The organism is Streptomyces racemochromogenes, assembly GCF_044129415.1.
Classification (GTDB): Bacteria; Actinomycetota; Actinomycetes; order Streptomycetales; family Streptomycetaceae; genus Streptomyces; species Streptomyces racemochromogenes_A.
Map to the genome: position 1 here is coordinate 57672 of NZ_JBBDHD010000006.1, position 56567 is coordinate 114238.

The 56567-nt window shown below is 73.2% G+C and carries 52 protein-coding genes (2 of these 52 cut by a window edge); 35 read left to right on the top strand and 17 right to left on the bottom strand.

The window, feature by feature from the left end:
* Nucleotides 1-1122, top strand: the 3' portion of a protein-coding gene (locus WDV06_RS03990) for an 8-oxoguanine deaminase (RefSeq protein ID WP_395508190.1). Its footprint begins 282 nt before the window's first position; the window shows 1122 of its 1404 coding nt (coding positions 283-1404); its start codon lies off the left edge, out of view; it ends in the stop codon at nt 1120-1122.
* Nucleotides 1123-1481: 359 nt separating this feature from the next.
* Nucleotides 1482-2870 carry a nucleobase:cation symporter-2 family protein gene (locus WDV06_RS03995; RefSeq protein WP_395508191.1) on the top strand — a complete coding sequence of 463 codons (1389 nt, stop codon included), beginning with the start codon at nt 1482-1484 and terminating at the stop codon, nt 2868-2870.
* Here WDV06_RS03995 and WDV06_RS04000 read toward each other — a convergent pair.
* Complete coding sequence (locus tag WDV06_RS04000; RefSeq protein WP_395508192.1) at nt 2806-3942, bottom strand: Lrp/AsnC family transcriptional regulator; 1137 nt, start codon at nt 3940-3942, stop codon at nt 2806-2808. The two genes, WDV06_RS03995 and WDV06_RS04000, sit on opposite strands and share 65 nt — an antisense overlap.
* Nucleotides 3943-4184: 242 nt before the next feature.
* On the opposite strand from WDV06_RS04000, the gene WDV06_RS04005 reads away from it, so the two are divergent.
* Nucleotides 4185-6056, top strand: coding sequence for an ATP-binding protein (locus WDV06_RS04005; RefSeq protein WP_395508193.1), 1872 nt, complete (start codon nt 4185-4187; stop codon nt 6054-6056).
* A 240-nt stretch (nt 6057-6296) separates the two neighbouring features.
* Nucleotides 6297-7364, top strand: coding sequence for a Rossmann-fold NAD(P)-binding domain-containing protein (locus tag WDV06_RS04010; RefSeq protein ID WP_395508194.1), 1068 nt, complete (start codon nt 6297-6299; stop codon nt 7362-7364).
* Between the two features lie 70 nt (nt 7365-7434).
* Here the strand turns inward: WDV06_RS04010 and WDV06_RS04015 are convergent, their stop codons facing one another.
* The 5 genes from WDV06_RS04015 to WDV06_RS04035 form a co-directional block, all read right to left on the bottom strand.
* The gene (locus WDV06_RS04015) at nt 7435-8085 is read right to left on the bottom strand and encodes a maltokinase N-terminal cap-like domain-containing protein (RefSeq protein ID WP_395508195.1); all 651 of its coding nucleotides are present in this window, start codon (nt 8083-8085) and stop codon (nt 7435-7437) included.
* Between the two features lie 93 nt (nt 8086-8178).
* Nucleotides 8179-9372: a GDSL-type esterase/lipase family protein gene (locus WDV06_RS04020; RefSeq protein ID WP_395508196.1), complete on the bottom strand. Its 1194-nt coding sequence runs from the start codon at nt 9370-9372 to the stop codon at nt 8179-8181.
* A 378-nt stretch (nt 9373-9750) separates the two neighbouring features.
* Entirely contained in the window at nt 9751-11370 is a 1620-nt protein-coding gene (gene aceB / locus WDV06_RS04025; protein ID WP_395508197.1) for a malate synthase A, read from the bottom strand.
* A gap of 274 nt (nt 11371-11644) precedes the next feature.
* Entirely contained in the window at nt 11645-12289 is a 645-nt protein-coding gene (locus WDV06_RS04030; protein ID WP_395508198.1) for a nucleotidyltransferase family protein, read from the bottom strand.
* Nucleotides 12244-12450: a hypothetical protein gene (locus tag WDV06_RS04035; RefSeq protein ID WP_395508199.1), complete on the bottom strand. Its 207-nt coding sequence runs from the start codon at nt 12448-12450 to the stop codon at nt 12244-12246. Before WDV06_RS04035 ends, WDV06_RS04030 begins: the two co-directional genes overlap by 46 nt.
* 88 nt (nt 12451-12538) lie before the next feature.
* Between WDV06_RS04035 and yczR the strand changes: the two genes are divergently transcribed.
* Nucleotides 12539-14038 (top strand): MocR-like transcription factor YczR, encoded by a 1500-nt coding sequence (gene yczR / locus WDV06_RS04040; protein ID WP_395508200.1) that lies wholly within the window; start codon nt 12539-12541, stop codon nt 14036-14038.
* Between the two features lie 25 nt (nt 14039-14063).
* Here the strand turns inward: yczR and WDV06_RS04045 are convergent, their stop codons facing one another.
* From WDV06_RS04045 to WDV06_RS04055, 3 genes are read right to left on the bottom strand one after another with little or no spacing between them, the layout of a single operon-like run.
* Entirely contained in the window at nt 14064-14426 is a 363-nt protein-coding gene (locus WDV06_RS04045) for a peptidoglycan-binding domain-containing protein (RefSeq protein WP_395508201.1), read from the bottom strand.
* 43 nt (nt 14427-14469) lie between these two features.
* Nucleotides 14470-15099, bottom strand: a complete 630-nt coding sequence (locus WDV06_RS04050; protein WP_395508202.1) for a response regulator — start codon at nt 15097-15099, stop codon at nt 14470-14472.
* A gap of 2 nt (nt 15100-15101) precedes the next feature.
* A complete protein-coding gene (locus WDV06_RS04055) occupies nt 15102-16352 on the bottom strand; it encodes a sensor histidine kinase (protein ID WP_395508203.1) in 1251 nt (416 codons plus the stop codon).
* A gap of 134 nt (nt 16353-16486) precedes the next feature.
* On the opposite strand from WDV06_RS04055, the gene WDV06_RS04060 reads away from it, so the two are divergent.
* Both WDV06_RS04060 and WDV06_RS04065 read left to right on the top strand, forming a co-directional pair.
* The gene (locus WDV06_RS04060) at nt 16487-17575 is read left to right on the top strand and encodes an ABC transporter permease (protein ID WP_395508204.1); all 1089 of its coding nucleotides are present in this window, start codon (nt 16487-16489) and stop codon (nt 17573-17575) included.
* Nucleotides 17572-18285, top strand: coding sequence for an ABC transporter ATP-binding protein (locus WDV06_RS04065; RefSeq protein WP_395508205.1), 714 nt, complete (start codon nt 17572-17574; stop codon nt 18283-18285). Before WDV06_RS04060 ends, WDV06_RS04065 begins: the two co-directional genes overlap by 4 nt.
* A gap of 91 nt (nt 18286-18376) precedes the next feature.
* Here WDV06_RS04065 and WDV06_RS04070 read toward each other — a convergent pair whose 3' ends face one another.
* Nucleotides 18377-19180 (bottom strand): IclR family transcriptional regulator, encoded by an 804-nt coding sequence (locus tag WDV06_RS04070; protein ID WP_395508206.1) that lies wholly within the window; start codon nt 19178-19180, stop codon nt 18377-18379.
* A 336-nt stretch (nt 19181-19516) separates the two neighbouring features.
* On the opposite strand from WDV06_RS04070, the gene allB reads away from it, so the two are divergent.
* The gene (allB, locus tag WDV06_RS04075) at nt 19517-20851 is read left to right on the top strand and encodes an allantoinase AllB (protein ID WP_395508247.1); all 1335 of its coding nucleotides are present in this window, start codon (nt 19517-19519) and stop codon (nt 20849-20851) included.
* Nucleotides 20852-20853: 2 nt separating this feature from the next.
* Nucleotides 20854-21966 (top strand): allantoicase, encoded by a 1113-nt coding sequence (alc, locus tag WDV06_RS04080; RefSeq protein ID WP_395508207.1) that lies wholly within the window; start codon nt 20854-20856, stop codon nt 21964-21966.
* Nucleotides 21967-22065: 99 nt separating this feature from the next.
* On the opposite strand, the gene WDV06_RS04085 is transcribed toward alc, so the two are convergent.
* Nucleotides 22066-22800 (bottom strand): SDR family oxidoreductase, encoded by a 735-nt coding sequence (locus tag WDV06_RS04085; RefSeq protein ID WP_395508208.1) that lies wholly within the window; start codon nt 22798-22800, stop codon nt 22066-22068.
* 164 nt (nt 22801-22964) lie between these two features.
* On the opposite strand from WDV06_RS04085, the gene WDV06_RS04090 reads away from it, so the two are divergent.
* On the top strand, nt 22965-23582 hold the full coding sequence (locus WDV06_RS04090; RefSeq protein ID WP_395508209.1) for a dihydrofolate reductase family protein: 618 nt from the start codon (nt 22965-22967) through the stop codon (nt 23580-23582).
* A 163-nt stretch (nt 23583-23745) separates the two neighbouring features.
* Here WDV06_RS04090 and WDV06_RS04095 read toward each other — a convergent pair whose 3' ends face one another.
* Nucleotides 23746-24750: a Gfo/Idh/MocA family protein gene (locus tag WDV06_RS04095; protein WP_395508210.1), complete on the bottom strand. Its 1005-nt coding sequence runs from the start codon at nt 24748-24750 to the stop codon at nt 23746-23748.
* Nucleotides 24751-24893: 143 nt separating this feature from the next.
* Here WDV06_RS04095 and WDV06_RS04100 point away from each other — a divergent pair, with 143 nt between their 5' ends.
* The 12 genes from WDV06_RS04100 to WDV06_RS04155 all read left to right on the top strand — a co-directional run bounded on the left by WDV06_RS04100 (nt 24894) and on the right by WDV06_RS04155 (nt 34835).
* A complete protein-coding gene (locus WDV06_RS04100) occupies nt 24894-25904 on the top strand; it encodes a sugar ABC transporter substrate-binding protein (RefSeq protein WP_395508211.1) in 1011 nt (336 codons plus the stop codon).
* A complete protein-coding gene (locus WDV06_RS04105; RefSeq protein ID WP_395508212.1) occupies nt 25901-26938 on the top strand; it encodes an ABC transporter permease in 1038 nt (345 codons plus the stop codon). The genes WDV06_RS04100 and WDV06_RS04105 overlap by 4 nt, the downstream gene beginning before the upstream one ends.
* Nucleotides 26935-27792, top strand: a complete 858-nt coding sequence (locus tag WDV06_RS04110) for an ATP-binding cassette domain-containing protein (RefSeq protein ID WP_395508213.1) — start codon at nt 26935-26937, stop codon at nt 27790-27792. Before WDV06_RS04105 ends, WDV06_RS04110 begins: the two co-directional genes overlap by 4 nt.
* Nucleotides 27789-28949, top strand: a complete 1161-nt coding sequence (locus tag WDV06_RS04115; protein ID WP_395508214.1) for an ROK family glucokinase — start codon at nt 27789-27791, stop codon at nt 28947-28949. Before WDV06_RS04110 ends, WDV06_RS04115 begins: the two co-directional genes overlap by 4 nt.
* The gene (locus WDV06_RS04120) at nt 28946-29536 is read left to right on the top strand and encodes a hypothetical protein (protein ID WP_395508215.1); all 591 of its coding nucleotides are present in this window, start codon (nt 28946-28948) and stop codon (nt 29534-29536) included. The genes WDV06_RS04115 and WDV06_RS04120 overlap by 4 nt, the downstream gene beginning before the upstream one ends.
* 23 nt (nt 29537-29559) lie before the next feature.
* Complete coding sequence (locus tag WDV06_RS04125; RefSeq protein ID WP_395508216.1) at nt 29560-30192, top strand: MBL fold metallo-hydrolase; 633 nt, start codon at nt 29560-29562, stop codon at nt 30190-30192.
* A gap of 30 nt (nt 30193-30222) precedes the next feature.
* Nucleotides 30223-31002, top strand: coding sequence for an exodeoxyribonuclease III (locus WDV06_RS04130; RefSeq protein WP_395508217.1), 780 nt, complete (start codon nt 30223-30225; stop codon nt 31000-31002).
* Between the two features lie 63 nt (nt 31003-31065).
* Nucleotides 31066-31509, top strand: coding sequence for a DUF6278 family protein (locus WDV06_RS04135; RefSeq protein WP_395508218.1), 444 nt, complete (start codon nt 31066-31068; stop codon nt 31507-31509).
* A 125-nt stretch (nt 31510-31634) separates the two neighbouring features.
* Nucleotides 31635-32378 (top strand): amino acid ABC transporter ATP-binding protein, encoded by a 744-nt coding sequence (locus WDV06_RS04140; RefSeq protein ID WP_395508219.1) that lies wholly within the window; start codon nt 31635-31637, stop codon nt 32376-32378.
* Nucleotides 32379-32389: 11 nt separating this feature from the next.
* On the top strand, nt 32390-33298 hold the full coding sequence (locus WDV06_RS04145; protein ID WP_395508220.1) for a glutamate ABC transporter substrate-binding protein: 909 nt from the start codon (nt 32390-32392) through the stop codon (nt 33296-33298).
* A 17-nt stretch (nt 33299-33315) separates the two neighbouring features.
* Nucleotides 33316-33960, top strand: a complete 645-nt coding sequence (locus tag WDV06_RS04150) for an amino acid ABC transporter permease (RefSeq protein WP_395508221.1) — start codon at nt 33316-33318, stop codon at nt 33958-33960.
* On the top strand, nt 33957-34835 hold the full coding sequence (locus WDV06_RS04155; RefSeq protein ID WP_395508222.1) for an amino acid ABC transporter permease: 879 nt from the start codon (nt 33957-33959) through the stop codon (nt 34833-34835). Before WDV06_RS04150 ends, WDV06_RS04155 begins: the two co-directional genes overlap by 4 nt.
* Nucleotides 34836-34869: 34 nt before the next feature.
* On the opposite strand, the gene WDV06_RS04160 is transcribed toward WDV06_RS04155, so the two are convergent.
* Both WDV06_RS04160 and WDV06_RS04165 read right to left on the bottom strand, forming a co-directional pair.
* Nucleotides 34870-36459: an alpha/beta fold hydrolase gene (locus WDV06_RS04160; protein ID WP_395508223.1), complete on the bottom strand. Its 1590-nt coding sequence runs from the start codon at nt 36457-36459 to the stop codon at nt 34870-34872.
* Between the two features lie 144 nt (nt 36460-36603).
* Nucleotides 36604-37830 (bottom strand): L,D-transpeptidase, encoded by a 1227-nt coding sequence (locus WDV06_RS04165; protein WP_395508224.1) that lies wholly within the window; start codon nt 37828-37830, stop codon nt 36604-36606.
* Nucleotides 37831-38161: 331 nt separating this feature from the next.
* Here WDV06_RS04165 and murJ point away from each other — a divergent pair, with 331 nt between their 5' ends.
* The 5 genes from murJ (at nt 38162) to WDV06_RS04190 (ending at nt 43901) form a co-directional block, all read left to right on the top strand.
* Complete coding sequence (murJ, locus tag WDV06_RS04170; RefSeq protein WP_395508225.1) at nt 38162-39823, top strand: murein biosynthesis integral membrane protein MurJ; 1662 nt, start codon at nt 38162-38164, stop codon at nt 39821-39823.
* A gap of 41 nt (nt 39824-39864) precedes the next feature.
* The gene (locus WDV06_RS04175) at nt 39865-40545 is read left to right on the top strand and encodes a response regulator (RefSeq protein WP_395508226.1); all 681 of its coding nucleotides are present in this window, start codon (nt 39865-39867) and stop codon (nt 40543-40545) included.
* Between the two features lie 9 nt (nt 40546-40554).
* Nucleotides 40555-42018 carry an ATP-binding protein gene (locus WDV06_RS04180; RefSeq protein WP_395508227.1) on the top strand — a complete coding sequence of 488 codons (1464 nt, stop codon included), beginning with the start codon at nt 40555-40557 and terminating at the stop codon, nt 42016-42018.
* A complete protein-coding gene (locus tag WDV06_RS04185) occupies nt 42015-42518 on the top strand; it encodes a hypothetical protein (RefSeq protein ID WP_395508228.1) in 504 nt (167 codons plus the stop codon). The genes WDV06_RS04180 and WDV06_RS04185 overlap by 4 nt, the downstream gene beginning before the upstream one ends.
* A gap of 87 nt (nt 42519-42605) precedes the next feature.
* A complete protein-coding gene (locus WDV06_RS04190) occupies nt 42606-43901 on the top strand; it encodes a cytochrome P450 (RefSeq protein WP_395508229.1) in 1296 nt (431 codons plus the stop codon).
* Here the strand turns inward: WDV06_RS04190 and WDV06_RS04195 are convergent.
* Nucleotides 43852-44583 carry a hypothetical protein gene (locus WDV06_RS04195; RefSeq protein ID WP_395508230.1) on the bottom strand — a complete coding sequence of 244 codons (732 nt, stop codon included), beginning with the start codon at nt 44581-44583 and terminating at the stop codon, nt 43852-43854. The genes WDV06_RS04190 and WDV06_RS04195 overlap by 50 nt on opposite strands.
* A 101-nt stretch (nt 44584-44684) precedes the next feature.
* On the opposite strand from WDV06_RS04195, the gene ggt reads away from it, so the two are divergent.
* A complete protein-coding gene (gene ggt, locus WDV06_RS04200; protein ID WP_395508231.1) occupies nt 44685-46484 on the top strand; it encodes a gamma-glutamyltransferase in 1800 nt (599 codons plus the stop codon).
* Between the two features lie 3 nt (nt 46485-46487).
* On the opposite strand, the gene map is transcribed toward ggt, so the two are convergent.
* On the bottom strand, nt 46488-47255 hold the full coding sequence (gene map / locus WDV06_RS04205; protein ID WP_395508232.1) for a type I methionyl aminopeptidase: 768 nt from the start codon (nt 47253-47255) through the stop codon (nt 46488-46490).
* A gap of 64 nt (nt 47256-47319) precedes the next feature.
* Between map and WDV06_RS04210 the strand changes: the two genes are divergently transcribed.
* From WDV06_RS04210 to WDV06_RS04240, 7 genes are all read left to right on the top strand, one after another.
* Nucleotides 47320-47571: a helix-turn-helix domain-containing protein gene (locus WDV06_RS04210; protein ID WP_344166370.1), complete on the top strand. Its 252-nt coding sequence runs from the start codon at nt 47320-47322 to the stop codon at nt 47569-47571.
* Between the two features lie 251 nt (nt 47572-47822).
* Nucleotides 47823-49154 carry a hypothetical protein gene (locus WDV06_RS04215; protein WP_395508233.1) on the top strand — a complete coding sequence of 444 codons (1332 nt, stop codon included), beginning with the start codon at nt 47823-47825 and terminating at the stop codon, nt 49152-49154.
* A gap of 197 nt (nt 49155-49351) precedes the next feature.
* On the top strand, nt 49352-50194 hold the full coding sequence (locus tag WDV06_RS04220) for a nitrilase-related carbon-nitrogen hydrolase (protein WP_395508234.1): 843 nt from the start codon (nt 49352-49354) through the stop codon (nt 50192-50194).
* Complete coding sequence (locus tag WDV06_RS04225; RefSeq protein ID WP_395508235.1) at nt 50191-51486, top strand: aspartate aminotransferase family protein; 1296 nt, start codon at nt 50191-50193, stop codon at nt 51484-51486. The genes WDV06_RS04220 and WDV06_RS04225 overlap by 4 nt, the downstream gene beginning before the upstream one ends.
* 10 nt (nt 51487-51496) lie before the next feature.
* Nucleotides 51497-52897, top strand: a complete 1401-nt coding sequence (hydA, locus tag WDV06_RS04230; protein ID WP_395508236.1) for a dihydropyrimidinase — start codon at nt 51497-51499, stop codon at nt 52895-52897.
* A 55-nt stretch (nt 52898-52952) separates the two neighbouring features.
* Nucleotides 52953-53969, top strand: a complete 1017-nt coding sequence (locus tag WDV06_RS04235) for a TIGR03842 family LLM class F420-dependent oxidoreductase (RefSeq protein ID WP_395508237.1) — start codon at nt 52953-52955, stop codon at nt 53967-53969.
* 198 nt (nt 53970-54167) lie between these two features.
* Complete coding sequence (locus WDV06_RS04240) at nt 54168-55175, top strand: alpha/beta hydrolase (RefSeq protein ID WP_395508238.1); 1008 nt, start codon at nt 54168-54170, stop codon at nt 55173-55175.
* A 24-nt stretch (nt 55176-55199) separates the two neighbouring features.
* Here the strand turns inward: WDV06_RS04240 and WDV06_RS04245 are convergent, their stop codons facing one another.
* Nucleotides 55200-56567 carry the 3' portion of a S53 family peptidase gene (locus WDV06_RS04245; RefSeq protein WP_395508239.1) on the bottom strand. 33 nt of this gene lie beyond the right edge of the window, so the window shows 1368 of its 1401 coding nt (coding positions 34-1401); its start codon lies off the right edge, out of view; the stop codon is at nt 55200-55202.

The window sequence follows — 56567 nt, forward strand, 5'->3', positions numbered from 1 at the left end:
TTCAACTGGCTCGTCGCCCTGTACCCGACCTGGGCGCGCATCGACGAGCAGATGGCGTACACGGCGGCCCAGGGCTCCCTGGCGGCGATGGCCCGCGGCGGTGTCACCACCGCGATGGACCACCACTACGTCTACCCCAAGAACTCCGGCGACCTCTCCGGCGCGATCATCCGCGCCGCGTCCGAGATGGGCGTCCGCTTCACCCTCGCCCGCGGCTCCATGGACCGCAGCGAGAAGGACGGCGGCCTGCCGCCGGACCACGCCGTCGAGACCCTCGAAGGCGCCCTCGCGGACACCGAGGCGACCGTCAAGAAGTTCCACGACGCCTCCTTCGACGCGATGACCCAGGTCGCCGTCGCCCCGTGCTCCCCCTTCTCGGTCTCCACCGAGCTGCTGAAGCAGGGCGCCGAGCTGGCCCGCCGCCTCGGTGTGCGCATGCACACGCACGGCTCGGAGACCGTCGAGGAGGAGAAGTTCTGCCACGAGCTCTTCGGCATGGGCCCGACCGACTACTTCGAGTCGACCGGCTGGCTCGGTGAGGACGTGTGGATGGCGCACAGCGTCCACATGAACGACTCCGACATCGCCGCGTTCGCCCGCACCAAGACCGGTGTCGCGCACTGCCCGTCCTCCAACGCCCGGCTGGCCGCCGGCATCGCCCGCGTCCCGGACATGCTGGCCGCCGGCGTCCCGGTCGGTCTCGGCGTGGACGGCACCGCCTCCAACGAGTCCGGCGAACTGCACACCGAGCTGCGCAACGCGCTGCTGATCAACCGCCTGAACCCGGTGCACCGCGAGGCCGCGCTCAACGCCCGCCAGTCGCTGCGCCTGGGTACCTACGGCGGTGCCCAGGTCCTCGGCCGCGCCGACAACATCGGTTCGCTGGAGGTCGGCAAGTGCGCCGACCTGGTGCTGTGGAACCTGAACACCTTCCTGCACTCCTCGATCGCCGACCCGGTCACCGCGCTCGTCTTCGGCGCGGCCGCCCCGGTCACCGCCTCGTTCGTCAACGGCAAGCAGATCGTCGAGAACAACCGGCTGCTCTTCGCGGACGAGGACGCCATCGCGGTGTCCACCCGCGCGGAGGCCCAGCGCCTGGCCCGGATCTCCGCGCAGGCCTGATCCCCCCGGAGTCCGGCCGGGGGGGACGGCCCTCGGCCGGCCGCCGCGGACCCGAGCGGGGTCCGCGGCAGCCGTTCCCGGGAAGCGCCCGAGGAGAGATCCGACGGCGCCCCCGGGGCGGTCACTCGTGACACCACCCCCAGCACGGCGCGTCACCCGCGCCCATGCCACGGCACCCCCAGCCCCGACCGGGCTGGATCCACCGCGTGGAAACGGTTTTTGGGCGAATCGATTCCGCACCCCTTGGGACGAAGAAGTGGCTCCACCCACAACTCCATACAGGCTCGACCAGCACGCTTTCGCACCACCTCCCTGACACCCACGTCCCTGCCGACGTGTTTAACCGACCGGAGGAAGCCGTGGCCGATGCGCCCAGGTTCCGCAAAGATGCAGTCGCAGTACCGGAGGAGAAGCACCCGGTCGACGAGACCCTGCCTCCGTTCAAGATGTTCACCAGCGGCCTCCAGCACGTGGCCGCCATGTACGCGGGTGTCGTCGCCCCGCCCATGATCGTCGGCCCCGCCGTCGGCCTCTCCGCCACCGAGACCGCCTTCCTGATGGGCGCGTCCCTCTTCACCGCAGGGCTCGCCACCCTCCTCCAGACCCTCGGGATCTGGAAGATCGGCGCCAAGCTCCCCTTCGTCAACGGCGTCTCCTTCGCCGGTGTCACCCCGATGATCGCCATCGGCAAGGGACAGGGGCAGGACGCCATCCCCGTCATCTTCGGCGCGATCATCGTCGCCGGACTGGTCGGCTTCCTCGCCGCCCCCTACTTCGGCCGGCTCGTCCGGTTCTTCCCGCCCGTGGTCACCGGCACCGTCATCACCCTGATCGGCGTCTCGCTGCTCCCCGTGGCCTTCAACTGGTCGCAGGGCGGCAACCGCACCGCCACGGACTACGGCTCCATGAAGAACATCGGCATGGCCGCCCTCACCCTGGTGATCGTCCTGGCGCTGCGCAAGTTCCTGCGCGGGTTCCTCCAGCAGATCTCCATCCTGCTCGGCCTGGTCGCGGGCACCCTCGTCGCGATACCGCTGGGCATGGCGAACTTCGACGCCGTCCGGAACGCGGACCTCGTCGGCTTCCCGACCCCCTTCCACTTCGGCGCCCCCCAGTTCCAGGTCGCGGCGATCCTCTCGATGTGCATCGTGATGCTGGTCTGCATGACCGAGTCCACCGCCGACATCCTGGCCCTGGGCAAGATCGTGGGCCGCCCGGCGGACGCCCGGACCATCGAGGGCGGCCTGCGCGCCGACACCCTCGGCAGCGCGCTCAGCCCCCTGTTCAACGGGTTCATGTGCAGCGCCTTCGCGCAGAACATCGGACTCGTCGCCATGACCAAGGTCCGCAGCCGCTTCGTCGTCGCCGCGGGCGGCGGCATCCTGATCCTGCTGGGCCTGTGTCCGGTGGCCGCCTCCGTCATCGGGGTCGTCCCGCTGCCCGTCCTCGGCGGCGCCGGCATCGTGCTCTTCGGCTCGGTGGCCGCCAGCGGCATCCAGACCCTGGCGGGCGCGGCCATGGAGAAGGGCGAGAACGCCCTGATCGTCGCCGCCTCGGTGGGCATCGGCCTGATCCCGATCGCCGCGCCGAACTTCTACCACGCCTTCCCGAAGGACCTCCTCGTCGTCCTCGACTCCGGCATCAGCACCGGCTGCGTGGTCGCGATCCTGCTCAACCTGGCCTTCAACCACCTCGGAGCCCGCAGGGCCGCGGCGGAACCCGCCCCGGAACCGGCCTTCGTGCACTGAGGGTCCGCAGCGCCCACCCCGCCCCCGGCGCCGGGTCCGTCCAGATGTCCGGCGGCACCGTCCGTACCCGCCTCCCCCACTGGTCCAGCTCCTGCGCCTCCGACTTGCGGACGTGCAGGGCCACCGCGGTATCGGTGATCCGCAGCCCCGGCAACCGCCGGGACAGGTCGGCCGTGTAGCGCGCCAGCCCCTCGATGGTGCGCAGCCGGGCGCTGATCATGAAGTTCCAGGTGCCGCTCACCGACATGCAGGTCCGCGTCTCGCGCAGCCCGGCGGCGACCGCCGCGCAGTCGGTCACCTCGTGCTCGGGCACCTCCGCCCACAGGGTCGCCGACACCGGCCAGCCGGACAGTCCGGAGGCCATCGCACAGCTGTAGCGCAGGCTCTGCCCCGCCTCCAGCCGGCCCAGCCGGCGCCGTACCGTCGATTCGCTCATCCCCGACTCCCGCGCCAGCGAGGCCACGCTGCGCCGCCCGTCCGCGGCCAGCGCCATCATCAGCGGACGGTCTTCCTCCGGGACCGGGGCGACCGCCGGGGCCGCCGGGCCGGGCGGCCCCGGGGCACGCCGCGTCCGCCCGGTCAGCAGGGCGGCCTGAGCCGGCGACAGGTGGTCCATCCGCCAGCGGTCGGGGGCGGAGTGGACGGCCGTGACCATCGAGGACCGGGTGCCGGTCACCCCGGGGATCCGCTGGACCCGGAACGAGAGGTAGCGGAACAGCATGTGCAGGTCCGGCACGGCCACGAAGGCCAGCAGGTCGCGCCCGCCCGTGGTGTGCTCCACCCCCAGCGTGTGGGGGTCCCCCGTCAGGGCCGTGCCCACCGCCGGCGAGGTGCCCGCCGCGCACATCACCTCCACCCAGGCCATACAGGGCGCGTGGTTCCCCGTCCGCAGCCCCAGTCCCGAGACCCATGCCTCCCCGGCGGACGTCATGCGCTCCCAGCGGCGCGCCAGGGTCTCCGGGCGCGCCCCGAGCACCGGGGCCAGCCGCTCCCAGCTGGCGCGGGGCGCGAGCTGGAGCGCGTGCACGAGCGCGCGGTCGGTGTCGTCAATGGTGGAAATGGCCGAGTTCATACTTACCCCTGGCGGTTTTCCCGGCCCCGGGCCGGTTAACCGGACTTTCGACTGATCATCTCTCTTCGTACGCCGAACCGCCGCATCGGACGGTCGGGCCGGACGGGACGGACGTGTGCAGCCCCAGGAGAGCAGTGGGAGGACCTATGGGGGAGGCCGGCTCAAGCGTGCTTCAAGCGGTGCCCGCCGAGCTTTCCAGCCTCGTCGGGCGGGCCGATGAAGTGGCGCGCGCACGGACCCTGTTGGCGACAGAACGCCTGGTCACGCTCACGGGCCCGGCCGGTGTGGGCAAGACCAGGGTCGCCGTGCGCACCGCCCGCGAGCTCTGCGGGGGGAGCGGCGCCGACATCGTCTGGGCCGACCTGTCCCGGCAGCCGTCCGCGCGCGCGGACGCCTTGGCGGCGGCGCTGTGCGCGCGCCTCGCCGGGCGCGAGGCGCTCCTGGTCCTGGACGGCTGTGAGCAGCTCGGCGACCGGGCCGGGGAGCTCGTCGGTGAGCTGCTCGCACGCTGTGCCGGGGTACGGATTCTGGCCACATCGCAGCGGATCCTCGGGGTGGACGGGGAGGCACTGCTCGCCGTCGGCCCGCTGTCCCTGCCCCCCGCGGCGCACGACCCCGCCGCACCCCGGCCGCCCGCCGAAGTGGCCCGCTCCGCCGCCGTACGGCTCTACGCGGAGCGGGCGCGCGGGGCCGACCCCCGCTTCGAGCTCACCGAGCACAACGCCGGGGCCGTGGCCGCCCTGTGCCGCGCCCTCGACGGGATCCCCGGCGTACTGGAGCTCGCGGCCGCACGGGCCCGCCTCCACGGGCCCGCCGAATCGCTGCGCCGGCTGACCGCCGACCCGCTGGACTTCCTCACCGGCGGCGCGGGCCGGGCCGGCGGGGCCGACGCGCTGCGCCAGTGCCGGCTGGCCCCGGCCGGGGAGCGGCTGCTGTGGGAGCGGCTCTCGGTCTTCGCGGGCTCCTTCGACGAGGCCGCGGTCGCGGAGGTGTGCGGGTTCGGAGAGCTCGGCCCGCGCGCCGCCGTCGAGGCCCTGCGCCGCCTGGCCCCCGCCCTGCTCGTGGAGCCCGGGCACGCCGGCCGCTACCGGCTGCCGCTGGCCGTACGGGCCTTCGCGGCCAGGCGGCTGGCCCGCGATCCGCACGGCGACGCGGCCACCGCGGCCCGCCGCCACCACGAGCGGTGCCGCGTCACCGCCGAACGGGCCGCCCAGCTGTGGCGGTCGGGCGCGCAGCTCCAGGCGCGCGCACTCGCCCTGCGGGAGCTGCCCGAGCTGAGGCCGGCGATGGACCCGGCCTCGCCGGCCGGCCCGGCCGGCGCGCTGGAGATCGCCGTGTCGCTGTGGTTCCTCTGGTCCGCCTGCGGGCTCGTGGAGGAGGGGCGCGGCCATCTGGAGCGGGCCCTGGCGGCGCACCCGGAGCCCCGTCCGGCCCGGCCGCTGTGGCTGGCGGCCTGGCTGGTGGCGAGCTTCGGCCAGGCGGAGGCGGCCGATCCGCTGCTGGTCGAGGCCTGGACGGCGGCCGTGCAGGAGGGGGAGGACGCCGTCCTGGCCTACCTCGCGCACGTCCGGGGCACCGTCGCCCTGTGGCGGGACCGGCCCGCCGAGGCCGCCGAGGAGTTCCGCGAGGGACTCGAACTGCTGCCGGAGGAGCCCGAGTTCGGCCCCGGCCGGCAGGCGCTGGAGGCCGCCCTGGCGATGGCCCTCGCCCACACCGACCCGGGGGCCGCCCCGTTCGCCGCCGATGCCTGCGACGGTTCCGACCTGTGGGCCCGTTCCTGGGCCGGATACGCGCAGGCCCTGCTCCAGCGCCGCGAAGGCCGCCCGGCGCTGGCCCGCACCTGGCTGCTGCGCTCCCTGGAGACCCAGTTCGCCCTGGGGGACCGGCTGGGCCAGGCCCTGTCGGCGGAGCTGCTGGCCCAGATGGAGGCCGACCTGGGCCGCTACGAGCTCGCCGCGCGGCTGCTCGGCGCGGTCTCGGGACACCGCCCGGCCTCCGCCTGCGCCCCGCGCGCCGAACGCGTCCTGCGGCTGCGCCTGTCCCCGGAGGCCCTGCGCACGGCCTACGCGGAGGGCACCCGGACCCCGCTGCGGAACCTCCTCCCGGACCTGTGACCCGGTCCGGTCCGGGGCCGCGGCGGCCCCGGACCGCGGGCCCGGCGCGGTCCGCACCGCCGTGCCGCCGGTGGTTGTGAGGCCGTGGGAGCGCCCCGGGGCACGGGGTGCCAGGGTGCCCGGAGTTGCCCGCCCGATCCGGCGTACGGCGTAAAGGACGCGGAAAGACATCGCTTGAGCGACGGCTCGCCCCACCCCTCTGCTCGCCCCCACCCCTCTGACCGGACAGGTGGTACAGCGATGGCCGAAACCCCGCAGCTGTGGATGCGCAGCGAGACCCGACCCACCGAGCGGCGCGCGCCGCTGACCCCCGACGACGCCGGGTTCCTCGTCCGGCAGGGCGTACGGATCACCGTGGAGGAGTCCGGCCACCGGGTCTTCCCGCTCGACGCGTACGCCGCGGCCGGCTGCCGCACCGCGCCCGCCGGGTCCTGGGCACAGGCCGCGCCCGGGTCGGCGTACGTCCTCGGACTCAAGGAGCTCCCGCCGGCGCCCGAGGCCCTGCACCACCGTCACGTCTACTTCGGCCACGCCTACAAGGGCCAGCCCCAGGCCCCCGGACTGCTGCGGCGGTTCGCCGCGGGCGGCGGGACCCTGCTCGACCTGGAGTACCTGGCCGACGCACAGGGCCGCCGGCTGGCCGCCTTCGGCTACTGGGCCGGCTACGCGGGCGCCGCCCTGGCCGCCCTGCACGCCCGGGGCCGGCTGACGGCGCCCCTGGTCCCGGCGCCCCGGCCGGAGCTGGACGCCCGGCTGCGCGACGCGCCGGCCGACGGGTTACGGGCCCTGGTGATCGGCGCGGGCGGGCGCAGCGGGCGCGGCGCCTGCGACGCCCTCACCACCGCCGGGATCGCCGTCACCCGCTGGGGGCGCGGGGCGACCCGCCGACTGGACCGGGCCGCGTTGCTGGACCACGACATCCTGGTCAACGCGGTGCTCACCACCCGGCCGGTGCCGCCCTTCCTGACCCCCGCCGACCTGGAGTCCGGGACCGGCCGGCTCTCGGTGATCGCCGACATCACCTGTGACACGGGATCAGAACTGCACCTGCTCCCGGTCTACGACCGCCTCACCGACTGGGCGGCCCCGGTCCGCCGGCTGCGCGGAGGCCGCCGGCCGGTCGACGTGATCGCCATCGACAACCTGCCCTCGCTGCTCCCGGCCGAGGCGGCCCGGGCCTTCTCCGCGGACCTGCTGCCCAAGCTCGTCGACCTGCACGCCCCGGCACCGGACCCGGACTGGCTGCGCTGCCGGAACGCCTTCACCCTGGCGATGGAGGCGCTCGCGGGCCCGGAGCGGGCGGCGTAGCGGGCCGGCCGGAGCAGCCCGGATTCCCGGATTCCCGGCGTCCCGGCGTCCCGAGTCCCGGAGTGCCGGATCAGCCTTCGTGCAGTACGGCGACGGCCCCGCGCGGTCGCGTCCCGTCGGGCAGCTCCCATCCGGCGGTGACGCGGCCGAGCGCGCCGGGGTCGGTCCGGCCGGCCTCCAGTACGCGCACCAGCTCCAGGCCGAGCCGCCGCCCGCCCGCCTCCACCACGAGACGGGTGCCCTCCGGCCCGTCCTCCACGGCCGCCACCGCCGCTCCGGCCGGGAGCGCGTCCTCGGCGGTCTCGGGGACGACGGTCGGGTCGGGGACGCCGCTGACGTTCTGGTCCTGCGGCTCGGCGGCACCGCGCAGGAGGGCGAGCAGGCGCTCGGTGAGCACCGGGTCGTGCGCCCCGTCGTAGATCCAGCGGGTGCCGAGCACCCCGTGCTCGGAGGTGCCGACGAGCCCCTCCGCGGCCCCCTCCAGCGGGGCGCCGCGGTAGGTGAGCGGAACGAGGTAGGCGACGGGCTCGCCGCCGGAGGCGTCGGTGACCACCATGAACTCGATGCCCACCTCGCCGTCCGGGTCGTCGATCCGGAACCCGCCGGCCCGGGCCAGGTCGGGTGCCGCGGACGCGCCGGCGTACCAGGGGCGGGTGGGGAGCCAGCCGGCGAGCAGCTCCAGCTTGCCGGGCTTCATGGTGGTGCGGTGGATGACGGCCATGTCCGGTCAACTTCCTTCGGCGGTACGGGTTTCCCCGAGGGGCGGGCTGTCCTGGCTTGATCATGACAGCCTGCCCCCCGGGTCCTCGCCGATTTACGGAGCGGACGTCAGGTACATCCCGCTCTGGTCGCCCCCGGCGGTGTTCTTGCAGCTGGTGGCCGAGTCCGCGGGCTGGGCCACGGCCAGGGCCAGGCAGCGGCCGACGGCCAGCTGGCCGAAGTGGTTCGGGTGCATCGACTCCTGGACGAGGCCCTGCGTCTCGTTGTTGTCGATCCACCGCGCCCACTCGCTGGTCTTCGCCGACGCGGGGACCGTCGAGGTGACCTGCTTGCTGGCCTTGGCGCAGACCTCGCGCCCCTGCATCATGTCGCGCAGGTCCAGGAACTGGGTGCCCTTGGCCGCCGCGACCTGCTTGAGGCGGTTCGCCAGCTGCGGCACCAGGGAGTCCCGGGCCCAGTCCGAGTCGCGGTTCCAGAAGGGGCAGCCGCCGCTGTTGAGCCGGCTCCAGTCGCTCTGGGTGTACCGGTTCTCGGCCCCGCGCGGGATCGGCGAGGGGTAGGACTGGAGCACGATGCGGTACGAGGAGTCCGTGTACCCGGCCCCGCGCATCACGGCCCGGATCTCGTCGACGGACTTCCCGACGTCGGCCATCACCCCGTCGATCTTCGCGTCCACGCTCGCCTGCTGGTCGTCGTAGCAGTACGAGTTCCAGAGGACGAAGTCGAGCGCGCACTCCTTGATGATGTCGGCGAAGCCCAGGTCGTTGCCGCCGACGGAGAGCGCGATGACCTTCACGTTGCGGCTCGCGGCGACGGCCGCCAGCTGGTCGGCCTGCGGTGCCTCGCCCTTGTAGGCGACGCCCCCGTTGGAGGCGCGGAAGACGTTCTCCGACGTCGCCCCGGAGCAGGCCAGGTTCACGGCCGTCTCGGCGACGGCGCCCGCGCTGAGCACCTCGGCCGAGTCCGAGCGGTCGCAGCCGCCGGCGGTGGAGCCGTATACCTTCGCGGGGTCGTAGGTGCTGCCGCTGACCCACGCCCGGTCGGTGCCGTTCCTGCTCCCGCTGTTGGTCAGGCTGTTGCCCTTCCAGCGTCCGGCCTCGCCGGAGATGTAGCTGTCGCCCATGGACACGACGGCGGTGGGGCCCGTCCCGGGCCCGGCGGCCGCCGGCCCGGCCCCGCCGACGAGCAGCGCGCCGGCGGCCAGCGGTACGACCATCCCGGCACCGGCCAGTCGCCGCACACGGCGTCGGGCGGCCCGGTCCTTGCCGGCCTTGCGGAATCCGATCACTGCGGAACTCCTGCGGTCGGCCACGCCGAAGTTGCCGACAACTTCGCTGCGTGGCTTGGAAAGTGGGGGTACCGCCGGCGCCGGTGGCATCGGAAAGGTGGCACGGGCCCACTTGTTACCGCTAGGTACAGTCGGATTACGATGACGTAACGCCCGACCGGTCGGTCGGGCGCGGGAAGGCTCCTCGGGGACGGCGCCGTGTGCGCCGGGGACCGGGGGCGGCAGGTGGCGTCGGGCACCCCGCTTCGCAGGCGCGCACGACGCGGAGCCCTCGGGGAACGGCCCCGGGGCGGGGTGTGGCTCCGCCCCCGGGCCCGGGGAGGGCGGCGGGGGCGGAGGGGGGTTCGGCTGCTGTGCGATTCAGCCGAAGCGGGGGTGTCAGCCGACCAGTTGGTCGTACGCGGGGAGGGTCAGGAAGTCCGCGTAGTCGGCGTCCAGGGAGACCTGGAGGAAGAGGTCGTGGGCCTGCTGCCACTTCCCGGCCGCGAAGGCCTCCTCGCCGGCCTCGGCGCGGATCGCGGCGAGCTCCTCGGCGGCGAAGGCGCGGGTCAGTTCGGCGGTGGCTCGCTCGCCGTTCTCGAAGACGACTCCGGCGTTGATCCACTGCCAGATCTGGGAGCGCGAGATCTCGGCGGTGGCGGCGTCCTCCATCAGGCCGAAGATGCCGACGGCGCCCAGGCCGCGGAGCCAGGCCTCGATGTAGCGGATGCCGACCTGGACGGCGTTGCGCAGGCCCTCGTAGGTGGGCTTGGCGTCCAGGGAGTCGATCGCGATCAGGTCGCCCGGGGCGACGGCGACGTCCTCGCGGAGGCGGTCCTTCTGGTTGGGCTTCTCGCCGAGGACGGCGTCGAAGGAGGCCATCGCGATCGGGACCAGGTCGGGGTGGGCGACCCAGGAGCCGTCGAAGCCGTCGGCCGCCTCGCGGTCCTTGTCGGCGCGGACCTTCTCGAACGCGATCCGGTTGGCCTCGGCGTCCTTGCGGGACGGGATGAAGGCCGCCATGCCGCCGATGGCGTGCGCGCCGCGCTTGTGGCAGGTGCGCACGAGCAGTTCGGTGTAGGCGCGCATGAAGGGTGCCGTCATGGTCACCGCGTTGCGGTCCGGCAGGACGAACTTCTCGCCGCCGTCGCGGAAGTTCTTCACGATGGAGAAGAGGTAGTCCCAGCGGCCGGCGTTGAGGCCCGCCGCGTGGTCCTTGAGCTCGAAGAGGATCTCCTCCATCTCGTAGGCCGCGGTGATGGTCTCGATCAGGACCGTCGCGCGCACGGTGCCCTGAGGGATGCCGACGTAGTCCTGGGCGAAGACGAAGATGTCGTTCCAGAGGCGGGCCTCCAGGTGCGACTCCGTCTTCGGGAGGTAGAAGTACGGGCCCTTGCCGAGGTCGATCAGGCGCTGGGCGTTGTGGAAGAAGTAGAGGCCGAAGTCCACGAGGGAGCCGGAGGCCGGGCCGCCCTCGAAGCTGAGGTGGCGCTCGTCCAGGTGCCAGCCGCGCGGGCGCATGACGACCGTGGCGAGCTGGTCGTTGGGCTTGAGGGCGTACGCCTTGCCGGTGCGCGGGTCCGTGAAGTCGATGCGGCGCTCGTAGGCGTCGATGAGGTTGAGCTGGCCGAGGACCACGTTCTCCCAGGTGGGAGCCGAGGCGTCCTCGAAGTCGGCGAGCCAGACCTTGGCGCCCGAGTTCAGGGCGTTGATGGTCATCTTGCGGTCGGTGGGACCGGTGATCTCCACGCGGCGGTCGTTCAGGGCGGCCGGGGCCGGCGCGACCTTCCAGTCGCCCTCGCGGACCTGTGCGGTGTCCGGGAGGAAGTCGAGCGTGGAGGTGCGGGCGATCTCGGCGCGCCGCTCGCCGCGTCGGGCGAGGAGCTCGGCGCGGCGGGGGGCGAACCGCCGGTGGAGCTCGGCCACGAAGGCGAGGGCCGCATCGGTGAGGACTTCGTCCTGCCGGGGCAGGGGCTCGGCGTCGACGATGGCCAGCGGGGACGGCGCTGGTGCGGACATATCTGTCACTCCTTCAGCGGCGGTGCCTGGCGGCCGCGGGGGAATGCTCGCGCGAGACGGCACGCAGTGCCGTCGGGTGTGGAGAGTTCCGGGTAACGGTCGCGGGCGCCGTCTGGGGGTTCAGGGCGCTTCTGACCAGTGGATAGTAATTTCCTCATGGTGGAAGTTCAATGGTTTGTTGATGTCGAGATTCTCTGAGTCGACAGATTCCACTTCCCTGTGGCCCTCAGTGCCATCCCGGTCACAGCCCGCTCAGGCCGTACTCCGGCCCGGCTCAGGCGAGACGTGCCAGGTCGGGCGGGGTGTCGATGTCGAAGGCGGCCGCGACGTCCCCGCACTCCACCAGCATGACCTCGTCGGCGTGGTTCTTCAGGTGGATCCGCGCGCCCCGGTCCCCGGTCGCGGTCGCTGTGATGTCGGCCCAGCGGTCCGCCCCGAACAGCACCGGGTGCCCGCGCTCCCCGTCGTACGCGGCCGCCGCCAGGCTGGCGGGGGACCGGTACGCCGCCCGCACCCGGGCCACCGCCTCCGGTCCGATGCCCGGCTGGTCCACCAGGGACACCAGCGCCGCGCCGGCCCCCGTACCGGCCAGCGAGGCCAGGCCCACCCGCAGGGAGGAACCCATCCCCTCGGGCCAGTCCGGGTTGTCCACGACCACGCACCCCGCCAGGTCGGCACGCTCACGGACCTCCGCCGCCGAGGCGCCGAGCACCACGTGCACCGGGTCGCAGCCCGCCTCGCGCAGCACGCGCACGGCGTTCTCCACCAGCGGACGGCCGCGGTAGGGGAGCAGGGCCTTGGGCCGCCCGCCGAGCCGGCGGCCGCCGCCCGCGGCCAGGAGCAGGCCCGCGATCACCGGCGGTCCGGCGTCGGTCACCGGGAGGACGGAAGGGGAGGGGTGTTCGGCTGCTGATGACATGGCAGCGATTCTCGCGCCTTCCCCCGTACGGGTGAGCGCCGCGCGAGCAGGCGCCGTACGGAGGCCACCGCGGCCCCGAGCCGCAGCGGCTCGGAGATCCGGTTCTCGGAGGTCGCCAGCAGGGCCCGCTCGTCACGGTCGGTGAACCAGTCGTTCGGCATTCCGTACTCTCCTTGCCAAGGGGGGCCAATACCGCGAGTCTGGACCCGGGATTGGCCTGGTCGGCAGAGCCAATCGGGGGAGGTTGGCATGGCGAACGGGCGAGGCGTCCACAGAGTGGTCCATACGGCGGACCGGACGGTCGGCAGCCGGCAGCTCGCGGCGATGCTCCCGGCCGAGGTGCTGGCCCGCCCCGGCTACCGCTCCCTCGCCGACGCCCTGCGCACCCTGATCCTCGACGGCCGGATCGCCCTGCACGTGCGGCTGCCCGCCGAGCGCGAGCTCGCCGAGGCCGTCGGGGCCAGCCGCGCCACCGTCACCGGCGCCTACGACCTGCTCCGGGGGAGCGGCTACCTCCGCAGCCGCCGCGGCTCCGGCACCTGGACCGAGCTCCCCGAAGGGCACGGCCCGGTCGGCGCCCACCTGCTGGTCGGCGGCGTCGGGGGCCGGGCCGACGGGGAACCCGGCATCGACCTCGCCATCGCCGCCATGGGCGCCCCCGCCGACAGCCTCGCGGACGCCCTGGCCTGGGCCGTGCCCCGCCTGCCCGCCCTCGCCCGCAGCCCCGGCTACCACCCCTTCGGGCTGCCCGACCTGCGGGCCGCCGTCGCGGACCGCTTCACCCGGCGCGGCCTGCCCACCCGGCCCGAGCAGATCCTGATCACCGCCGGGGCCCAGCAGGCCTTCGCGCTGGTCGTCAGCCTGCTCTGCCGGCCCGGCGACCGGGTCGTCACCGAGAGCCCCACCTACGCCAACGCCCTCGACGCCCTGCGCCACGCCCGGCTGCGCACCGGCTCGGTCCCCGTCTCCGACGCGGGCTGGGACATGGAAACCGCCGAGTCCACGCTCCACCAGACCGTGCCCCGGCTGGCGTACACCGTTCCCGACTTCCACAACCCGACCGGCGCCCTCATGCCCGAGGAGCACCGGCTGCGGCTGCTGGCGGCGACCCGGGCCACCGGGACCTGGCTGGTCGTCGACGAGACCATCGCCGACATCGCCCTGGACGTGCCCGCCCCCGCCCCGCTCGCCTCCCTCGCCCCGCGCTCCGCCGCCGACCACGTGATCACCATCGGCTCGCTGAGCAAGACCCACTGGGGCGGGCTGCGGGTGGGCTGGATCCGGGCCACCGCGAAGCTGGTCAACGAGCTGACGGCCGTACGGGTCTCGGCCGACATGACCGGCTCCGTCCTCGACCAGGTGGTGGCCCTCCCGCTGCTGGACGGCATGGACCGGACCCTGCCCCGGCGCCTCGCGGAGCTGCGGATCCGGCGGGCGGCCCTGGTGGGCTCGCTGGAGCGGCACACCCCGGAGTGGTCCTGGCGGCTGCCGCCGGGCGGCCTCTCGCTCTGGGTGGACCTGGGCGAGCCGGTCAGCTCCGCCCTGGCCGAACGGGCGGCCGCCGCCGGGGTGCACATCGGCCGGGGCGCCCGCTTCGGCGTCGACCCCGGCACCTTCGAGCACCGGCTGCGCATCCCCTACACCCTGCCGCCCGACCGCCTCGACGAGGGCGTACGCCTCCTCGCGGCGGCCTTCCACGACGGCGTGCCGCTGGCCCCCGGGGTGGACCGGCCCTACTGGGTCGCCTGAGCGGGGGCCGGTACGGGCGGCCGGCTCAGCTGTGCCGCAGCTCGCTCCAGGTCGCCGCGTCGACCACACCCGTCTCGGGCAGGCCCCGGCGGCCCTGGAAGAACCGGGTCGCGGACTCCGCGTCCGGCCCGAACACGTCCCTCGGCTCTTCCTCGGTCGCCTGCAACCCGGTCCAGAAGGTCAGCAGGCAGCGGGCCTCCATCACGGTCCGGCCCTTGGCACCGAGGGTGACCGGCGGGGGCGGGGTCCGGTTGTCGTAGCCGCAGCTCAGGCCGGTGAGGTCGGGCTCGGCGGGAGCGGCGGCCGCGGAGGCCGCGGCGGCGGAGCCGAGCAGGAGGGAGACGGTCAGCGCGGCCGAGGCCGCGGCGCGTGCCGGTAACAGGTTCATGGTCCGGACCTTAATGATCATCAAGGCCGGGCGGAAGCGATATTCAGGGCGTCCGGATCAGCCGACGCGTGGCGGCCGCCGCCACCGCCGCCGTACGGGAGTCCACGCCGAGCTTGGCGTACACGTGCACCAGGTGGGACTTGACCGTGGCCTGGCTGAGGAACAACCGCTTGGAGATCTGCTGGTTCGACAGACCGTCCGCGACCAGCTGGAGCACCTCCAGCTCCCGTTTCGTCAGCGCCTCCGCCGGGGTCCGCATCCGGTCCATCAGCCGCAGCGCCACCGCCGGGGCCAGCGCCGACTGGCCGGCCGCGGCCGTACGCACCGCCGCCGCCAGCTCCTCCGGCGGGGCGTCCTTGAGCAGGTAGCCCGAAGCGCCCGCCTCCACCGCCGCGAGGATGTCCGCGTCCGTGTCGTACGTGGTCAGGACCAGCACCCGGGGGCCGCCCGGACGGGCCGTGATCGCCGCCGTGGCCGCCGAACCGTGCATCCCCGCGCCGAACTGGAGGTCCATCAGCACCACGTCCACCGGCTGGGACGCCGCCAGCTCCACGGCCCGCTCGGCCGTCGCCGCCTCGGCGACCACGGCGAAGTCCGGTTCGGTGTCCAGCACCGCGCGCAGCCCGGCCCGGACCACCGGGTGGTCGTCGGCGAGGAGCAGCCGGATGGTCATCGTCAGGCCTCCAGGGGCAGGGGCAGGGTGACGGCCACGGCGGTGCCCTGGCCCGCGTCGGACTCCACGGTGAACAGCCCGCCCAGCGACTCGGCCCGCGCCCGCATGGCGGGCAGGCCGAACCCGCCCTCGCCGGAGGGCGCGGAGGCGGGGTCGAAGCCGCGGCCGTCGTCGACGACGTCCAGCGTGACCGAGCTGTCCATGAAGGTCAGGGTGATCTCCGCCCGGTCCGCCCGGGCGTGCCGCACCACGTTGGCCAGGGCCGACTGTGCGATCCGCAGCAGGGCCACCTCGTACGGGGTGGGCAGTTCGCGCGGGGTGCCGCTGACGGAGAAGCGGACGCGCGGCCCCGGCGCTCCCGAGCACAGCCGCTCCAGCGCCGCCGCCAGCGAGCCGTGCTCCAGGTCCGGGGGAGTGAGGGCCCGGACGAACCGGCGTGCCTCGGCCAGGTTCTCCTGGGCGGCCTCCCGCGCCCGGGCGATGTGCGCCAGCGCCGCCGCGGCGGGAGCCGGGGCCCCAGCCGCGCCCGCCGTGCCGGCCGCGCCCGGCGGGTCCTCCGACAGGGCGCGTTCGGCGGCCCGGAGCAGCAGCTGGATCGAGGACAGGCCCTGGGCCAGGGTGTCGTGGATCTCGCGGGCCAGGCGCTCCCGCTCCGCGAGGATGCCCGCGCCCCGCTCGGCCGCCGCCAGCTCGGCACGGGTGGCGATCAGTTCCTCGATCAGCTCCCGGCGCCGCTCGCTCTCCCGGTACAGCGCCTGGTAGCCCAGTACGGTCGCCACCGCCACCGCCCCGCCCAGCAGCGGCCCGAGGAAGGCCCCGGGGGTGACCGCCCCGCTGTGCCCCAGGAAGCCGCCGATCGCCGCGCAGGCCGTCACCGCCACCGCCGCCAGTGCCCAGCGCAGCCGCAGCAGGTGCAGCTCCAGGAAGTACAGCGGGAAGGCCAGCCACAGCCCGTCGGGGGACAGTACGAGCAGCGCGGCCCACACCGCGCCCAGCCCCGCCAGCCACACCCCGGCCGCGCGCGGCGACCGCCCGACCGCGGGGGCCCGTACGCCGGCCGCGTAGCCGGCGGCCAGCAGGGCGCAGAGGGCGACGGCCGCCCCGGCGCGGGGCGCGGAGTCGGCGACGGCCCGCCCGGCGGCCAGCGCGAGCAGCCCGGCGAACAGGGCGTGCAGGCACAGCCGCAGGACGCGGGTGACGGGGGTCAGGGCGCGGGAGGGGGCGGCGTTGGCGGAGGCGGTGGCGGAGGACATCGTCCGACCAGCGTAAACGGACCCCGGACGGGCCCGGTCAATCAAAAGTTTGATGTCGGAATGCCTCCTTCGATACCAGGATCGCTCCCGTGGCGCGATGCCCGGCGCCCGGGCGGAAGACCAAGGTGGGGGACATGTTCGTCGCATGGAGAGATCTACGGTTCGCCCGTGGCCGCTTCGCCCTCATGGGCTCGGTCGTCCTGCTGATCACGCTGTTGGTCGGCCTGCTGTCCGGGCTCACGTCCGGCCTGGCCCGGGAGAACATCTCGGCCGTCACCGGCCTGCCCGCCTCCCGGCTCGCCTTCGCCGTCCCGCCGGGGGACCAGAAGGTGTCCTTCACCAACTCCCAACTCCCCGAGAGCGCCTGGCGCACCTGGCGCGGGCGCCCCGGCGTCACGGCCGCGGACCCGCTCGGCATCCGCACCACCAACGCCGCCGCCGGCGAGCGCACCGCCGCCGTCTCCGTCTTCGGCGTCGAGCCGGGCGGCCGCCTCGCCCCCGCCGGGACGGGCCTGGGCCCGGGCAGGGTCGTCCTGACCGAGAAGGCCGCCAAGGAGCTCGGCGGGCTCACCGCCGGGGCCAGGCTCAAGGCCGGCCCGCTGGAGCTGACCGTCGCCGCCGTCTCGGGCACCGCCGCCTACAGCCACACCCCGGTGGTCTGGGCGGACCTGGCCGACTGGCAGCGCATCGGGGGCCCGGGCACCGCAACGGAGACCTCCGCCACCGTCCTCGTCCTCGACGGCTCGGGCGACGTGGACTGGGCCGCCGGCGACAAGGCGGCCGGCACCCGCAGCCAGACCGTGGACGAGGCGCTCGGCGCCATAGGGTCCTACCAGGCCGAGAACGGCTCGCTCCAGCTGATGCGCGGCTTCCTCTTCGCCATCTCCGCGCTGGTCATAGGGGCCTTCTTCACCGTGTGGACCATCCAGCGCAGTGGGGACGTCGCCGTGCTGAAGGCGCTCGGCGCCTCCACCCCCTACCTCCTGAAGGACGCCCTGGGCCAGGCCGTCGTGATGCTGGCGATCGGCACCGGGGCCGGCACCGCGCTCGCGTCCGGCATCGGGGCCCTGATCAGCGGCGGCGACGTGCCCTTCGTCCTCGACGCCGCCACCGTCCTGGCCCCTGCGGCGATCATGATCGTGCTCGGTGCGCTGGGCGCGGCCCTCTCCATCCGGCGGATCACCGCCGTCGACCCGCTGACCGCCCTCGGGAGCGCCCGATGACCCTCCTCGTCCACGACGTCACCCTCACCTACCCCGACGGCGACGGCCGGCTGACCGCCCTCGACGCGGTGGAGCTGGAGGTGCCCGCCGGCACCCTGACCGCGATCGTGGGGCCCTCGGGCTCCGGGAAGTCGAGCCTGCTGGCCGTGGCCGCGACCCTGGTCACCCCCGACTCCGGCCGGGTCCTGGTCGCGGGCCGGGACACCGCGCGGCTCGGCGCCGCCGAGAAGGCGGCCCTGCGGCGCGAGGAGATCGGCATCGTCTTCCAGCAGCCGAACCTGCTGGCCTCGCTGACCGCCGCCGAGCAGCTCCAGGTGATGGCGCACCTCTCCGGCCGCCCCGCCCGGCAGCTGCGCCGCCGGGCCCTGGAGCTGCTGGACGCGGTGGGTCTGGCCGACAAGGCCGACAAGCGCCCTCACCAGCTCTCGGGCGGGCAGCGCCAGCGGGTGAACATCGCCCGCGCGCTGATGAACGAGCCCTCCGTGCTGCTGGTCGACGAGCCCACCAGCGCCCTGGACCACGAGCGCGGCGCGGCGGTCCTCGACCTGCTGGTCACCCTCACCCGCGAGCGCTCCACCGCCACGGTGCTGGTCACCCACGACCACGCCCACCTGGACCGGATGGACCGCACGGCGACCATGACCGACGGCCGCCTCACCTCCGGGGCGCGGCCTGCCGAGCCCTCGGCCGCCTCCGCCCCGGCGGCCTGAGCCGGGCCCGCTCCCCGCGGGCCCGTACGCGCGAGAGCCCCGGCGCCCCCACAGGGGGAGGGCGCCGGGGCTCTCGTACGCGCGTACGGGCCTACGCGGGGGTCTGGCTCTGCAGGGCCACCGACAGCTCCGCGGCCACGCCCTGCAGGATCGGCACGAAGGACTCGGCGACCTCCTGCGTCACCCGGCCGGCCGGACCGGAGATGGAGATCGCGGCGGCGGTCGGCGAGTTCGGCACCGACACCGCCAGGCAGCGGACCCCTATCTCCTGCTCGTTGTCGTCGACCGCGTAGCCGGCCTTGCGGACCTGCTCCAGCGCCTCCAGGAAGCCCTCGGGCGTGGTGATGGTCTTCTCGGTGGCGGCCGGCATGCCGGTGCGCGCCAGCAGGGCCCGCACCTCCTCGGCCGGGGTGTGGGCGAGCAGTGCCTTGCCCACGCCGGTGGAGTGCGGCAGCACCCGGCGGCCGACCTCGGTGAACATGCGCATGGAGTGCTTGGACGGCACCTGGGCGACGTAGACGATCTCGTCCCCGTCGAGCAGGGCCATGTTGGCGGTCTCGCCGGTCTCCTCGACCAGACGGGCGAGGTAGGGACGCGCCCAGGTGCCCAGCAGCCGCGAGGCGGACTCGCCGAGCCGGATGAGGCGGGGGCCGAGGGAGTACCGTCGGTTGGGCTGCTGCCGGACGTAGCCGCAGGCGACGAGGGTGCGCATCAGGCGGTGGATGGTCGGCAGCGGAAGGCCGCTCGCGGTCGAGAGCTCGCTCAGGCCGACCTCGCCCCCGGCGTCGGCCATCCGTTCGAGCAGATCGAAGGCGCGCTCCAGGGACTGGACACCACCGCCGGCGGCGGTGGGCTTGGCGGAAGCGTCGGTGGTGCTGGCGCTGGACGTCGGCACGGCGCGGTCCTTTCGGTGCTGGCAGGCAAGGAAGCAGCCTACCGGTCGGTCGACCTCGGCCCTAGAGCCGGGCCTCGGCCGTCCCCGCCGGTCAGAGGCGGTTTGTCCTGGTGGCGGACGTCCTCGGGAAGTTACCTGCCCGGGTGCCGGTGGTGGTAGCTACATTCTGGATAGTGAAATCTTAATTCCATCTCGTGGAAACATCCAATCGCGGTGCGGGTGGGTCAGCGGTCCCTCCGGGGGCTCTTGACTGGCCCCGGATCGGGGTGAAGACTCCGTCAACAGAACGTTGAATTTCGCTCTGTGGAAGTAGATGGGGAGGTTCCGGTGGCCGACGTGGCTGTGGAACTGGTACTGCGCTCGACGCGCGTCATCACCCCCGAGGGGACGCGCGCCGCCTCGGTCGCCGTCTCCGGCGGGAAGATCGCGGCCGTGCTGGCGTACGAGGCCGAGGTACCGGCCGGAGCCCGGATCGAGGACTTCGGCGACGACGTCCTGCTCCCCGGCCTGGTGGACACCCACGTCCACGTCAACGACCCGGGCCGCACCGAGTGGGAGGGGTTCTGGACGGCGACCCGCGCGGCCGCCGCCGGCGGCATCACCACCCTCCTCGACATGCCCCTCAACTCCCTCCCGCCCACCACCACGGTCGAGAACCTCCGCGTCAAGCAGGAGGTCGCCCGGACCAAGGCGCACGTGGACGTGGGCTTCTGGGGCGGTGCCCTGCCGGACAACGTGAAGGACCTGCGCCCCCTGCACGACGCCGGCGTCTTCGGCTTCAAGTGCTTCCTGTCGCCCTCCGGCGTCGACGAGTTCCCGCTGCTGGACCAGGAGCAGCTGGCCACCTCCCTCGCCGAGATCACCGGCTTCGGCGGCCTGCTGATCGTGCACGCCGAGGACCCGCACCACCTGGAGTCCGCGCCCCAGAACCCGGGCCCCAAGTACGCCGACTTCCTCGCCTCCCGCCCCGAGGACGCCGAGAACACCGCCATCGAGAACCTGATCGCCCAGGCGAAGCGGCTGAACGCCCGCGTGCACGTCCTGCACCTGTCCTCCGCGTCCGCGCTGCCGCTGATCGCCGCGGCCAAGGCCGAGGGCGTACGGATCACGGTCGAGTCCTGCCCGCACTTCCTCACCCTCACCGCCGAGGAAGTCCCCGACGGCGCCACCGAGTTCAAGTGCTGCCCGCCCATCCGCGAGGCCGCGAACCAGGACGTGCTGTGGGACGCCCTCGCCGACGGCACCATCGACTGCATCGTCTCCGACCACTCGCCGTCCACCGCGGACCTGAAGACCGGTGACTTCGCCACCGCCTGGGGCGGCATCTCCTCCCTCCAGCTGGGCCTGCCGGCCATCTGGACCGAGGCCCGCAAGCGCGGCCGCACCCTCGAAGAGGTCGCGCGCTGGATGTCCACCGCCCCGGCCGCGCTGGCCGGACTCGCCGCCAAGGGCGCCATCGAGGCCGGCCGCGACGCCGACTTCGCCGTCCTGGCCCCCGAAGAGACCTTCACCGTGGACCCGGCACACCTCCACCACCGCAACCAGGTCACGGCGTACGCGGGCAAGACCCTGCACGGCGTCGTGAAGTCCACCTGGCTGCGCGGGCGGCGGATCGCCGACCACGGCACCCCGACCGAGCCCACGGGCCTCCTCCTTGAAAGGCAGAACTGACAGTGGCGATTCCTTCCTTCACCGGTAACGCGAACCCGTACGGGGGCGGCGACCCGTACGCGGACTACCGCACCGCGGAGTTCGAGTTCACCCAGTACGCCAACCTCGCCGCCCGCGAGCTGGGCGCCGGTGTGATCGCCGCCAACGACGAGTTCTTCGCCGAGCGCGAGAACCTGCTGATCGCCGAGGCCGCGCACTTCGACCCCGAGCACTTCGGCCACAAGGGCAAGGTCATGGACGGCTGGGAGACCCGCCGCCGCCGCGGCGTCTCCGCCGAGCAGCCCTGGCCGACCGCCGAGGACCACGACTACGCCCTGATCCGCCTCGGCGCCCCCGGCGTCATCCGCGGCATCGTTGTCGACACCGCCCACTTCCGCGGCAACATGCCGCAGGCCGTGTCCGTCCAGGCCGCCTCGGTCGAGGGCTCCCCGACCGCGGAGGAGCTGCTCTCCGGCGACGTCAAGTGGACGACCCTCGTCGAGCGCACCCCCGTCGGCGGCCACGCCGCCAACGGCTTCGCGGTCGACGTCGAGCAGCGCTTCACGCACCTGCGCCTCAACCAGCACCCGGACGGCGGCGTCGCCCGCCTGCGCGTGTACGGAGAGGTCCGCCCCGACCCGAAGTGGCTCTCCGTGCTGGGCACCTTCGACGTCGTTGCCCTGGAGAACGGCGGCTCCGTCGAGGACGCCTCCAACCGCTTCTACTCCCCGCCGACCAACACCATCAACCCGGGACGCTCCCGCAAGATGGACGACGGCTGGGAGACCGCCCGCCGCCGTGACAACGGCAACGACTGGATCCGCTACCGGCTCGTCGCCGAGTCCGAGATCCGCGCCGTCGAGATCGACACCGCGTACCTCAAGGGCAACTCCGCCGGCTGGGCCTCGCTGTCGATCAAGACGGGCGAGGACGGCGAGTGGACGGAGTTCCTGCCGCGCACCCGCCTGCAGCCCGACACCAACCACCGCTTCGTGCTCGACGCCCCGGCGGTCGGCACCCACGTACGGATCGACATCTTCCCGGACGGCGGCTTCTCCCGCCTGCGCCTGTTCGGTTCGCTGACGGAGGCCGGCGCCGCCGCGCACGCCGCCCGTCACCAGGAGCTGGGCGGCTGATCCGGGCCCGCTTCGACCCGCCCCGGGGGCCGACACCCCCGGGCCGGGAAGACGCCGATGGGGCGCACCGTGCAGGCGGTGCGCCCCATCGGCGTCCGGCTACGCCGCGTGGCCGCCGTCCACCGAGAACTCCGCCCCGGTGACGTACGCGGCGTCAGGCCCGGCGAGGAAGGAGACCATCGCGGCCACCTCCTGCGGGGTGCCGTAGCGGCCGAGCGCCGTCAGCGCCCGCTGGGGGTCCGCGTACGGGCCGTCGGCCGGGTTCATGTCGGTGTCCGTGGGCCCCGGGTGCACCAGGTTCGCGGTGATGCCGCGGCCGCCGAGCTCCCGGGCGAGGGCCTTCGTCAGTCCCGTCATGGCCGCCTTGCTCGTCGCGTACAGGGTGCCGCCCGGGCCGGGGACCCGCTGCACCATGCAGCTGCCGATGGTGACGATCCGTCCGCCCGGGCCCATGTGCCCGGCGGCCGCCTGCGCCGCCAGGAAGGCGCCCCGGACGTTGACGCCGAGGACCCGGTCCACGTCGGCCGCGCCGAGCGCGTCGATCGGGCCGAGCACGCCCACGCCGGCGTTGTTGACCAGCACGTCGAGCCGCCCGAATGCGCGTACGGTCTCCTCCACGGCCTCCCGCGGGCCCTCGGGGGCGCCCGCGTCGGCCCGTACCGCCAGGCCCCGCCGGCCGAGCGCCTCGATCCTGCCGACCACCTCGGCCGCGGCCCGGGCGCCGCTCACGTGGGTGAGCGCCACGTCGAAGCCGTCCTCCGCCAGCCGCAGTGCCGTGGCCGCCCCGATCCCCCGGCTGCCGCCCGTCACCAGAGCCACCGCGTTGCCGTTCATGCCGTTCCCTCCCGAACTGATTGGTTGCGGGTTCAATCAAATCCGGGCGGGGTCCGGTGCGCTGGCGGGAATCCGACCTCGCGTTCACGCGCGCCGCACCGACGAGTTCCGGGGCGCGCGGGAGTCTGAACGGGGACAGGACACGACACAAGGAGCGCCGACCCATGGGCAAGCTGACCCTCACCACCTTCCTCACCCTCGACGGGGTGATGCAGGCCCCGGGCGGGCGCGAGGAGGACGACAGCGGCGGGTTCGCCTACGGGGGCTGGCTCACCCCCTACGCCGACGCGGGCATGCAGGAGTTCATGGAGGAGGTCTTCGGCCGCGCCGGCGCCTTCCTGCTCGGCCGGCGGACGTACGAGATCTTCGCCGCGTACTGGCCGCACCACGACGACCCCGCCAACCCGATCGCGCACCGGCTGAACCGGCTGACGAAGTACGTCGCCTCCACCACCCTCAAGGAGCCCGCCTGGGGCCCGGCCGCCGTCCTGGACGGGGAACAGCTCCAGGCGGAGGTCGTCCGGGTCAAGGACGCCACCGAGGGCGAGCTCCAGGTGCACGGCAGCGGACGGCTCGCGCAGTGGCTGCTGGCCCGGGACCTGGTCGAGGAGCTCAACCTGCTCGTCTTCCCGCTCTTCCTCGGCGCGGGCCGGCGCCTGTTCCCGACCGGCGGCCTGCCCACGGCCTGCGAGCTGACCGCCTCGCGCACCACCGGGAGCGGGACCGCCATCCACACCTACCGTCCCACGGGCCGGGCCGTCTTCCGCGACTTCGAGGCCTGAGGCGGGCGGAGCACCGCACGGCCGTACCGGCGGGCCGATTGGCCGACAATCGCCTCTTCCGGATTTGATCACCGGGCCTACTGTGGCCCGCATGCCCGTCCCGCCCGCCACAGGCCGCGTCCTTCGGATCAGGCCGGCCCCGCGCCGGTCCGGAGGACGCGCCCTACAGGTCCGGGAGTTCCTCCAGCCGTACCGGGCGCCGCTCGCGGCGGGAGAGCTCGCAGGCCTCCGCGACCCGGAACGCGGCCAGCGCCTCCCGCCCGTCGCAGGGGTTGTCCCCCTCGCCGCGCACCAGCCGGACGAACGCCGCCAGCTCGGCCTCGTAGGCGGGGCCGAACCGCTCCAGGAAGCCGGTCCAGGGCTTGCTCGCCGGGGGCGGTCCGTGCGGCTCCGTCGAGGCGATCGGCGTACGGTCGTCGAGCCCGCAGGAGACCTGGTCCAGCTCTCCGGCGAGCTCCATCCGCACGTCGTACCCGGCGCCGTTGCAGCGCGTGCCGGTGCTGGTGACCAGGGTCCCGTCGTCCAGGGTGAGGACGGCCGCCGCCGTGTCGATGTCGCCGCTCTCGCGGAAGGCGGCCGGCCCGGCGTCCGAGCCCGTCGCGTACACCTCGGTGACCTCCCGCCCGGTCACCCAGCGCGCCATGTCGAAGTCGTGCACCAGGCAGTCCCGGTACAGGCCCCCGGAGGCGGCCAGGTAGGCGGCGGGCGGCGGGGCCTGGTCGGCGGTCATCGTGCGGACCGTGTGCAGCCGCCCCAGGGCACCCGACCGGACCAGCTCCCGCGCGGTGCGGTACCCGGCGTCGAAGCGGCGCATGAAGCCCACCTGGAGCAGCCCGCCGACGGCGGCCGCCTCGCGCAGCACCGCCAGGGTCCGCGCCAGGTCCGGGGCCAGCGGCTTCTCGCAGAACACCGGCAGACCGCCGCGCACCGCCCGGACCACGAGGTCGGCGTGCCCCTCGGTCGCGCAGGCCACCACCAGGGCGTCCACGCCCCAGGTGAAGACCTGGTCGACGGAGGGCGCGGCGGTGGCTCCGAGCCGGTCCGCGAGCCGCGCGGCCCGCCCCGGCTCGGCGTCGGCCAGCAGCAGCGAGCCGGCATCCGGGTGGCGGGCCAGGGCGGCCGCGTGGAAGGACCCGATCCGGCCCGTTCCGATGAGCCCGATGCGCATGCACTCAACGTGACCCCGTACGGGGGACCTGTCAATCCGCGCCCGCCCGCCCCGATGACCCTTCATGGTCCACTGTGGCGGATACTGGGCGGCTGAAACCGGAAATGACCGATTCATGACGGACGAGGGAAGGGCACGGGGACGTGGCTAGGGTTCGGACAGGGGTGCGCGTCGTCGGCGCCGTGCTCGCGGCGGTACTGGGGGCCTCCCTCGCGGGCTGCAGCAGCACGGGCGGCAAGCGCGCCGAGGAACGGGCGAAGGCCGCGGAGGCGGGCCGGCCCGCCGTGTCCACTCCGCGCTGGACCTTCGCGATGGTCACGCACGCGGGCGACGGCGACACCTTCTGGGACATCGTGCAGAAGGGCGCCAAGGAGGCCTCGGCGAAGGACAACATCAACTTCGTCTACTCGCACGACGACCAGGCGCAGCAGCAGGCCCAGTTCGTGCAGAACGCCATCGACCAGAAGGTCGACGGGATCATCGTCAGCCTCGCCAAGCCCGAGGCCCTCAAGGACGTCGTCGCCAAGGCCGTGAAAGCGGGCATCCCCGTGATCACGGTCAACTCCGGCTCCGCCCAGTCGGCCGCGTACGGGGCGCTGGCCCACATCGGCCAGGACGAGGGGATCGCCGGCGAGGCCGTCGGCACCGAGATGACCAGGCGGGGCCTGAAGAAGGCGGTCTGCGTCCTGCACGAGCAGGGCAACGTCGGCCACGAGCAGCGCTGCGCAGGGGCGAAGAAGACCTTCGGCGGCACCATGGAGAACCTCTACGTCGAGGGCACCAACATGCCCTCCGTCCAGGCCGCCATCCAGGCCAAGCTCCAGGCCGACCCCGGCATCGACGGCATCCTGACCCTGGGCGCCCCCTTCGCCCCCACGGCCGTCAAGGCGAAGGAGGCGGCGGGCAGCAAGGCGGAGGTGGACACCTTCGACCTCAACGAGTCCGTCGCCCGCGACCTGAAGTCCGGGGCCCTGGGCTTCGCCGTCGACCAGCAGCCCTACCTCCAGGGGTACGAGGCCGTGGACCTGCTGTGGCTCTACCGCTACAACGGGGACGTGCTCGGCGGCGGCCGCCCGGTGCTGACCGGACCGCAGATCGTCACCGCCGACCAGGTGGCCGGGCTGGAGCCGTTCATCAAGCGGGGCAGCCGATGAGCGCCGCCGCCCCGGCCGCCGACGAACGGCTCGCGCCGGTCTCCCGGGTGCGCCGGCTGCTGGGCCGCCCCGAACTGGGCGCGGTCGTCGGCGCCGCCGCCGTCTTCGTCTTCTTCTCCTTCGCCGCGGACAGCTTCCTGCGGGCCTCCAGCCTCAGCACCGTCCTCTACTCGGCCTCGACCATCGGGATCATGGCCGTCCCGGTGGCCCTGCTGATGATCGGCGGCGAGTTCGACCTCTCCGCCGGCGTCATGGTGACCACCTCGGCGCTGGTCAGCTCGATGTTCAGCTACCAGATGACCGCCAACGTGTGGGTCGGCGTCGGGGTGTCCCTGCTGGTCACCCTGGCCATCGGCTTCTTCAACGGGTTCATGCTGACCCGCACGGGGCTGCCCAGCTTCATCATCACCCTCGGCACCTTCCTGATGCTGACCGGCCTGAACCTCGGCTTCACCAAGCTGATCAGCGGCACCGTCTCCACCAAGTCCATCGCCGACATGGAGGGCTTCCCCTCGGCCCGGGCGCTCTTCGCCTCCCAGTGGAACGTCGGATCGGTCACCCTCAAGGTCACCATCCTGTGGTGGCTGGCCCTGGTCGCCGTCGCCACCTGGATCCTGCTGCGCACCCGCGCCGGCAACTGGATCTTCGCCGTGGGCGGCGGCGCCGACGCGGCCCGCGCCACCGGCGTCCCGGTCGTCAAGACCCGCATCGGCCTCTACATGGGCGTGGCGCTGTGCGCCTGGATCTCCGGGCAGCACATCCTCTTCTCCTTCGACGTCGTCCAGTCCGGGGAAGGCGTCGGCAACGAGTTGATCTACATCATCGCGGCCGTCATCGGCGGCTGTCTGATGACCGGCGGCTACGGCTCCGCGATCGGCGCGGCCGTCGGCGCCCTCATCTTCGGCATGGCCAGCAACGGCATCGTCTACGCCCAGTGGAACCCGGACTGGTTCAAGTTCTTCCTCGGCGCCATGCTGCTGCTCGCCACGCTGCTCAACGCATGGGTCCGCAAGCGGGCGGAGGCACGGGCATGAGCACGCCACTGGTGAAGCTGACCGGGGTCAGCAAGTACTACGGCAACATCCGCGCCCTGCGGGACGTCTCCCTGGAGGTCTCGGCCGGCGAGATCACCTGCGTCCTCGGCGACAACGGCGCCGGCAAGTCCACCCTCATCAAGATCATCGCGGGTCTGCACCGGCACGACGCGGGCACCTTCGAGATCGACGGCGAGGAGACCGTCCTGGAGAACCCGCGCGCCGCCCTCGACCGCGGCATCGCCACCGTCTACCAGGACCTCGCCGTGGTCCCGCTGATGCCCGTCTGGCGCAACTTCTTCCTCGGCTCCGAGCCCACCCGGGGCCGCGGCCCCTTCCGCCGGCTCGACGCGGCGCTGATGCGCGAGACCACCCGCTCCGAACTGCTGCGCATGGGGATCGACCTGCGCGACGTCGACCAGCCGATCGGCACCCTCTCCGGCGGCGAGCGCCAGTGCGTGGCCATCGCCCGCGCCGTCCACTTCGGCGCGAAGGTCCTCGTCCTGGACGAGCCCACCGCCGCGCTCGGCGTCAAGCAGTCCGGTGTGGTCCTCAAGTACGTCGCCGCCGCCCGGGACGCGGGCCTCGGCGTGGTCCTCATCACCCACAACCCGCACCACGCCCACCTGGTCGGGGACCGCTTCGTCCTCCTCAAGCGCGGCGCCATGGCGGGCAGCCACACCCGGGACTCGATCACCCTCGACGAGCTCACCCGGCAGATGGCCGGGGGCTCCGAGCTGGAGGAGCTGAGCCACGAACTGGAGCGGGTGGCAGAATCGGGAGCGGACACCCCCTCCGGCTCCGCCCCCGCGACCGCCGCCACCTCCTCCGACAGGGACGACACGACTCGATGACCACCTACCGGGACTTCTCGCTCACCCACCGCGGGTCGGCGCGAGGCACCGTCCTGCGGACCATCGGGACCCGTGAGCGCCGGTCGCACCTGACCGCCCCCCGCGTCCCCACGGTCGGCATCGACATCGGCGGCACCAAGGTGATGGCCGGCGTCGTCGACGCCGACGGGGTCATCCTGGAGAAGGTCCGCACGGAGACGCCCGACAAGTCCAAGAGCCCCAAGGTCGTCGAGGACACCATCGTCGAGCTGGTCCTGGACCTCTCCGACCGGCACGACGTGCACGCGGTGGGCATCGGCGCGGCCGGCTGGGTGGACGCCGACCGCTCCCGCGTCCTGTTCGCCCCCCACCTCGCCTGGCGGGACGAGCCCCTGCGCGACGCCCTCCAGTCCCGCCTCGCGGTCCCCGTCATGGTGGACAACGACGCCAACACCGCCGCCTGGGCGGAGTGGCGCTTCGGCGCCGGCCGGGGCGAGGACCACCTGGTCATGATCACCCTGGGCACCGGCATCGGCGGCGCCATCCTGGAGGGCGGCCAGGTCAAGCGGGGCCGCTACGGGGTGGCCGGCGAGTTCGGCCACATGCAGGTCGTCCCCGGCGGGCACCGCTGCCCCTGCGGCAACCGCGGCTGCTGGGAGCAGTACAGCTCCGGCAACGCCCTGGTCCGCGAGGCCCGCGAGCTGGCCGCCGCCGACTCCCCGGTCGCCTACAACATCATCGCCAGGGTCGGCGGCAACGTCCACGAGATCACCGGGCCGCTGATCACCGAGCTCGCCCGCGAGGGCGACGCCATGTGCGTCGAGCTCCTCCAGGACATCGGCCAGTGGCTCGGCGTCGGCATCGCCAACCTCGCCGCCGCCCTCGACCCCTCGTGCTTCGTCATCGGCGGAGGCGTCAGCGCCGCCGACGACCTGCTCATCGGCCCCGCCCGGGACGCCTTCCGGCGCCACCTCACCGGCCGCGGCTACCGCCCCGAGGCCCGCATCGCCAAGGCCCAGCTGGGTCCCGAGGCGGGCATGGTCGGCGCCGCCGACCTCGCCCGGCTCGTCGCCCGCCGGTTCCGGCGCGCCACCCGCCGGCGCGTCGAGCGGCACGAGCGCTACGCGCAGTTCGGCCGGCGCGGCGCCGCCGGTCCCGAGGAGCAGGAACAGCCGTGACACCGCCCTCCTTGCCCCGTCAGGCCTCCTCCCCCGAGGCGGGCGGCGGCCGGCCGCCCACCGCCGAGGAACGGCGCAGCACCGTGCGCCGGCGCTGGGTCACCGCGCTGATCATCCTGCTGCTCATCGGCGTCCCGGCCGGCTACCTGGCCATCTCCGCCCGGCAGAGCCGTGAGAGCGGCCGCGACAAGGCCGCCCGGGTGGGCGCCGTCAAGGTCCGGCCGGACTGGCCGTCCAAGGTGCAGCGCAGCATCTACGAGGTGCCGATCCCGCTGATGGCCTCCCACGTCGGCTACCTGGAGACCAACAACTGGCACACCAGCCGGCTGTACGTCCAGTTCCAGGTCACCCCGGAGCAGTTGGACACCTTCCTGGCCGACGTGGGCACCAGCCGCGGGGCCCTCACCCCCGGGGTCTCGGTCTCCGAGCGCGACGCGCAGGTCGCGGGCTGGAGCTGGAGCCCGAAGCACCAGTGGTCCGGGGTCACCCTGGAGGCCCAGGACCCGCGCCCGACCCGGGACGTCACCGTCGACTCCACCAACCCCCGGGCCCCCCGCGTTTACGTGGTCTCCACCACCGTCCCGTAACGGGCACGGCGTAGGGTGGGATCATGAAGCTCACCAAGCGGCTGCACTCCTGCGTCCAGGTGGAGAAGGACGGGCACACGCTCGTCATCGACCCGGGCGCCTTCAGCGAACCGGACGCCGGGCTCGGGGCGGACGCCCTGCTGGTCACCCACGAGCACCCCGACCACTTCGACGAGGGCCGGCTGCGCGCCGCCCTCGACGCGAACCCGGCGGCGGCCCTGTGGACCCTGCGCAGTGTCGCCGAGCGGATGTCCGCCGCCTACCCGGGCCGGGTGCACACGGTGGGCCACGGGGACACCTTCACGGCCGCCGGCTTCGAGGTCCAGGTCCACGGCGAACTGCACGCCGAGATCCACCCGGACATCCCGCGCGTCACCAACGTCGGCTACCTCGTCGAGGGCTCCCTCTTCCACCCCGGGGACGCGCTGACCGTCCCGGACGCCCCCGTCGACACCCTGATGCTGCCGGTGCACGCCCCCTGGAACAAGATCGCCGAAGTGGTCGACTACGTCCGCGAGGTCAAGCCGCGCCGGGCGATCGACATCCACGACGCCTACCTCGCCGACATCGCCCGGCCGATCTACGACACGGTCCTGGCCAACCTCGGCGGGGCCCCGCACGGCCGCCTCGGGGCGGGAGAGAGCGCCGCCCTCTGACTGTCGGTGCCGGGCGGTAGGTTGGTGGACATGCGTATCGCCACGTTCAACGTCAACTCGATCACCGCCCGGCTGCCCCGCCTGCTCGCCTGGCTGGAGTCGTCCGGCACCGACGTGCTGTGCGTCCAGGAGACCAAGTGCACGGCGGAGCAGTTCCCGGCCGACGCGCTGCGCGAGCTGGGCTACGAGTCGGCCGTCAACGCCACCGGCCGGTGGAACGGTGTCGCCCTGCTGTCCCGGGTCGGGCTGGAGGACGTCGTCGTCGGGCTGCCCGGCGGCCCGGACTACGAGGGCGTCCAGGAGCCCCGGGCCATCTCCGCGACCTGCGGCGGAGTGCGCCTGTGGTCGGTGTACGTGCCCAACGGCCGCGAGGTCGCGCACGACCACTACGGCTACAAGCTGGACTGGTTCCGCGCCCTGACCGCCGCCGTCGCCGAGGACGCGGCCGGCCCGCGCCCCTTCGCGGTGCTCGGCGACTACAACGTGGCCCCCACCGACGAGGACGTCTACGACCCGGCCGTCTTCGAGGGCCTCACCCACGTCACCCCCGCCGAGCGGGCCGCCCTGGAGGCGCTGCGCGGCGCCGGCCTCTCCGACGTGGTGCCCCGCCCCCTGAAGTACGACCGCCCGTACACGTACTGGGACTACCGCCAGCTCTGCTTCCCCAAGAACCGGGGCATGCGCATCGACCTGGTGTACGGCAACGAGCCCTTCGCCAAGGCGGTCAAGGACGCCTACGTCGACCGCGAGGAGCGCAAGGGCAAGGGCGCCTCCGACCACGCGCCGGTCGTGGTCGACCTCGATCTGTAGAAGCCTCCGGGACCGGGGCGCGCCCTGTGGCCAGCCGGGGATCCTGGTGCGAGGCTGGTCGGTATGCGCATTTCCTTCCTGGCCAACTGGCTGTACCGGGACGACACGGAGCGGCGCGCCGTGGGACTCGCCGCCGCCCTCGCGGACGATCCCGAGGGCATCGGCGAGCTGTTCGCGGAGTGCGAGCTGCTGCGTGCCCAGGCGAGGGCCGCGGGCCTGGAACTCGACCAGACCCCGGCCTCGTTGGAGGCGCTGGACCAGCTGATGCCGCGCTGGCGGCGCGACCCCGAGGCGGTGCCCTGGCTGGGCAACGACGCGGGCTTCTACCTCGGGACCGTGGTCGTCCGGACCGTGCCGGGCGCCCGCTGGCAGGTGTGGCCCAACGGGCAGCCGGTGATCCGGCTGGCCTCGGGGCGGGAGTTCAACGTGGTGGAGTCGGGGGTGTCCTGGGCGGTGACCGGTTCTCCGGAGCTCAGCCAGGCCTACGCCGAGGCCTCCGAGGGCTGACCATCCCGCCGCATTAAAGGGCCTATGTACTTTATGCACCTTTCGGGCGTGTCGTGCTGAAGGCCCCGCGCCGGCTGGATAGTTTGCGCTGACCTCGACACACCGACAAGTGGGCAGGGCAGCGCATGGCCGTGGAACCGTTGATCGAGCTGCGGGACGTCAACAAGCACTACGGGAATCTGCACGTCCTCCAGGACATCAACCTCACCGTCGGCCGCGGGGAGGTGGTGGTGGTCATCGGTCCCTCCGGCTCCGGGAAGTCCACCCTCTGCCGGACCATCAACCGCCTGGAGACCATCGGGTCCGGCGAGATCCTCCTCGACGGCCGGCCGCTCCCCGCCGAGGGCAAGGAACTGGCCAGGCTGCGCGCCGAGGTCGGCATGGTCTTCCAGTCCTTCAACCTCTTCGCGCACAAGACCGTCCTCGCCAACGTCTCCCTGGCCCAGGTCAAGGTCAGGAAGCGGGGGAGAGAGGAGGCCGACAAGCGCTCCCGGGAGCTCCTGGAGCGGGTCGGTCTCGCGAGCCAGGCCGTGAAGTTCCCCGCCCAGCTCTCCGGCGGACAGCAGCAGCGCGTGGCCATCGCCCGCGCCCTGGCGATGAACCCCAAGGCCCTCCTCTTCGACGAGCCCACCTCCGCCCTCGACCCCGAGATGATCAACGAAGTGCTGGAGGTCATGCAGCAGCTCGCCGCCGAGGGCATGACCATGGTCGTCGTCACCCACGAGATGGGCTTCGCCCGCTCCGCCGCGAACCGCGTGGTGTTCATGGCCGACGGCAGGATCATCGAGGACCGCACCCCGGAGGAGTTCTTCACCGCCCCCGAGAGCGAGCGGGCCCGGGACTTCCTCTCCAAGATCCTCAAGCACTGAGGGGCCGCACGATGAAGCACACCCTGCGCGCCCTCGCCCTGGCCCTCGCCCTCCTCGCGGCCGCCGCCGGCTGCGGGAGGAGCGGCAGCCCGCCGGTGAAGGGGCCGCAGCCCGAGGACCTGCCCGTCTACCACGTGGACAGCGGCTTCACCCTGCCCGCCTCGCCCACCTGGGAGAGGGCGAAGCGACGGGGCCACCTCGTGGTCGGCGTCAAGGAGGACCAGCCCTACATGGGGGAGAAGGACCCCGCCACCGGCCGCTACTCCGGCTTCGACATCGAGCTCGCCAGGATGCTGTCCGCCTCGCTCGGCTTCGACCCCAAGACGATCGAGTTCAAGACGATCGCCTCCGCCAACCGCGAAACGGCCCTCCAGAACGGCCAGATCGACTACTACGTGGGCACCTACACCATCAACGACAAGCGCAAGAAGCAGGTCGGCTTCGCCGGGCCCTACTTCAAGGCCGGCCAGTCCCTGCTGGTCCGCCGGAACGAGAAGGACATCAAGGGCCCCGAGGACCTGGCCGGCAAGCGCGTCTGCTCGGCCGCCGGCTCCACCCCGTACCAGCGCCTCCAGAGGGAGTACCCCCGGGCGGTGCTCGTCGCCTACGACACCTACTCGGTCTGCGTGGACAACCTGCTGACCTACCAGGTCGACGCCGTCTCCACCGACGACTCCATCCTGCTCGGCTACGCCGCCAAGGTCCCCAAGGAGCTCAAGGTCGTCGGCAGACCCTTCTCCGAGGAGCCCTACGGCATCGGCGTCCCCCGCTCCGACAACGCCCTGCGCTTCGCCCTCGACGACGCCCTGGCCGCGCACGAGAAGGACGGCGACTGGAAGAAGGCCTACGAGGCCACGCTCGGCCTCTCCGGCCGGCCCGCTCCGCAACCACCCGCCATCGACCGCTACCCCGCGGGCTGAGGGGAGAGCGCACCACCATGCACGTACTCACCGACAACTTCGCGCTCTACTGGCAGGGCTTCCTCGGCACCGTCGAGCTGACCGTCTACGCCTCGCTGCTCGCCCTGGTCCTCGGCTTCCTGATGGCCTCCTTCCGCGTCGCGCCCGTCGGCTCCTTCCGGGTCTTCGGCACGGTCTGGGTGAACGTGCTGCGCAACACCCCGCTGACGCTGCTCTTCTTCGCCGTGCTGCTGGGCCTGCCGCGGTTCGGACTGGTCCTGCCGTTCCAGCTCTTCGCCGTCCTCACCCTCGGCTGCTACACCTCGGCCTTCATCTGCGAGGCCCTGCGCTCGGGCATCAACACCGTGCCCAAGGGGCAGGGGGAGGCGGCTCGCAGCCTCGGGATGACCTTCGGCCAGACCCTGGGCATGGTCGTGCTCCCGCAGGCCTTCCGCTCCGTCATCCCGCCCATCGGGTCGACGCTGATCGCCCTCGCCAAGAACTCGGCCATCGCCGGCGCCTTCAGCGTCACCGAGCTGCTGGGCACCTACAAGCCCCTCAACGAGATGGGCTACAACATCATCTGGACCTTCGTCTGGATCGCCGTGGGCTACCTGATCATCACCCTGTCCATCAGCGCGCTCTTCAACGTGCTGGAGAAGCGCTACGGAGTCGCCCGATGACCGCGCACGCGCTGCACGGGGACCAGGAGTCCACCGCCCTCTACGACGTGCCCGGCCCGAACGCCCTGCGCCGTCACTTCCTCTACGGGATCGTCTCGACGGTGGTGATCCTCGGCCTGCTCGCCTGGATCCTCTACCTGCTCTTCGACACCTACCAGTTCACGGCCGCCAAATGGCGCCCCTTCGTCTACGAGGGCATCCAGGAGCTGCTCCTCAAGGGCCTGGGCAACACCCTCAAGGCCTTCGTGTACGCCTCGGTGCTCTCGCTGGTGCTCGGCGCGGTGCTGGCCACCGGCCGGCTCTCGGCGCACCGGCCCGTGCGCTGGCTGGCGACGCTGTGCGTGGAGTTCTTCCGGGCCATGCCGGTGCTGGTGATGATCTTCTTCATCTTCGTCGCGCTGAAGGCGCAGCCGCTGCCGGCGCTGGTGGCCGGGCTGACCCTGTACAACGGCTCGGTGCTGGCCGAGGTCTTCCGTACGGGCATCAACGCGGTGGAACGGGGCCAGCGCGAAGCGGCGTACGCGCTCGGCATGCGCAAGACGCAGGTGATGACCTTCGTCCTCGCCCCGCAGGCGGTGCGGGCGATGCTGCCCACGATCATCAGCCAGCTGGTGGTGGCGCTGAAGGACACCTCGCTGGGCTTTCTGATCACCTATGAGGAGTTCCTGCACGCGGGCAAGCTGATCGCATCCAACCTGGACTACGACCTCCCGTTCATCCCCGTGGTGCTGGTCATCGCCCCGGTCTACATCGGGATGTGCATGCTGCTGTCCTGGTTCGCCACCTGGGTGGCCCGGCGGGAGCGCCGCAGCCCCAAGACCGTGGCGGTCGAGGTCGCCCCCGCCGAACCGGGCACGGTGCTGCCGGGGAGGTAGGCGCGGAGCCCTCCCTCCCGGCCGCGGCCGCGGATCACTGCTCGCGCAGCGGCACCGAGACGTACGAGGGGTCGGTGCGCGGCGAGGAGAAGGTCAGCTGCGCGCCGGTGGGGTTGTGCTCGATGTAGAGCGGGTCGACCGTGTCGATGACGAGGGCGAGCCGGTGGCCCGCGGGCACGTCGTAGGCGGTGGAGAAGAGGTCCAGGTCCACGCCGAAGGACTGCCCGGGGGCCTTGTCGTGGAAGGTGTACGGGGCGTTGCTGACGAGCTTGCCGAGGCCGAGCGGGCCGACGTCGTAGAGGTAGGCGACGAAGGTTCCGTCCCCCTTGGTGGGCGTGACGGTGGTGTGCAGGCGGACGGTGCCGCGGACGCGGCGCTCCCGCTCGTAGCGGGGGGACTGCCAGACGGCGGCGAAGGCGCGGGGGAGCAGCGGGACGGAGGCGACCGGGGGCGCCTTGGCGAACTGGTCGAGGACGCTGGAGAGGAAGACCACCCCGCCGTCGGCGCCGGAGTCCACGTTGGCCCAGAGGTGCTCGGTGCCGGTGAGCGGGAGCCTCTCCTCGCCGCCGGAGCCGACGGACTTCCAGTCGGCGTAGCCCTCGTAGCCGCCGGTGCTGCGGGACTTGATCCGGACCGGGGCCTCCGTGTCCACGCCGTTGCGTTCGCCCTTGAGGTAGCGGTCGAACCAGCGGTGGGCGTCGGTCCAGGTGTCGTTGGGCAGTCCGAGCAGGCCGGTGGCCTCGGCGGTGGCGTGGTCGCCGGGGCGGAACTCCAGGCGCTTGGGGCCGGTCAGCTTCTCGAAGAACCCGGCGTACTGGTTGGGCGGGAAGACCGTGTCGCCCCAGGCGTTGCCGAGCATGATCGCGGCGCCGTTGGCGTTGATCCGGTCGATCTGCTCGGCGGCGGAGCGCTTCCTGCCCCACTCGATCATCGCCGGCTCGTTCTCCAGCTTCGACCCCAGGAAGTCGCCGAGGATCTGCTGGAGTTCGGGTCCGGGCCGGCCGGTGAGGTAGCCGGCGGCGCCGAGCACCCCGGCGGCCTGGAGGTGCTGGGTGCGGCCGGAGTAGATGGAGTCGATCAGATCGGCCCAGCCGCTCAGCGCGACCACGGCCTTGACGCGGGGGTCGTGCGCGGAGGCCAGCAGGCTGATGCCCGCGCCGTAGGAGACCCCTCCCAGGCCCACGTGGTCCGGGTCGGCGGGGGTGGTGGCGAGGGCCCAGTCGATGACGGCGGAGACGTCGGCGATGTCCGCCGGGCCGGCCGTCTCGATCTGCCCGCCGGAGAGCCAGAAGCCGCGCGAGGTGTAACCGACCACGGTGTAGCCGGAGTCCGCGAGCTGTCTGGCCTGGGCGAGGTATTCGACCTGCGGCATGCCCCAACTGGTGGGGAGCACGATCAGCGGGTACTTGCGGCCGGGTTCGGCGCCTGCCGGGGTGAAGACGTTGCCCTTCAGGGTGATGCCGCCGGAGCCGGGGATGTCGAAGAAGCGGACGTCCGACGGCGCCTGCGACGAGGTCTGCGGGGCTGCGGCCGTGGCCGCCCGGGCCTGGTGGGGGGCCAGGCCCAGGGCGGTGGCCGCGATCAGGGCGGCCGCGGCCGCTGCGGTGTGGGGGCGGGCTCTCATCGAACGCTCCTCGCGTGCGCCGGTGTCCGAAAGTGACCCGACGGTAACGGGAGCGGCTTACCCAAGGTAACCCGCTAGTAAGTTACGTAGCGGTAACAATTGGTGGAGCGTCATGACCGCCCGCCTCCAGGGCGGCCGGAGCCGTCAGCCCGCCTGGGTGGCTCCGGTCAGCGCGCTCTTGGCCTTCCACTGGTCCCAGGACAGGTTCCACTCGCCGTAGCCGTTGCCGACGTCCGCCTTGCCCTTCGAGCCGCTGCCGACCACCTCCAGGGGGTCGCCCGGCTGCGCCTGGTCGTAGACGGCCTTGGCGTTGGCGTTGCTCATCCCCACGCAGCCGGAACTGGCGTTGGTCTTGCCGAACTTGTCGTCGTTCCACGGGGCGGCGTGCACGTACATGCCCGACCAGGTCAGCCGCATCGAATAGTCGACCATCTTGGCGTAGGAGTCGCCGAGGCCCACCGTCTGGGAGTCCATGAAGATGGTGCCCTCCTTCGCCATCAGCACCATCTTCCCGGACCAGGAGGCCTTCTCGCCGCCCGGAGTGCCCGCCGAGACGGGAACCGTCTTGACGACCTGGCCGTCCTCGGTGATGGACATCTTCTTGGTGTCGAGGCTGACCTCCATCCGGTGGTCCTTGCCTATCTTGAACTCGGTGGTGTAATCACGCGCGAAGAGTCCGCCGCCGGCGCCGGAGTCCACGCCGTTCAGGTTCATTTCCACCTTCACGTCGGTGCCGGGCTTCCAGTAGTCCTTGGGTCGCCAGTCCACGCGGTCGTTGCCGGAATAGTCCTTGACCCAGCCCCAGGAACCCTCGGTGTTGTTCGAGGTGGTCACCTTCAGCTGCTTTTCGACCTCGGCCTTGTTCTTCACCGGATTGTCGAAGACCAGCGAGACCGGCATCGCGACCCCGACCGTGCTGCCCTTCGGGACGTTGATGGAGACCTTGTTCACCTTGTCGGCGGCCGAGGTCTTGAACTGCGTGCCCGCGCTCTGGCTGTCGGTGTTCTGCGCCTCGACCTTGTAGTCCGCGTTCGGCGCGGCGTTGCGGCCCGAGGTCCAGCTCTTGCCGTCGGCGGCGATCTGCCCGGCCAGCTCCCCGCCCTTGCCGTCCGTCACCTTCACCTGCGCCAGCTTGCCGTCGGCGATGGTCACCTTGACCGGCTCACCCGACTTGACCTGGCCGTCCGTCAGGTTCACCGACACGGCCATGGGTGCCTTGTTCTTCGCGTCCGCGGCCTTGCCGCCGCCGTCCGCGCCACCGCCCGAGCCGCCCGAGCAGGCGGTCAGCGCGGCGGTCAGCAACGCGGCACCGGCGAGGGCGGCGTGGCGGGCCCGGCGTCGCGGGAGTGCGGTACGGCGTGTGCGGCTCAAGGAAACCCCTCCGGAGTAATGATCGTCCACAAGGAAGGAGTGAACGGGACGACTTTAGGTTGCGCATTCCCCGGAAAACCTCCTCCGGGCCGTTGTGACATGGGCCGCAGCGAAACGGTTGCCGAACGGTCACATTCCGCTCCGGCGGCACCCGGTGACCGGTTCTCACGGGCCGTGTCCGAAAAGCGTGTCGGCGCCGGATAAAGGACCTTCGCCCCCCGGAAAGAGTCGAACGACCCCTTCCGGATGTGAATTCCCGGAGCAGGCCCGCCGCCGCGCGCCGGGTACCCTCCCCCTTCGACCCCCGACCTCCCACCCCCGGAGCCCGCCCGTGCCAGCCACCGACACCAGCCCGGCCGCGACCGTGCACCCCCCGGCCCCGGCGAAGAGCTCGGTGCTGCGCAGCGGCGCCCTCATGGCGGCCGGTTCCGTCGTCTCCCGCGCCACCGGCTTCGTACGCTCCGCCGTGGTCCTCGCCGCGCTGGGCACCGCCTTCCTCGGAGACGGCTACGCCGTGGCCAACACCGTGCCGAACATCATCTACATGCTCCTGCTGGGCGGCGCGCTCAACGCCGTCTTCGTCCCCGAGCTGGTGCGCGCCGCCAAGGAGCACCGGGACGGCGGGAGCGCGTACACCGACCGGCTGCTGACCGCCTGCACCGTGGCGCTCCTCGTGCTCACCGCCGCCGCCGTCCTCGCCGCACCCCTGGTCATCGACGCCTACACCCCCTCCACGTACACGGACGCGGAGCGGAACACCGTCGTGGCACTGGCCCGGTTCTGCCTGCCGCAGATCCTCTTCTACGGGCTGTTCACCCTCCTCGGCCAAGTCCTCAACGCCCGCGGCCGGTTCGGGGCGATGATGTGGACCCCGGTCCTCAACAACCTCGTGGTCATCGCCGTCTTCGCCGCCTTCCTCCACGCCTCCGGCGGCGGCCGCGACGGCCTCACCGCCGCCGAGACCCGGCTGCTGGGCCTCGGCACCACCGCCGGCATAGCCGTCCAGGCCCTGGCCCTGGTCCCCGCGCTGCGCGCCTCCCGCTTCCGCTGGCGGCCCCGCTTCGACTGGCGCGGCAGCGGCCTCACCCGCCCCCTGCGCAACGCGGGCTGGCTGGTCGTGCTGGTCCTCACCAACCAGTTCGCCTACTGGGTCGTGACCAGCCTCTCCACCACCGTCCAGGACCGGCCGGGCGGCTCCGGCTTCGGCTACGCCGCCTACAGCAGCGCCTACCAGCTGTGGACCGTCCCGCAGGGCATCATCACCGTCTCCCTGGTCACCGCCCTCATGCCCCGGATGAGCACGGCCGCGGCCGCGGGCGACCTCGGCGCCGTCCGCGAGGACGTCTCGTACGCCCTGCGCTCCAGCGCCGCCCTCGTCCTGCCCGCCGCCGCGCTCTTCGCCGCGCTGGCCCCGTGGGTGATGGACTGCGTCGCCGGATACGGCTCCGTCACCCCCGAGGGTGTCGCGGCCATGGCGGGCATGCTCGTGGCCTTCGCCCCCGGCCTCGTCGCCTACTCCGCCCAGTACGTCCTCGCGCGCGGCTTCTACGCCCTGTCCGACACCCGCACCCCCTTCTTCCTCAACCTGGTCGTCGTCGCCCTCAACGCCGGGCTCTCGTACGCCGCCTACCTGCTGCTCCCGGCCCGCTGGGCGGTCACCGGCATGGCCGCAGCCACCTCCCTCGCCTTCATCGGAGGCTCCGCCGTCACCGCGTACGCCCTCGCCCGCCGGCTCGGCCCGCGCACCGGCCCGCGCACCGGCCCGCGCCGCGGCACCGCGCTCCGCACCCACCTGCGGCTGCTCGCCGCCTGCCTGCCCGCGGCCGCCGCCGGACACGGGGCCGCCCGCGCCGCCGAGGGCCTCGGGGCGTTCGCGGCGGCCGGGGCGGGAACCGTGGCGCTCGCCCTGGTCGTCGTACTCCTCGCCAGGCCCCTGCGCCTGACGGAGATCACCGACCTGCTGGACTCCCTGCGCCGCAAGACCGGCCGGTAGAGGGAGGAAAGCCGGCAGAACACCCTGGGATACTGGACCGGATGCCACGCGTACTGCTGATCGAGGACGACCCTTCCATCCGGGAAGGAGTCGCGCTCGGCCTGCGCCGCAGGGGCCACGAGGTCAAGGCCGCCGGCACCGGGGAGGAGGGCCTCGCCCTCATGGGCGCCTTCCACCCCGAGCTCGTCCTCCTCGACCTGATGCTGCCCGGGATCAACGGCGTCCAGGTCTGCCGCCGGATCCGTGAGAGCAGCATGGTCCCCGTCATCATGCTCACCGCCCGCGGCGACGACTTCGACATCGTCGTCGGCCTGGAGGCCGGCGCCGACGACTACATCGTCAAACCCGCCCGCACCGCGATCATCGAGGCCCGGGTCCGCGCCGTCCTGCGCCGCCGCCCCGCCCCCGGAGACCGCCTCGGGGTCGAACACCACGGCGGGCTCACCCTGGACCGCGCCGGACTCACCGTCGCCAAGAACGGCGAACGGCTCGCCCTCGCCCCCAGCGAGATCAAACTCCTGCTCCACCTGTCGGCCGCCCCCGAACAGGTCTTCTCCCGCCAGCAGCTGCTGGAGGGCGTGTGGGAGCACAGCTACCACGCCGACGCCCGGCTCGTGGACGCCTGCGTCCGCCGGCTGCGCCACAAGATCGAGGACCCCGCCCACGGCCCCCGCTACATACAGACGGTGCGGGGCTTCGGCTACCGCTTCGGGCCGCTCTAGGAGACCCCTGTGTCCAGCCGCGCGCCGTTCGGCCTGCGCACCCGCCTCATCGCCGCGTTCCTGCTGGTCGCCGCGATCTGCGCGGTCAGCACCGCCGCCCTCACCTACCGGCAGGCGCGCAGCGCCGTCCTCACCCAGAGCCAGGACACGGCCGTCAGCACCCTGCGCGACCGGCTGGAGACCACCGCCCTGACCCTCCCGATGGACCAGCGCCAGCTCCAGCGCGTCGTCGACGACCTCGGCAGACGCGGCAAGCCCCACCCCTGGGTGGTCTTCGGCGAGTACGGCACCCTGCGCGCCTCCTCCGCCGACCTCGGCTCGCCCGTCTCCGACGTCCTCACCGACACCCTCCGCTCCCAGGTCGCCAGCCACCCCCACGGAGCCTTCCAGCGGGTGACGGACGGCCGCGGCGAGCCGTACCTGACCATCGGCATGCCCGCCGTCTTCCTCCACAACGGCGCCCGCGAGGCCACCGGAGCCGTCCTCTACGCCGTCATGCCGCTCTCCACCGAGCAGCAGACCGTCGACGCCATGGTCCAGGCCGCCAAGCAGGGCGCCGTCCCGGGCCTGGCCATCTCGATCGTCCCCGCCCTGCTCGCCGCCCGCAGCGTCCTGCGGCCCGTGCGCGACATGCGCCGCGCCGCCCAGCACCTCGGACGGGGCCGCCTGGACACCCGCATCGAGGTCCGCGGCGCCGACGAACTGGCCGGCCTCGCCCGCACCTTCAACGAGACCGCCGGAGCCCTGGAGGAGTCCGTGGCCGAACTGCGGGAGGCCGAGGCCCGGGCCCGCCGGTTCGCCGCGGACGTCTCCCACGAACTGCGCACCCCGCTCGCGGGGATGCTCGCCGTCACCGAGGTGCTCGACGAGGACGCCGAGCACCTCGACCCCGACACCGCCAAGGCCCTGCGGCTGATCAGCGCCGAGACCGGGAAGCTGGCCGTGCTCGTCGAGGACCTGATGGAGATCTCCCGCTTCGACGCCCGCGCCGCGGGGCTCAACCTGGACGACGTGGACGTCGCCGAGACCGTGCGCAAGACCCTCCAGCGCCGCCACTGGGACGACGACCGGGTCACCACCGACCTGCCGGAAGGGGTACGGGGCCGCCTCGACCCGCGCCGCTTCGACGTGGTCCTCGCCAACCTCGTCGGCAACGCGCTGCGGCACGGCGCCGCCCCCGTGCGGATCGCCCTGCGCACCGCATCCCGCCCGGAGGGCGAACGCCTCGTCGTGGAGGTCGCCGACAGCGGACCCGGCATCGCCGCCGACGTCCTGCCGCACATCTTCGACCGGTTCTTCAAGGCCGACGCCGCCCGCACCCGCTCCGCCGGCAGCGGCCTCGGCCTCGCCATCAGCCTGGAGAACGTCCGCCTCCACGGCGGCACCCTCACCGCCGCCAACGCCCCGGAGGGGACGGACACCCACGGGGGAGCGGTGTTCACCGTCGACATGCCGCTGGAGGCGGCCCCGTGACCCCGCCGCTGCGGCGCCCGGCCGCGGCCGCCGCCCTGCTGGCCCCCCTGCTCGCGGCCACCGCCTGCGGCATCAAGCCCACCGGGGTCGTGGAGAGCGGCGCCGCCGCGCGGGTCGCCGTCGCGCGGGCCGGGGGCTCCATGGCCTACTTCGTCACCCCCGACGGCCGCCTGGCCCCCGCGCCGCAGCCCGAGTACACCCAGGCCGGGCCCCGGGGCAGCGTCGTCGGGCTGCTGCGCGGTCCCGGCACGGCGGAACGGGAGGCGGGGCTGGGCACCCGGGTGCCGGTGGTGGGGGAGGAGGCGGCCGAGGGCGCGGTGGCCGTCGTCGTCACCGACCGGCTGGAGGTACGGCTGCCCTTCGCCGTCGCCGGCCTCGACCCGCTGGGCCACCGCCAGCTGGTGTGCAGCGCCCTGTCCACGGTGGACCCGCTCTACGAGGTGGTCCTCCGCGGCACCGACACGGCCCTGCCCCCGTCCCGCTGCGACGCGGGGCACTGAGCCGTCGAGCGGGCCCGCGCGGGGGACGGCCCCGGGCATCGGGCGCCGTCTTGTGGGCGGGGGCCGTGTGCCGTCACCTTGGGGACCATGGAACACGCCGTACCCGATTCCGCCGCCCCGGGCGCGGGCCGCCCGCCCGGCGTGCCCGATGTCTTCGATCCGTACCTGTACGCCGAGGGCGTCCCCCACGAGCGCTACCGGGTGCTGCGCGAGCGGTACCCCGTGGCCTGGCAGGAGGAACCGGAGGTGGCGGGCTGGCCCGCCGGGCCCGGGTTCTGGGCCGTCACCCGGCACGCCGACGTCGTCCGCGTCCTGCGCGACCACACCACGTACTCCTCCTGGCTCGGCGCCACCCAGATCCGCGACCCCGACCCCGCCGACCTGCCCTTCCTGCGCCGCACCATGCTCAACCAGGACCCTCCCGGACACGGCCGGCTGCGCCGCCTGGTCTCCCGGGCCTTCACCCCCGCCCGGGTCGACGCCTTCGCCGCCCGCGCCCGCGACCGGGCCCGTACGCTCCTGGCCGCCGCCCGGGACGGGGCCGAGGACGGCGCCGCGGACCTGGTCCGCACCGTCACCGACGAGTACGCCCTCCTCAACCTCACCGACCTGCTCGGAGTCCCGGCCGCCGACCGGGGCCTGCTGCTGGAGTGGACCGTACGCGTCATCGGCTACCAGGATCCCGAGGACGCCCCCGCCCCGGTCCTCGGCCCCGACGGCAAGCCCCTCGACCCGCGTTCCCCGGCCCTGCTCGGCGAGATGTTCGGCTACGCCCGCGAACTCGCCGCGTACAAGCGCGCGCACCCCGGCGACGACGTGATGACCGCCCTCGCCCGGGGCGGGCTGGAACCGGCCGAACTGGAGATGTTCTTCTTCCTGCTCACCGTCGCCGGCAACGACACCGTCCGCAGCGCCGCCCCCGGCGGCCTCCTCGCCCTGGCCCGCGACCCCGACGCCTACCGGGCCCTCGCCGACGGCACCGCGGCGCCCGGCCCGGCCGTCGAGGAACTCCTGCGCGTCCACCCGCCGGTGCTCAGCTTCCGCCGCACCGCCACCCGTGACACCGAACTCGCCGGCACCCGGATCCGGGCCGGTGACAAGGTGGTGGTCTTCCACGCCTCCGCCAACCACGACGCACGCGTCTTCGCCGACCCACACCGCCTCGACCTCGGCCGCTCCCCGAACCCGCACGTCTCCTTCGGCGACGGCCCCCACGTCTGCCTCGGCGCCCACTTCGCCCGGCTCCAGCTGCGCACCCTCCACGAGGAGTGGCGCCGGGCGATGCCCGCCCCCGAACTCGCCGGCGCACCGCGCCGGCTGGTCTCCAACTTCATCAACGGGGTGACGCGGCTGCCGCTGCGGGTGTCCGGGCCGCGGCGGTGACGTCCGCCACCAGCTCCGTCACGTCCGGGCCGTACGCGTCGGAGTTGACCACCTTCAGCAGCAGGCAGAAGGAGGCCCCCCGGTGGGCGCGGGCCAGCTTCTCGTGGTGGCGGGCCAGGTAACGGGCCGCCGCCTGATTGCTGTTGGCGGTCTGCCCCGACAGCAGGAACACCGGCCGCGAGCCCTGACCGGACGTCAGCCGCGCCAGCAGCACGTACTCGACCAGTCCCGGCTCCCAGCGGTACGTCTCGCCGCCGACGGCTATCGACCCCCGGTCCGGGCCGGCCTCGGTGGAGACGTCGACCCGGACGCCCGGCAGCATCGAGTGCAGGTGCGCCACCGTACGGGAGTTGGACGCCGGACCGCCGACGCAGAACTCGGCGCGCTCGCCGAAGCCCTGGCGGGCCTCGTGGGTGACGATCCGCACCGTCGCCCCGCAGTCCTTGATCAGGGACGATATCTCCAGCAGCGCGAAGGCGTCGTTGCGGTGCAGCGACGACTCCGTGCCGCCCATCTGCCGGTTGACCACGAACAGGCAGTCCGAGCCGGTCGGCAGCCCGAAGAAGGCCTGCTTGCGGCGCAGCGCCCGGCGCCACAGGTAGGTACGGGTGAACCAGCCGAAGCCACCGCTGACGGCGGTGGCCACCACTCCGAGCACGATGTTGCGCACGTCGTCGTTCATGCGGCGGATGGTAGCCGCCCCACCGCCTCCATGACGCGGGGGGTGCGGCGGAGCTAGGCTGCCGCTCCATGGTCTGACAGGCAGTCGACTGGAGGAACCGGATGCGCGCTTCCGCAGCACGTCAGTTAGCGTTCGCAGCCCTCGCCGGGGCGCTCGTCTCCACCGGAGCGGCCGCTCCGCCACCGCCGGCCGACGCCCCGCAGAAGGTGCCGGTGGCCGTCGGATACGGAGGGGCCGTCGCCAGCGTGGACGCCGACGCCTCGGCGGCCGGGATCGCCGTCCTGCGGGCCGGGGGCAACGCCGTGGACGCGGCGATCGCCACCGCCGCCGCCCTCGGGGTCACCGAACCGTACTCGGCCGGCATCGGAGGCGGCGGGTACCTGGTCCACTACGACGCCGCCACCCGCCGCGTACAGACGATCGACGGCCGTGAGACCGCGCCCGCCACGGCCACCGAGACCCTGTTCCAGGAGAACGGCGTCCCCATCCCCTTCGAGGAGGGGCAGACCAGCGGCCGCAGCGTGGGCGTCCCCGGCACCCCCGCCACCTGGAAGGCCGCCCTGGACGCCTGGGGCACCAAACCGCTGGCGCAACTCCTGCGCCCCGCCGAGAAACTGGCCCGCGACGGCTTCACCGTCGACGCCACCTTCCGGGCCCAGACCCAGGCCAACCAGGACCGCTTCAAGGACTTCCCCGACACCCGGAAGCTGTTCCTGCCGGGCGGACAGCTCCCCGTCGTCGGCTCCACCTTCAAGAACCCCGACCTCGCCGCCACCTACGCCGAACTCGCGCGCAAGGGCACCGGCGCCCTCTACCGCGGCCCCCTCGCCGACGACATCGTCAAGGCCGTCCGCCGGCCCCCCGTCGACCCGGCCGCCACCCGCAAGGTCCGCTCCGGCGACCTGACCGCCGCCGACCTGAGGGCGTACGAGACCAGGCGGCAGGCCCCGACCCACATCGACTACCGGGGGCTGGACGTCTACAGCATGGCCCCCTCCTCCTCCGGCGGCACCACGGTCGGCGAGGCGCTCAACATCCTGGAGCGCACCGACCTGTCGAAGCTGTCCGAGGCCCAGTACCTGCACCGGTTCATCGAGGCCTCCCGGATCTCCTTCGCCGACCGGGGCCGCTGGGTCGGCGACCCGGCCGCCCAGTCCGTTCCGACCCGCGAGCTGCTCTCGCAGCGGTACGCCGACTCGCGCTCCTGCCTCATCAGGCCGGACGCGACCCTGACCAGCCCGCTGGCCCCCGGCGACCCGCTCCACCCGGCGCCCTGCGGCGGCACCGCGCAGGCCGCGCCGACCACCTACGAGGGGGAGAACACCACGCACCTGACGGTCGCCGACCGCTGGGGCAACGTGGTCTCGTACACCCTGACCATCGAGTCCACGGGCGGCAGCGCCATCACCGTTCCGGGGCGCGGCTTCCTGCTCAACAACGAGCTGACCGACTTCTCCTTCGCCCCGGCCGCCCCCGGCGTCCCGGACCCCAACCTGCCCGGCCCGGGCAAGCGGCCGCGCTCGTCCATGTCCCCGACCATCGTCCTCGACCACGGCCGCCCGGTCTTGGCCGTGGGATCCCCGGGCGGGGCGACGATCATCACCACCGTCCTGCAGACCCTGATCGGCCACCTGGACCGGGGCCTGCCGCTGGTCGACGCGATCAAGGCGCCGCGCGCCAGCCAGCGCAACCAGACGACGACCGAGCTGGAACCCGCGCTGTGGAACAGCCCGCTGCGCGCCGAACTGGAGGGGCTGGGGCAGGCGTTCCGGCAGAACCCGGAGATCGGGGCCGCCACGGGTGTCCAGCGGCTCCCGGACGGGCGCTGGCTGGCGGCCGCCGAGACCACCCGGCGGGGCGGCGGCTCGGCGATGGTCGTCCGCCCGCAGGGCAGGCCGTAGCCGCTACGGGGCGGTGAGGATCCTGGGACCGCCGGCGGTGATCGCGACCGTGTGCTCCACGTGTGCGGCGCGGGACCCGTCGGTGGTGCGCAGGGTCCAGCCGTCGGGGTCGCAGGCGTAGTCGTCCCCGCCGCCCGCGATCAGCATCGGCTCGATCGCCAGGACCATGCCGGGGCGCAGCTTCATGCCGCGCCCCGGCGGGCCCTCGTTGGGGACGCCCGGGTCCTCGTGCATGCCGCGGCCCACACCGTGGCCGCCGAACCCCTCCGGGATGCCGTAGCCGGCGGCGCGGCAGACGCTCCCCACCGCGTGCGCGATGTCGCCGATCCGGTTGCCGGGGACGGCGGCGGCGATGCCGGCCGCCAGGGCCGCCTCGGCGGTGGCGATCAGCCGCAGGTCGGCGGGGCGGGGACGGCCGACGGGGAAGCTGACCGCCGCGTCGCCGACCCAGCCGCGCAGCCTGGCCCCGCAGTCGATGCTGACCAGGTCGCCGTCGCGCAGCCGGTAGCCGCCGGGGACGCCGTGCACGATCGCGTCGTTCACCGACGCGCACACCACCGCGGGGAACGGCACCGGCGCGAAGTGCGGGCGGTAGCCGAGGAAGGGGGAGGTGGCCCGCGCGTCCCGCAGGACCGCGCGGGCCACCGCGTCCAGCTCCAGCAGGGACGTGCCGACGCGGGCCGCCTCCCGTACCGCTGTCAGGGCGTGCGCCACCACCCGGCCGGCGGCACGCATCTCGTCGATCGCTTGGTCCGTTTTCAAGTGCACCATGCCGATAACTATACCGGTATAAGTTTAACGGGATAGTTATCGGCGTGCGGGGTAGGATGGCGGCATGGTGCGAACCCCCCTGACCCCCGAAGAGCGCGAGCGCGGCGAACGGCTGGGCGCGCTGCTGCGCGAGGCGCGCGGCGGCCGCAGCATGGTCGAGGTCGCGGCCGGCGCCGGACTCTCGCCCGAGACCCTGCGCAAGATCGAGACGGGCCGCGCTCCGACCCCCGCCTTCTTCACCGTCGCCGCCCTCGCCGGGGCGCTCGGCCTCTCGCTGGACGAGGTCGTCCGCCGCTGCGCCCTCGTCCCCGCCTGACGCCGCACCCCGAGGTGTCGTCTCCGGCGGCCGGACGGCGCAACGGCCGATCGGGGCGGCGGCATCCGGGGCAGGGGTGAAGGCGTGTCCACCATGAACTCGTCCAAGCGGCTCGGTCTCGCGCTCCTCGGCGCCGTCCTCGCGGCCGGCCTGCTGGCCGCGGCCGGCTCCACTCCTGCGGACGCGGGTTCGCCGTCAAGGTTTGAGACTCCCGTAGTACGCCCGTAACGCGGGCGCGGTGCAATGCCGGGATGGAGACGCCGACCGCGCTGGCCATCGGGCAACTCACCGACTACCTGAGGGGTCTGACGCAGAGGCTCGACCCCGGGGCGGGCTGGTACGGGGAGTTCCTGCGGCGGGACCCGGAGGGGATGCGGGCCTGTCTGGACGGGATCGCCGTACCGCCGTGGGACATACTGGAATCCCTCCTGCTGGACCTGCCGCCCGGTGCGGCGGCGCCGCAGGAGGAGGCGTACGCGGCGGGCCTGCGGGCCGCCGCCGTCGCCGCGTGGGACGCGCGGCCGGGCGGGGCGCGGGAGCTGCGGATCCTGCTCGCCACGGCCACCGGGCAGCGCAAGGCCGTCGAGGAGGCCCTGAGCACCCTGACCGCCCGCCTGGGAGCCACGGCCGACCCGGCGCGGGCCGAAGCCCTCTCGCGCGAACTGGCCTGGACCCGTGACGACGCGCTCCGTGCCAGGTCCCGCCAGACGGACCTCCGCTCCCGCCTCGCCGCGCTCGGCCCCCTCCCGGCGGTCCCGCGCCCACGCGACCACGTTCCACCCGCCCCCTCGGGCCGGCCGTTCGCCGGCTCCGCCCCGTACGCGCCCGGGGCTGACGCGTTCCGGGCGGCCGACCCGGAACCGGCCCGCCGGGGGCGCCCGGACGCCAGGCACGACGCCCCGGCCCGGGGCCCCGCCGGGGAGCCCGGCGGTCCCGCGGGTCCCGTGGAGTCCGGGGAGCCCGGCGGTCCCGCGGGTCCCGTGCAGTCCGGCGGTCCCGGCGGTCCCGCGGGTACCGGCGGCCTCGGGGATCCCGGCCGGAGCGGGGCCGTGGCGCGGGGAGTCGCCCACGGGGCGTTCGTCGCCGAGCTGCTCACCCTGCGGGCCCGGGGACGCGGCGGCGAGGCGCACGCACTGCTGTGCGAGGCCGTGCGGTGGCCCGCGGGGGAGCTGCCGGCGCTCGCCGACGAACTCGGGTACGCCGGGCTGGCGGCCGACTGGGCCACCCTGCTGTGGGAGGCGGCCTCGCTCCCGCCCGCCCGGCTCGCCGCGGCGGCCGCGGCCCTCGGGGACGCCGGCCGCGAAGCCGACTCCGACCGGCTGCTGCGCCAGTGCGTGGCCCGCCCGGCCGCCGACGTCGCCGAAGCGGCCCTCGCCCTCGGCGGAGCCGGCCGCGACCGGGAGGCCCGGTCCCTGCTGGAGGCCTACGTCAGGCTGCGCACCGCCGAGGAGGCGGCCGCCCTGGCCCGCCACGACCCGCACTGGTTCGCCCCGCGCCTGCTCCAGGCCGCCCGCGTCCTCTCGGCCGCCCACCACCGCGCCCTCGCCCACGCCCTCCGCACGAACGGCCTCCCGACGTCCTAGGGTGCGCCGTCAGCGTCCCGGCACGCGGGAATCGTCCGCTCCCTGACCGCAAATGACCGTGTGGCGACGTAACTTGATCGACTACTCCAACCGCGCAAGGTGGTCTTGCCCCACGCTGTGGCGGGGCCTACCTTCGACTCCCTACGCACACCGTCTACGTGCGTAGAAGTCGGCGTTCCCGTCGCGAGGAGCAGCTCATGGCCCAAGTCGTCCGCGCCGCACTCGTCCAGGCCACCTGGACCGGAGACACCGAGTCGATGATCGCCAAGCACGAGGAGCACGCCCGCCGGGCGGCCGCCCAGGGAGCGCGGATCATCGGCTTCCAGGAGGTGTTCAACGCCCCCTACTTCTGCCAGGTCCAGGAGCCCGAGCACTACCGCTGGGCCGAGCCCGTCCCCGACGGCCCCACCGTCCGGCGGATGCAGGACCTGGCCCGGGAGACCGGGATGGTCATCGTCGTCCCCGTCTTCGAGAAGGAGAGCGAGGGCTTCTACTACAACACCGCCGCCGTCATCGACGCGGACGGCAGCTACCTCGGCAAGTACCGCAAGCACCACATCCCTCAGGTCAAGGGCTTCTGGGAGAAGTACTACTTCCGCCCCGGCAACCTCGGCTGGCCCGTCTTCGACACCGCCGTCGGCCGCGTCGGCGTCTACATCTGCTACGACCGCCACTTCCCCGAGGGCTGGCGCCAACTCGGCCTGGCCGGGGCCCAGCTGGTGTACAACCCCTCCGCCACCTCCCGGGGGCTGTCCGCGTACCTGTGGCAGCTGGAACAGCCCGCCTCCGCCGTCGCCAACGAGTACTTCGTCGCCGCCATCAACCGCGTCGGCCAGGAGGAGTACGGCGACAACGACTTCTACGGGACCAGCTACTTCGTCGACCCCCGCGGCCAGTTCGTCGGCGAGGTCGCCAGTGACAAGGAGGAGGAACTCCTCGTCCGGGACCTCGACTTCGACCTGATCAAGGAGGTCCGCGACCAGTGGGCCTTCTACCGCGACCGCCGCCCCGACGCCTACGGAGGGCTCGTACAGCCGTGACCGACCCCACCCCCCTGCACAGCCGCCACCGCACCGTCCTGCCCGACTGGCTCGCGCTCTACTACGACCGCCCCATCGAGCTCACCCACGGCGAGGGCCGCCACGTCTGGGACGCCGACGGCAACCGGTACCTGGACTTCTTCGGCGGCATCCTCACCACCATGACCGCCCACGCCCTGCCCGAGGTCACCAAGGCCGTCTCCGAGCAGGCCGGGCGGATCATCCACTCCTCCACCCTCTACCTCAACCGGCCCATGGTCGAGCTGGCCGAACGGATCGCCGCCCTGTCCGGCATCCCCGACGCCCGGGTCTTCTTCACCACCTCCGGCACCGAGGCCAACGACGCCGCCCTGCTGCTCGCCACCACCTACCGCCGCTCCAACCAGATCCTGGCGATGCGCAACAGCTACCACGGCCGTTCCTTCTCCACCGTCGGCATCACCGGCAACCGCGGCTGGTCCCCGACCAGCCTCTCCCCGCTCCAGACGTACTACGTCCACGGCGCCGTCCGCACCCGCGGCCCCTTCGCCGCGCTCGACGACGCCGCCTTCACCGCCGCGGCCGTCGCCGACCTGGAGGACGTGCTCGGCCAGGCCCGCGGGGGAGTGGCCGCCCTCATCGCGGAGCCCATCCAGGGCGTCGGCGGGTTCACCTCACCCCCCGACGGGCTCTACGGGGCCTTCCGCGAGGTCCTGAACCGGCACGGCATCCTCTGGATCAGCGATGAGGTCCAGACCGGCTGGGGCCGTACCGGCGAGCACTTCTGGGGCTGGCAGGCCCACGCGCAGAGCGGCCCGCCGGACATGCTCACCTTCGCCAAGGGCATCGGCAACGGAATGTCCATCGGCGGGGTCGTGGCCCGCGCGGAGGTCATGAACTGCCTCGACGCCAACTCCATCTCCACCTTCGGCGGTTCCCCGGTGACGATGGCCGCCGGCCTCGCCAACCTCGCCTACCTGCTGGATCACGACCTGCAGGGCAACGCCCGCCGCGTCGGCGGCCTCCTGCTGGAGCGGCTGCGCGCCCTCGCCGCCGCCTCGCCCGCCGTGCGGGAGGTCCGCGGCCGGGGCCTGATGGCCGGACTGGAACTCACCGAGCCCGGCACCGACCGGGCCGACCCCCGGGCGGCCGCCGCCGTCCTGGAGGCGGCCCGCGCCGGCGGCCTGCTCATCGGCAAGGGCGGCGGGCACGACACCAGCGTGCTGCGCATCGCGCCGCCCCTCTCCCTCACCGTCGCCGAGGCGGAGGAGGGCGCCGAGATCCTCGGGCAGGCGCTCCGCAGCATCGAGTAGGGGGACCGACATGAGCACCCGCACCCTGATCAGAGGCGGCCTGGTCGTCACCGCCGCCGACGAGCTCCACGCGGACGTCCTCGTGGAGGACGGGCGCGTGGCGGCCCTGGCCGCCACCGGCTCGGCCGCCGCCGGCGCCTGGACGGCAGACCGGACCATCGACGCGAGCGGGAAGTACGTCATCCCGGGCGGCGTCGACGCCCACACCCACATGGAGCTGCCGTTCGGCGGCACCTCCGCCTCCGACACCTTCGAGACCGGCACCCGGGCCGCCGCCTGGGGCGGCACCACCACCATCGTCGACTTCGCCGTGCAGAGCGTGGGCCGCTCCCTGCGCGAGGGACTCGACACCTGGTACGCGAAGGCCGACGGCAACTGCGTGATCGACTACGCCTTCCACATGATCCTCTCGGACGTCAACGAGCACACCCTGAAGGAGATGGACCACCTCGTCGGCGAGGGCGTCACCTCCTTCAAGCTGTTCATGGCCTACCCGGGCGTCTTCTACAGCGACGACGGGCAGATCCTGCGCGCCATGCAGCGGGCCTCCGGCAACGGCGGGCTGATCATGATGCACGCCGAGAACGGCATCGCCATCGACGTCCTCGTCGAACAGGCCCTCGCCCGCGGCGAGACCGACCCCCGCCACCACGGCGAGGTCCGCAAGGTCCTCCTCGAAGCCGAGGCCACGCACCGGGCGATCCAGCTCGCCCGCGTCGCCGGATCCCCGCTGTACGTGGTCCACGTGTCGGCGGAGGAGGCCGTCGCCGAGCTGGCCGCCGCCCGGGACAAGGGCCTGCCGGTCTTCGGGGAGACGTGCCCGCAGTACCTGTTCCTGTCCACCGACAACCTGGCGGAGCCGGACTTCCAGGGTGCCAAGTACGTCTGCTCCACCCCGCTGCGGCCGAAGGAGCACCAGGCGGCCCTCTGGCGCGGACTGCGCACGAACGACCTCCAGGTGGTCTCCACCGACCACTGCCCGTTCTGCTTCCGGGGCCAGAAGGAGCTGGGACGGGGCGACTTCTCGAAGATCCCCAACGGTCTTCCGGGGGTGGAGAACCGCATGGACCTCCTCCACCAGGCCGTCCTGGACGGGCACATCAGCCGCCGCCGCTGGATCGAGATCGCCTGCGCGACCCCGGCCCGGATGTTCGGCCTCTACCCGCAGAAGGGCACCATCGCGCCGGGCTCCGACGCCGACATCGTCCTCTACGATCCGCACGCCGAGCAGGTCATCTCCGCCGAGACCCACCACATGAACGTGGACTACTCGGCGTACGAGGGCAGGCGGATCACCGGACGCGTCGACACGGTCCTGTCCCGGGGCGAACTCGTCATCGACCGCCGCGAGTACACCGGCCGGGCCGGCCACGGGGCCTTCGTCCACCGCTCCACCTGCCAGTACCTGTAAGGGGGCGCCGGGGCCCGCACGCCCCGGGCCCGTACTCCCCAGCAAGGAGCACCGCATGGACTTCGGCCTCGTCCTGCAGACCGACCCGCCCGCCTCCCAGGTGATCAGCCTGATGAAGCGCGCGGAACGCAACGGATTCCGCTACGGCTGGACCTTCGACTCGGCGGTCCTCTGGCAGGAACCGTTCGTCATCTACAGCCAGATCCTCGCCAACACCCGCAAGCTCCACGTCGGCCCGATGGTCACCAACCCGGGGACCCGGACGTGGGAGGTCACCGCCTCCACCTTCGCCACCCTCAACGACATGTACGGCAACCGCACCGTCTGCGGCATCGGCCGCGGCGACTCCGCCATGCGGGTCGCCGGCCGCGCCCCCAACACCCTGGCCCGGCTCGGCGAGGCCATCGAGGTCATCCGCGACCTGGCCGAAGGCCGTGAGGCCCTGGTCGACGGCAAGCCGCTGCGCATCCCGTGGGTCAAGGACGGGAAGCTGCCCGTGTGGATGGCGGCGTACGGCCCGAAGGCCCTGGCCCTGACCGGTGAGAAGGCCGACGGCTTCATCCTCCAGCTCGCCGACCCCTTCCTCACGGAGTGGATGGTCAAGGCCGTACGACAGGCCGCGACCGATGCCGGCCGCGATCCGGCGTCGGTCACCATCTGCGTGGCGGCCCCGGCGTACGTCACGGCCGACGACTCGTCCGGGGCCCTGGCCCACGCCCGGGACCAGTGCCGCTGGTTCGGCGGCATGGTCGGCAACCACGTCGCCGACCTCGTCTCCCGCTACGGCGAGCACTCGGGCCTCGTCCCCGACGAACTCACCGAGTACATCAAGGCCCGCCAGGGCTACGACTACAGCCACCACGGCCGCGCCGGGAACCCCTCCACGGACTTCGTCCCGGACGAGATCGTCGACCGCTTCTGCCTCCTCGGCCCGGCCGAGGCCCACATCGAGAAGCTCCGCAGTCTGCGCGGTCTGGGCGTCGACCAGTTCGCCGTCTACGCCATGCACGACGCCCGCGAAGCCGTGATCGACGCGTACGGCGCGCAGGTGATCCCGGCCCTCGCCGGATGACGGCCGGCTGAACCGGCCCGGCCTCTCGGCACCCGCGCTCCTGCCCTACGATCAGGGGCGCGGGTCCCTGTGGTTCCCCGGGGAACCCGCGCCCGGCACTCCGGGGGTGGCCGACGCCGTGCCCCGGACGCCCGGCCCCGCGGGGGCCGCCGCCCCGTCAGACCCGGCCGGGCGCTTCACCGGTCGGAGAGTCTCACCGTGCACATACAGCCGTCCGCTTCCCGCGCCGTCCTGGCCGGCGCCGCCGCCCTGGTTTTGGCCGCTTCGCTCGCGGGCTGCGCCGGCCCGGGGAAGGGGAAGGGGCCCGCCCCGGCCGCACCCACCCCGGGCGCGTCCGCCGCGCAGCGGCCCGCGCCCGCCGAGCGGAGGGTGCAGATGCCGTCCGGCCCGGCCCCCGCCATGACCAAGGTCCGGGACACCGCCGCCGGCCCCATCTACACGACCAGGCTGGCCGGCCCGAAATCCGGTGTGACCGGCCAGGTGTGGGTCTGGCTCCCTCCCGAGTACAACGACCCCCGGTACGCCACGACCGGCTTCCCGGTCCTGACCCTGTACGCGGGCGGGCAGAGCAACGGCTACAACACCTGGGCCGGCGGCCAGTTGCCGGTCCAGGAGGAGGACGCGCGGCTGGCGAAGGAGGGCAAGGCCCACCCGTTCATCATGATCATGCCGGTGCAGAACTTCACCAGTGACGAGAAGAACGCGCTGGACTGCTCCGACATCCCGGGCCAGGCCAAGATGGGGACCTGGATGGCCCAGGACGTACCGGACTGGGTCCGCGCCGGCTTCCGGACCCTGAAGGGCCGCGACAGCTGGGGAGTGATGGGTGCCTCCACCGGGGGGTTCTGCAGTGCCAAGCTCGCCCTCCAGCACCCGGACGTCTACCGGGCGGCGGTGCCGATCGACGGCTACTTCGTCCCGGACTCCCTCCTGTGGAAGGGCCACGGCGCCGAGAAGGCGGCCAACAACCCCGACCAGCTCGTCACCCAGGGCAAGGCCGACGTGAAGATGCTGGTGACGGCCGGTGGCGCCGACCCGTACGAGAAGGGCGTGGTCAAGGGATGGATGGCCAAGGCCGTCCCGCCGGTCGCCGTGGAGTACTACGAGCAGCCCGGCGGCAAGCACCTGACCTCGGACTTCAAGAAGATGATCCCGGACGTCCTGCAGTGGCTGAGCAAGAACCTGGCGGGCCCCGCCTCCGACTGATCGGCCCGGCGGGGCGGGAGGGCGTCAGCCGCGCCGGCCCTCGCGGGCCAGGGAGGGGACGAAGCGGGCGGCGTCCAGGGTGCCGGTGCCGGTGGCCATGTCGTAGCCGTTCACGGCGGCATAGCCGGTGACGCCCTGGTAGCTGTTGTCCGTGCCGTCGTTGACGTCGACGATGCCCGTGGAGCGGTCGCGTGCGGAGCGTCCGTACAGGCGGTACAGGGCCTCGTGGATGTCGCCCAGGCGCTTGCCCGCCAGCTGGTCGGCCAGGGCCACGATGCCGGAGAACAGGGGGCTGGACTCGCTCGTGCCGCCGGAGACCTCCCAGCCGGTGGCCGCCGGGTCGTAGCTGGAGTAGATCCAGGCGCCGCCGTCGACCGCTGCGGCCATGGAGATGTCCGGGGTGCCGCGCCGGTCGCCGACGACGTTCCTGACGCCGTTCTGGAAGGACGGCCGGGAGAAGACGTGGGACTGTCCGCCGCCGCTCGCGCCGTTGTCGTTGTAGACGCTGTCGGGGGCGGTCCGCCGGCCCGCGTCGTCCAGGTGCAGCCTGGTGCCGCCGACCGAGGTGACGAGGGGGTCGGAGGAGGGCCAGGAGTTGACCCGCTCGTGGTAGTAGCCCGTGCCGTCGGCGGTGTTGTCGGTGGCGCCGCCGTCGCCGGAGGAGGCGAGCACGGTGACGTGGTTGCGGGCGGCGGCCTCGAAGGCGTAGCGCAGCTTCCCGATGGCGGAGTAGTCGCCCCGGTCGAAACCGGGGAAGGTGTTCTCGGTCGCGCCGAAGCTCTGCGTGATCACGTCGCCGATGCCGTGGTCGATCAGCGCCTTCTCGGCGTCCATCATCTCCGGCAGCCCGGTGGTGCCCTCGGTCTCCGCGACCGCGGTCTCCACCAGGACGATCTTGGCGTCCGGGGCGACCGCGTGGGCCATCTCCACGTCGAGGGTGGTCTCGCCGGCCCAGCCCAGCATGTCGGCGTTCTTCGGGTCCCACCGGGGGACGTCCCCCCACTTGACCACCTGCACCTTGGTACTGGGTATCCCGAACTGCCTGCTGTAGACGTCCAGGTCGTGCTGGACGGTCGGCGAGCCGAAGGAGTCCACGATGACGATCGTGCGGCCCTTGCCGGTGATGCCCGCCTTGTAGAGGGGGTTCAGGTCGTAGGCCTCGCGGTACTGGAGGGGTGTGTAGCAGGCGATCTTCCACTTGGCCCGGCACTCCTCGGCGGAGAGCGGGCTGCCGACGGCGGGCACCAGCCGGTGTCCGGCGACGGCCGGCCGGGCCGCGGTGCGCGGGACCGCGACGGCGGAGGCGGAGGCGGGTGCGGCGGCGGTCGTGGCCACCGGGGCGGCCGCCACCGCGGTGAGCGCAAGGCCGGCGGCGGCGGCCGCGGTGGCCGC

Bases quoted from the DNA above. Each gene is read 5' to 3' on its own strand.
- hydA (WP_395508236.1), top strand. From the start codon at position 51,497: ATGAGCACCCGCACCCTGATCAGAGGCGGCCTGGTCGTCACCGCCGCC.
- WDV06_RS04060 (WP_395508204.1), top strand. From the start codon at position 16,487: ATGTTCGTCGCATGGAGAGATCTACGGTTCGCCCGTGGCCGCTTCGCC.
- WDV06_RS04095 (WP_395508210.1), bottom strand. From the start codon at position 24,750: ATGCGCATCGGGCTCATCGGAACGGGCCGGATCGGGTCCTTCCACGCG.
- aceB (WP_395508197.1), bottom strand. From the start codon at position 11,370: ATGTCCGCACCAGCGCCGTCCCCGCTGGCCATCGTCGACGCCGAGCCC.
- yczR (WP_395508200.1), top strand. From the start codon at position 12,539: ATGGCGAACGGGCGAGGCGTCCACAGAGTGGTCCATACGGCGGACCGG.
- WDV06_RS04190 (WP_395508229.1), top strand. From the start codon at position 42,606: ATGGAACACGCCGTACCCGATTCCGCCGCCCCGGGCGCGGGCCGCCCG.
- WDV06_RS04055 (WP_395508203.1), bottom strand. From the start codon at position 16,352: ATGTCCTCCGCCACCGCCTCCGCCAACGCCGCCCCCTCCCGCGCCCTG.
- WDV06_RS04115 (WP_395508214.1), top strand. From the start codon at position 27,789: ATGACCACCTACCGGGACTTCTCGCTCACCCACCGCGGGTCGGCGCGA.
- WDV06_RS04215 (WP_395508233.1), top strand. From the start codon at position 47,823: ATGGAGACGCCGACCGCGCTGGCCATCGGGCAACTCACCGACTACCTG.
- WDV06_RS04195 (WP_395508230.1), bottom strand. From the start codon at position 44,583: ATGAACGACGACGTGCGCAACATCGTGCTCGGAGTGGTGGCCACCGCC.
- WDV06_RS04125 (WP_395508216.1), top strand. From the start codon at position 29,560: ATGAAGCTCACCAAGCGGCTGCACTCCTGCGTCCAGGTGGAGAAGGAC.
- WDV06_RS04010 (WP_395508194.1), top strand. From the start codon at position 6,297: ATGGCCGAAACCCCGCAGCTGTGGATGCGCAGCGAGACCCGACCCACC.
- WDV06_RS04145 (WP_395508220.1), top strand. From the start codon at position 32,390: ATGAAGCACACCCTGCGCGCCCTCGCCCTGGCCCTCGCCCTCCTCGCG.
- WDV06_RS04150 (WP_395508221.1), top strand. From the start codon at position 33,316: ATGCACGTACTCACCGACAACTTCGCGCTCTACTGGCAGGGCTTCCTC.
- ggt (WP_395508231.1), top strand. From the start codon at position 44,685: ATGCGCGCTTCCGCAGCACGTCAGTTAGCGTTCGCAGCCCTCGCCGGG.
- WDV06_RS04155 (WP_395508222.1), top strand. From the start codon at position 33,957: ATGACCGCGCACGCGCTGCACGGGGACCAGGAGTCCACCGCCCTCTAC.
- WDV06_RS04135 (WP_395508218.1), top strand. From the start codon at position 31,066: ATGCGCATTTCCTTCCTGGCCAACTGGCTGTACCGGGACGACACGGAG.
- WDV06_RS04035 (WP_395508199.1), bottom strand. From the start codon at position 12,450: ATGCCGAACGACTGGTTCACCGACCGTGACGAGCGGGCCCTGCTGGCG.
- WDV06_RS04065 (WP_395508205.1), top strand. From the start codon at position 17,572: ATGACCCTCCTCGTCCACGACGTCACCCTCACCTACCCCGACGGCGAC.
- WDV06_RS04000 (WP_395508192.1), bottom strand. From the start codon at position 3,942: ATGAACTCGGCCATTTCCACCATTGACGACACCGACCGCGCGCTCGTG.
- WDV06_RS04220 (WP_395508234.1), top strand. From the start codon at position 49,352: ATGGCCCAAGTCGTCCGCGCCGCACTCGTCCAGGCCACCTGGACCGGA.
- WDV06_RS04015 (WP_395508195.1), bottom strand. From the start codon at position 8,085: ATGGCCGTCATCCACCGCACCACCATGAAGCCCGGCAAGCTGGAGCTG.
- map (WP_395508232.1), bottom strand. From the start codon at position 47,255: ATGGTGCACTTGAAAACGGACCAAGCGATCGACGAGATGCGTGCCGCC.
- WDV06_RS04110 (WP_395508213.1), top strand. From the start codon at position 26,935: ATGAGCACGCCACTGGTGAAGCTGACCGGGGTCAGCAAGTACTACGGC.
- WDV06_RS04085 (WP_395508208.1), bottom strand. From the start codon at position 22,800: ATGAACGGCAACGCGGTGGCTCTGGTGACGGGCGGCAGCCGGGGGATC.
- WDV06_RS04175 (WP_395508226.1), top strand. From the start codon at position 39,865: ATGCCACGCGTACTGCTGATCGAGGACGACCCTTCCATCCGGGAAGGA.
- WDV06_RS04045 (WP_395508201.1), bottom strand. From the start codon at position 14,426: ATGAACCTGTTACCGGCACGCGCCGCGGCCTCGGCCGCGCTGACCGTC.
- WDV06_RS04090 (WP_395508209.1), top strand. From the start codon at position 22,965: ATGGGCAAGCTGACCCTCACCACCTTCCTCACCCTCGACGGGGTGATG.
- WDV06_RS04160 (WP_395508223.1), bottom strand. From the start codon at position 36,459: ATGAGAGCCCGCCCCCACACCGCAGCGGCCGCGGCCGCCCTGATCGCG.
- WDV06_RS04130 (WP_395508217.1), top strand. From the start codon at position 30,223: ATGCGTATCGCCACGTTCAACGTCAACTCGATCACCGCCCGGCTGCCC.
- WDV06_RS04050 (WP_395508202.1), bottom strand. From the start codon at position 15,099: ATGACCATCCGGCTGCTCCTCGCCGACGACCACCCGGTGGTCCGGGCC.
- WDV06_RS04210 (WP_344166370.1), top strand. From the start codon at position 47,320: ATGGTGCGAACCCCCCTGACCCCCGAAGAGCGCGAGCGCGGCGAACGG.
- WDV06_RS04235 (WP_395508237.1), top strand. From the start codon at position 52,953: ATGGACTTCGGCCTCGTCCTGCAGACCGACCCGCCCGCCTCCCAGGTG.
- WDV06_RS04030 (WP_395508198.1), bottom strand. From the start codon at position 12,289: ATGTCATCAGCAGCCGAACACCCCTCCCCTTCCGTCCTCCCGGTGACC.
- WDV06_RS04140 (WP_395508219.1), top strand. From the start codon at position 31,635: ATGGCCGTGGAACCGTTGATCGAGCTGCGGGACGTCAACAAGCACTAC.
- WDV06_RS04105 (WP_395508212.1), top strand. From the start codon at position 25,901: ATGAGCGCCGCCGCCCCGGCCGCCGACGAACGGCTCGCGCCGGTCTCC.